The organism is Cellulophaga sp. Hel_I_12, assembly GCF_000799565.1.
Classification (GTDB): Bacteria; Bacteroidota; Bacteroidia; order Flavobacteriales; family Flavobacteriaceae; genus Cellulophaga.
On the sequence record NZ_JUHB01000001.1, the window covers coordinates 1,267,883 to 1,325,553 of the forward strand.

55 protein-coding genes and 1 pseudogene (1 of these 56 cut by a window edge) are annotated in these 57,671 nt (G+C 34.8%); 22 read left to right on the forward strand and 34 right to left on the reverse strand.

Annotated features, from left to right (window positions below; all coding sequences use genetic code 11):
- The first annotated feature begins 23 nt into the window (after nt 1-23).
- The 4 genes from GQ45_RS05775 (at nt 24) to GQ45_RS05790 (ending at nt 7,431) form a co-directional block, all read left to right on the forward strand.
- Nucleotides 24-857, forward strand: a complete 834-nt coding sequence (locus GQ45_RS05775) for an ABC transporter permease (RefSeq protein ID WP_047415914.1) — start codon at nt 24-26, stop codon at nt 855-857.
- A 113-nt stretch (nt 858-970) separates the two neighbouring features.
- Nucleotides 971-3,679, forward strand: coding sequence for a T9SS type B sorting domain-containing protein (locus GQ45_RS05780; protein ID WP_047415916.1), 2,709 nt, complete (start codon nt 971-973; stop codon nt 3,677-3,679).
- Between the two features lie 63 nt (nt 3,680-3,742).
- The gene (gene uvrB, locus GQ45_RS05785) at nt 3,743-5,731 is read left to right on the forward strand and encodes an excinuclease ABC subunit UvrB (protein ID WP_047415918.1); all 1,989 of its coding nucleotides are present in this window, start codon (nt 3,743-3,745) and stop codon (nt 5,729-5,731) included.
- Nucleotides 5,732-5,901: 170 nt separating this feature from the next.
- Nucleotides 5,902-7,431: a M20/M25/M40 family metallo-hydrolase gene (locus GQ45_RS05790; RefSeq protein WP_047415919.1), complete on the forward strand. Its 1,530-nt coding sequence runs from the start codon at nt 5,902-5,904 to the stop codon at nt 7,429-7,431.
- 122 nt (nt 7,432-7,553) lie between these two features.
- Here GQ45_RS05790 and GQ45_RS05795 read toward each other — a convergent pair whose 3' ends face one another.
- Nucleotides 7,554-7,994: an Hsp20/alpha crystallin family protein gene (locus GQ45_RS05795; RefSeq protein ID WP_369798273.1), complete on the reverse strand. Its 441-nt coding sequence runs from the start codon at nt 7,992-7,994 to the stop codon at nt 7,554-7,556.
- 263 nt (nt 7,995-8,257) lie between these two features.
- Between GQ45_RS05795 and GQ45_RS05800 the strand changes: the two genes are divergently transcribed.
- Nucleotides 8,258-8,671 carry a DUF1456 family protein gene (locus tag GQ45_RS05800; protein ID WP_047415922.1) on the forward strand — a complete coding sequence of 138 codons (414 nt, stop codon included), beginning with the start codon at nt 8,258-8,260 and terminating at the stop codon, nt 8,669-8,671.
- 398 nt (nt 8,672-9,069) lie between these two features.
- Here the strand turns inward: GQ45_RS05800 and sucC are convergent, their stop codons facing one another.
- Nucleotides 9,070-10,260, reverse strand: a complete 1,191-nt coding sequence (sucC, locus tag GQ45_RS05805) for an ADP-forming succinate--CoA ligase subunit beta (RefSeq protein ID WP_047415924.1) — start codon at nt 10,258-10,260, stop codon at nt 9,070-9,072.
- A 103-nt stretch (nt 10,261-10,363) separates the two neighbouring features.
- Nucleotides 10,364-11,005 (reverse strand): LON peptidase substrate-binding domain-containing protein, encoded by a 642-nt coding sequence (locus tag GQ45_RS05810; protein ID WP_231555160.1) that lies wholly within the window; start codon nt 11,003-11,005, stop codon nt 10,364-10,366.
- Between the two features lie 147 nt (nt 11,006-11,152).
- Here GQ45_RS05810 and lysA point away from each other — a divergent pair, with 147 nt between their 5' ends.
- Together lysA and GQ45_RS05820 are read left to right on the forward strand one after the other, a co-directional pair.
- The gene (lysA, locus tag GQ45_RS05815; RefSeq protein WP_047415925.1) at nt 11,153-12,394 is read left to right on the forward strand and encodes a diaminopimelate decarboxylase; all 1,242 of its coding nucleotides are present in this window, start codon (nt 11,153-11,155) and stop codon (nt 12,392-12,394) included.
- Nucleotides 12,395-12,544: 150 nt separating this feature from the next.
- A complete protein-coding gene (locus GQ45_RS05820) occupies nt 12,545-13,078 on the forward strand; it encodes a DUF255 domain-containing protein (protein ID WP_047420082.1) in 534 nt (177 codons plus the stop codon).
- A gap of 62 nt (nt 13,079-13,140) precedes the next feature.
- On the opposite strand, the gene GQ45_RS05825 is transcribed toward GQ45_RS05820, so the two are convergent.
- Together GQ45_RS05825 and guaB are read right to left on the reverse strand one after the other, a co-directional pair.
- A complete protein-coding gene (locus GQ45_RS05825) occupies nt 13,141-13,956 on the reverse strand; it encodes a sulfurtransferase (protein WP_047420084.1) in 816 nt (271 codons plus the stop codon).
- Nucleotides 13,957-14,023: 67 nt separating this feature from the next.
- On the reverse strand, nt 14,024-15,496 hold the full coding sequence (gene guaB, locus GQ45_RS05830) for an IMP dehydrogenase (protein WP_047415927.1): 1,473 nt from the start codon (nt 15,494-15,496) through the stop codon (nt 14,024-14,026).
- 325 nt (nt 15,497-15,821) lie between these two features.
- On the opposite strand from guaB, the gene GQ45_RS05835 reads away from it, so the two are divergent.
- Nucleotides 15,822-18,062 (forward strand): TonB-dependent receptor domain-containing protein, encoded by a 2,241-nt coding sequence (locus GQ45_RS05835; protein ID WP_047415929.1) that lies wholly within the window; start codon nt 15,822-15,824, stop codon nt 18,060-18,062.
- Nucleotides 18,063-18,124: 62 nt separating this feature from the next.
- On the opposite strand, the gene GQ45_RS05840 is transcribed toward GQ45_RS05835, so the two are convergent.
- Together GQ45_RS05840 and GQ45_RS05845 are read right to left on the reverse strand one after the other, a co-directional pair.
- Nucleotides 18,125-18,991, reverse strand: a complete 867-nt coding sequence (locus GQ45_RS05840) for a hydroxymethylglutaryl-CoA lyase (protein WP_047415931.1) — start codon at nt 18,989-18,991, stop codon at nt 18,125-18,127.
- 128 nt (nt 18,992-19,119) lie between these two features.
- On the reverse strand, nt 19,120-19,758 hold the full coding sequence (locus GQ45_RS05845) for a LysE family translocator (RefSeq protein ID WP_231555161.1): 639 nt from the start codon (nt 19,756-19,758) through the stop codon (nt 19,120-19,122).
- Between the two features lie 77 nt (nt 19,759-19,835).
- On the opposite strand from GQ45_RS05845, the gene GQ45_RS05850 reads away from it, so the two are divergent.
- Nucleotides 19,836-20,246, forward strand: a complete 411-nt coding sequence (locus GQ45_RS05850) for a Dabb family protein (RefSeq protein ID WP_052188129.1) — start codon at nt 19,836-19,838, stop codon at nt 20,244-20,246.
- Nucleotides 20,247-20,253: 7 nt separating this feature from the next.
- Here the strand turns inward: GQ45_RS05850 and GQ45_RS05855 are convergent, their stop codons facing one another.
- From GQ45_RS05855 to GQ45_RS05875, 5 genes are all read right to left on the reverse strand, one after another.
- On the reverse strand, nt 20,254-21,297 hold the full coding sequence (locus GQ45_RS05855; RefSeq protein WP_047415933.1) for a quinone-dependent dihydroorotate dehydrogenase: 1,044 nt from the start codon (nt 21,295-21,297) through the stop codon (nt 20,254-20,256).
- Between the two features lie 85 nt (nt 21,298-21,382).
- Nucleotides 21,383-21,796, reverse strand: a complete 414-nt coding sequence (locus GQ45_RS05860; protein WP_156125357.1) for a hypothetical protein — start codon at nt 21,794-21,796, stop codon at nt 21,383-21,385.
- Between the two features lie 129 nt (nt 21,797-21,925).
- Nucleotides 21,926-24,778 (reverse strand): TonB-dependent receptor, encoded by a 2,853-nt coding sequence (locus GQ45_RS05865; RefSeq protein ID WP_047420089.1) that lies wholly within the window; start codon nt 24,776-24,778, stop codon nt 21,926-21,928.
- A 366-nt stretch (nt 24,779-25,144) separates the two neighbouring features.
- The gene (locus GQ45_RS05870) at nt 25,145-26,134 is read right to left on the reverse strand and encodes a FecR family protein (RefSeq protein ID WP_047415937.1); all 990 of its coding nucleotides are present in this window, start codon (nt 26,132-26,134) and stop codon (nt 25,145-25,147) included.
- Between the two features lie 86 nt (nt 26,135-26,220).
- A complete protein-coding gene (locus GQ45_RS05875; RefSeq protein ID WP_052188130.1) occupies nt 26,221-26,799 on the reverse strand; it encodes an RNA polymerase sigma factor in 579 nt (192 codons plus the stop codon).
- A 158-nt stretch (nt 26,800-26,957) separates the two neighbouring features.
- On the opposite strand from GQ45_RS05875, the gene pepT reads away from it, so the two are divergent.
- Entirely contained in the window at nt 26,958-28,184 is a 1,227-nt protein-coding gene (gene pepT / locus GQ45_RS05880) for a peptidase T (RefSeq protein ID WP_047415939.1), read from the forward strand.
- A 94-nt stretch (nt 28,185-28,278) separates the two neighbouring features.
- Here the strand turns inward: pepT and yajC are convergent, their stop codons facing one another.
- From yajC to nusB, 3 genes are read right to left on the reverse strand one after another with little or no spacing between them, the layout of a single operon-like run.
- Nucleotides 28,279-28,575: a preprotein translocase subunit YajC gene (yajC, locus tag GQ45_RS05885; protein WP_047415940.1), complete on the reverse strand. Its 297-nt coding sequence runs from the start codon at nt 28,573-28,575 to the stop codon at nt 28,279-28,281.
- A gap of 9 nt (nt 28,576-28,584) precedes the next feature.
- Nucleotides 28,585-29,061 carry a DUF1573 domain-containing protein gene (locus GQ45_RS05890; protein WP_047415942.1) on the reverse strand — a complete coding sequence of 159 codons (477 nt, stop codon included), beginning with the start codon at nt 29,059-29,061 and terminating at the stop codon, nt 28,585-28,587.
- Between the two features lie 43 nt (nt 29,062-29,104).
- Entirely contained in the window at nt 29,105-30,052 is a 948-nt protein-coding gene (gene nusB, locus GQ45_RS05895; protein WP_047415944.1) for a transcription antitermination factor NusB, read from the reverse strand.
- Between the two features lie 169 nt (nt 30,053-30,221).
- Here nusB and GQ45_RS05900 point away from each other — a divergent pair, with 169 nt between their 5' ends.
- The 3 genes from GQ45_RS05900 to GQ45_RS05910 all read left to right on the forward strand — a co-directional run bounded on the left by GQ45_RS05900 (nt 30,222) and on the right by GQ45_RS05910 (nt 35,019).
- Nucleotides 30,222-31,976, forward strand: a complete 1,755-nt coding sequence (locus tag GQ45_RS05900; protein WP_047415946.1) for an ABC transporter ATP-binding protein — start codon at nt 30,222-30,224, stop codon at nt 31,974-31,976.
- A gap of 76 nt (nt 31,977-32,052) precedes the next feature.
- Nucleotides 32,053-32,421: a PUR family DNA/RNA-binding protein gene (locus GQ45_RS05905; protein ID WP_047415948.1), complete on the forward strand. Its 369-nt coding sequence runs from the start codon at nt 32,053-32,055 to the stop codon at nt 32,419-32,421.
- A 78-nt stretch (nt 32,422-32,499) separates the two neighbouring features.
- Nucleotides 32,500-35,019 (forward strand): M14 family metallopeptidase, encoded by a 2,520-nt coding sequence (locus GQ45_RS05910; protein WP_047415949.1) that lies wholly within the window; start codon nt 32,500-32,502, stop codon nt 35,017-35,019.
- A gap of 64 nt (nt 35,020-35,083) precedes the next feature.
- Here GQ45_RS05910 and GQ45_RS05915 read toward each other — a convergent pair whose 3' ends face one another.
- The 3 genes from GQ45_RS05915 to GQ45_RS05925 are packed head-to-tail and all read right to left on the reverse strand — an operon-like array spanning nt 35,084 to nt 37,390.
- A complete protein-coding gene (locus GQ45_RS05915; RefSeq protein WP_052188131.1) occupies nt 35,084-36,127 on the reverse strand; it encodes a lysophospholipid acyltransferase family protein in 1,044 nt (347 codons plus the stop codon).
- The gene (locus GQ45_RS05920; RefSeq protein ID WP_047415951.1) at nt 36,124-37,047 is read right to left on the reverse strand and encodes a bile acid:sodium symporter family protein; all 924 of its coding nucleotides are present in this window, start codon (nt 37,045-37,047) and stop codon (nt 36,124-36,126) included. The genes GQ45_RS05915 and GQ45_RS05920 overlap by 4 nt, the downstream gene beginning before the upstream one ends.
- A 4-nt stretch (nt 37,048-37,051) precedes the next feature.
- Nucleotides 37,052-37,390, reverse strand: a complete 339-nt coding sequence (locus GQ45_RS05925; RefSeq protein ID WP_047415952.1) for a tRNA-binding protein — start codon at nt 37,388-37,390, stop codon at nt 37,052-37,054.
- Between the two features lie 94 nt (nt 37,391-37,484).
- Here GQ45_RS05925 and GQ45_RS05930 point away from each other — a divergent pair, with 94 nt between their 5' ends.
- Entirely contained in the window at nt 37,485-38,039 is a 555-nt protein-coding gene (locus GQ45_RS05930) for a thioredoxin family protein (protein ID WP_047415954.1), read from the forward strand.
- Between the two features lie 17 nt (nt 38,040-38,056).
- Here GQ45_RS05930 and GQ45_RS05935 read toward each other — a convergent pair whose 3' ends face one another.
- Nucleotides 38,057-38,596, reverse strand: a complete 540-nt coding sequence (locus GQ45_RS05935; protein WP_047415956.1) for a YfiT family bacillithiol transferase — start codon at nt 38,594-38,596, stop codon at nt 38,057-38,059.
- Between the two features lie 105 nt (nt 38,597-38,701).
- Here GQ45_RS05935 and GQ45_RS05940 point away from each other — a divergent pair, with 105 nt between their 5' ends.
- Nucleotides 38,702-39,337 carry a peroxiredoxin gene (locus tag GQ45_RS05940; protein ID WP_047415958.1) on the forward strand — a complete coding sequence of 212 codons (636 nt, stop codon included), beginning with the start codon at nt 38,702-38,704 and terminating at the stop codon, nt 39,335-39,337.
- 163 nt (nt 39,338-39,500) lie between these two features.
- The gene (locus tag GQ45_RS05945; protein ID WP_047415959.1) at nt 39,501-39,692 is read left to right on the forward strand and encodes a cold-shock protein; all 192 of its coding nucleotides are present in this window, start codon (nt 39,501-39,503) and stop codon (nt 39,690-39,692) included.
- A 538-nt stretch (nt 39,693-40,230) separates the two neighbouring features.
- Here the strand turns inward: GQ45_RS05945 and GQ45_RS05950 are convergent.
- From GQ45_RS05950 to GQ45_RS05965, 4 genes and pseudogenes are all read right to left on the reverse strand, one after another.
- The gene (locus GQ45_RS05950; RefSeq protein ID WP_047415961.1) at nt 40,231-41,163 is read right to left on the reverse strand and encodes a peptidylprolyl isomerase; all 933 of its coding nucleotides are present in this window, start codon (nt 41,161-41,163) and stop codon (nt 40,231-40,233) included.
- 142 nt (nt 41,164-41,305) lie between these two features.
- A pseudogene (locus GQ45_RS05955) lies at nt 41,306-41,584 on the reverse strand (M13-type metalloendopeptidase); the annotation flags it as partial.
- 4 nt (nt 41,585-41,588) lie between these two features.
- Nucleotides 41,589-42,971: a M28 family peptidase gene (locus tag GQ45_RS05960; protein ID WP_047415965.1), complete on the reverse strand. Its 1,383-nt coding sequence runs from the start codon at nt 42,969-42,971 to the stop codon at nt 41,589-41,591.
- Entirely contained in the window at nt 42,964-43,860 is an 897-nt protein-coding gene (locus tag GQ45_RS05965; protein WP_047415967.1) for a phosphate--nucleotide phosphotransferase, read from the reverse strand. The genes GQ45_RS05960 and GQ45_RS05965 overlap by 8 nt, the downstream gene beginning before the upstream one ends.
- Nucleotides 43,861-44,058: 198 nt before the next feature.
- Between GQ45_RS05965 and GQ45_RS05970 the strand changes: the two genes are divergently transcribed.
- On the forward strand, nt 44,059-44,733 hold the full coding sequence (locus GQ45_RS05970) for a hypothetical protein (RefSeq protein WP_047415968.1): 675 nt from the start codon (nt 44,059-44,061) through the stop codon (nt 44,731-44,733).
- A gap of 6 nt (nt 44,734-44,739) precedes the next feature.
- Here the strand turns inward: GQ45_RS05970 and GQ45_RS05975 are convergent, their stop codons facing one another.
- From GQ45_RS05975 to GQ45_RS06020, 10 genes are all read right to left on the reverse strand, one after another.
- Entirely contained in the window at nt 44,740-45,903 is a 1,164-nt protein-coding gene (locus GQ45_RS05975) for a sigma-54 dependent transcriptional regulator (RefSeq protein ID WP_047415969.1), read from the reverse strand.
- 10 nt (nt 45,904-45,913) lie between these two features.
- Nucleotides 45,914-46,792 (reverse strand): DUF6268 family outer membrane beta-barrel protein, encoded by an 879-nt coding sequence (locus GQ45_RS05980; RefSeq protein WP_156125359.1) that lies wholly within the window; start codon nt 46,790-46,792, stop codon nt 45,914-45,916.
- On the reverse strand, nt 46,779-47,705 hold the full coding sequence (locus tag GQ45_RS05985) for a mechanosensitive ion channel family protein (protein WP_047415973.1): 927 nt from the start codon (nt 47,703-47,705) through the stop codon (nt 46,779-46,781). The genes GQ45_RS05980 and GQ45_RS05985 overlap by 14 nt, the downstream gene beginning before the upstream one ends.
- A 6-nt stretch (nt 47,706-47,711) precedes the next feature.
- The gene (locus GQ45_RS05990; protein ID WP_047415975.1) at nt 47,712-49,049 is read right to left on the reverse strand and encodes an ABC transporter permease; all 1,338 of its coding nucleotides are present in this window, start codon (nt 49,047-49,049) and stop codon (nt 47,712-47,714) included.
- Nucleotides 49,042-49,977: an ABC transporter ATP-binding protein gene (locus GQ45_RS05995; protein WP_047415977.1), complete on the reverse strand. Its 936-nt coding sequence runs from the start codon at nt 49,975-49,977 to the stop codon at nt 49,042-49,044. The genes GQ45_RS05990 and GQ45_RS05995 overlap by 8 nt, the downstream gene beginning before the upstream one ends.
- Before the next feature lie 352 nt (nt 49,978-50,329).
- Entirely contained in the window at nt 50,330-51,448 is a 1,119-nt protein-coding gene (gene dnaJ, locus GQ45_RS06000) for a molecular chaperone DnaJ (protein WP_047415979.1), read from the reverse strand.
- Nucleotides 51,449-51,457: 9 nt separating this feature from the next.
- On the reverse strand, nt 51,458-52,021 hold the full coding sequence (locus GQ45_RS06005) for a nucleotide exchange factor GrpE (RefSeq protein ID WP_047415981.1): 564 nt from the start codon (nt 52,019-52,021) through the stop codon (nt 51,458-51,460).
- Nucleotides 52,022-52,188: 167 nt separating this feature from the next.
- The gene (locus GQ45_RS06010) at nt 52,189-53,106 is read right to left on the reverse strand and encodes a TIGR01777 family oxidoreductase (protein WP_047415983.1); all 918 of its coding nucleotides are present in this window, start codon (nt 53,104-53,106) and stop codon (nt 52,189-52,191) included.
- 103 nt (nt 53,107-53,209) lie between these two features.
- Nucleotides 53,210-53,884, reverse strand: a complete 675-nt coding sequence (gene mnmD, locus GQ45_RS06015) for a tRNA (5-methylaminomethyl-2-thiouridine)(34)-methyltransferase MnmD (protein WP_047415985.1) — start codon at nt 53,882-53,884, stop codon at nt 53,210-53,212.
- Between the two features lies 1 nt (nt 53,885).
- Nucleotides 53,886-54,389, reverse strand: a complete 504-nt coding sequence (locus tag GQ45_RS06020) for a DUF4920 domain-containing protein (RefSeq protein ID WP_047415987.1) — start codon at nt 54,387-54,389, stop codon at nt 53,886-53,888.
- Nucleotides 54,390-54,496: 107 nt separating this feature from the next.
- On the opposite strand from GQ45_RS06020, the gene GQ45_RS06025 reads away from it, so the two are divergent.
- Nucleotides 54,497-55,564 (forward strand): branched-chain amino acid aminotransferase, encoded by a 1,068-nt coding sequence (locus tag GQ45_RS06025; protein ID WP_047415988.1) that lies wholly within the window; start codon nt 54,497-54,499, stop codon nt 55,562-55,564.
- A gap of 90 nt (nt 55,565-55,654) precedes the next feature.
- On the opposite strand, the gene GQ45_RS06030 is transcribed toward GQ45_RS06025, so the two are convergent.
- Nucleotides 55,655-56,041, reverse strand: a complete 387-nt coding sequence (locus GQ45_RS06030) for a nucleoside triphosphate pyrophosphohydrolase family protein (protein ID WP_047415990.1) — start codon at nt 56,039-56,041, stop codon at nt 55,655-55,657.
- 42 nt (nt 56,042-56,083) lie between these two features.
- Between GQ45_RS06030 and GQ45_RS18230 the strand changes: the two genes are divergently transcribed.
- From GQ45_RS18230 to GQ45_RS06050, 4 genes are all read left to right on the forward strand, one after another.
- Nucleotides 56,084-56,272, forward strand: coding sequence for a hypothetical protein (locus GQ45_RS18230; protein WP_047415992.1), 189 nt, complete (start codon nt 56,084-56,086; stop codon nt 56,270-56,272).
- 105 nt (nt 56,273-56,377) lie between these two features.
- The gene (locus tag GQ45_RS18120) at nt 56,378-56,557 is read left to right on the forward strand and encodes a hypothetical protein (protein ID WP_047415993.1); all 180 of its coding nucleotides are present in this window, start codon (nt 56,378-56,380) and stop codon (nt 56,555-56,557) included.
- A gap of 17 nt (nt 56,558-56,574) precedes the next feature.
- A complete protein-coding gene (crcB, locus tag GQ45_RS06045; RefSeq protein ID WP_047415995.1) occupies nt 56,575-56,946 on the forward strand; it encodes a fluoride efflux transporter CrcB in 372 nt (123 codons plus the stop codon).
- A 511-nt stretch (nt 56,947-57,457) separates the two neighbouring features.
- On the forward strand, nt 57,458-57,671 hold the 5' portion of the coding sequence (locus tag GQ45_RS06050; protein ID WP_047415997.1) for a P-II family nitrogen regulator. The gene runs 125 nt beyond the window's last position; 214 of the gene's 339 nt are visible here — the first part of the coding sequence; its start codon is at nt 57,458-57,460; the stop codon falls past the right edge of the window.

The window sequence follows — 57,671 nt, forward strand, 5'->3', positions numbered from 1 at the left end:
CCAAAAAACCAAAAACTCTTTAAATGAAACGTTTACTGCAAATAGAATTGATTAAACTTTGGAACAACAGAGCTAGTAAAGTTTTAATTATATCGTACTTTTTTCTTTTAACCACTATAGCCCTGGTTGCTGCCATAAAATTTGATTTTGGACCTATTCAATTTCATTTAGCAGACCAAGGGATTTTTAATTTTCCATACATCTGGCATTTTAATACCTTTATTACTGCATTTTTTAAGCTCTTCTTAGCAATTGTTATCGTTTCGATGATGGCCAACGAGTATAGCAATAAAACCATCAAACAAAACTTGATTGACGGACTATCAAAAAAAGAATTTATTCTCTCTAAATTCTTAACCGTCGTAAGTTTATCGTTAATATCTACTGTTTTTGTTTTTTTAGTATCACTTATTCTAGGGTTTATTTATTCTGATTTTATGGAATTTTCCATTATTGTATCGGATTTAGAATTTTTAGTGGCCTTCTTTGTAAAACTAATGGGTTTCTTTTCTTTTTGCTTGTTTTTGGGCATTTTAGTAAAAAGATCGGCCTTTGCTCTTGGTTTTCTAATCTTATGGCAAATTCTTGAAGGTTTTGTGCGAGGCATGATACGCTGGAAATTATTTGATGGCGAAACTACCGATACCATCATGAGCTTTTTTCCATTGAACGCCATGTTTAATTTGATTAAAGAGCCCTTTTCAAGACTTAAAGCAGTACAAGCAGCTTCTCAGCAAATGGGAGTGAAATTAAAACTCAACTATGGCGTACACTGGTACGAGATTGTCATTGTTCTCGCTTGGACGGCTATTTTCATTTATTTATCTTATGCATTATTAAAGAAAAGAGATTTGTAGTATCTTGTAGCGTTCGAGAAACGCTATGAAATGACGAAAAAAAAAGAAATAAAATTTCTCAATATATCTATTGACCCTATCTATCTGTTCGCTAATCAAAGGAAAAGCAACAGATGAAAAAGCAATACTATCTATTCTTTATTGCCTTATTTCTTGTGAGTACCATAGTAGCACAAGGAGAAACAGCAAATTGGTATTTTGGGGAAAATGCGGGTATTCGGTTTAATCCGGATGGCAGTGTTACCCCACTTAGCGACGGTAACCTCAATACTGTTGAAGGATGCACCTCCATCTCGGATAGTAATGGTCAACTTTTAGCGTACACGGATGGTATTACAGTTTATAATAAAAACCACCAGATTGTTCAAAATGGAACGGGGCTTTATGGAGATCCTTCGAGCACACAATCGGCCATTATGGTACCGCAACCAGAAAACCCTAATCTCTATTATATTTTCACCGTGGATACTTCCGTAGGCGATAATGATCCTGATTATGGTCTCAACTACTCCATTTTAGATATATCATCAAACAATGGGGAAGGTGCGATTATTCGAAAAAATAGTAATCTCTTACAAGATACTTCTGAAAAAATTACAGGTGTCATCAAAGATTGTTTTGAGAAATCTATTTGGGTGATAACCCTAGCTGGAGAAAATGAAACCGACCCATTTTATAATACCTATTATTGTTATGAAGTTAATAGTAATGGTATTGTAACAACCCCTATTAAAAATACCTTTCCTAATTTATTTATTGCTGACGGAAGAGGCTATTTAAAATTATCTGCTGATGGCACTAAAATGGCAAGTGCCAATTCAAATGACGGTCTTTATGTATATGATTTTGATGCAGCGACTGGTATTTTATCTAATGAAACCTTCATTCAAAACCCTACGCAGAATCAGGTAGCCTATGGTGTTGAATTTTCGAGTAATAATCGTTTTTTATATTTAAACAGCCATGGCATTGGTAATAACAGTCAAAATAGTAGCGCCTCATTAATTCAATATGATATTACCGCAGCAGATATTGCTGCATCGGCCGTAGTTATCGACGAACGTGAAGCCTTCCGTGGTGCATTACAAATGGCAGAAAATGGAAAAATTTATAGAACTAACCCAATTAGTTATTCGGAGGGTTTAGCATTTTTAAGTGTTATTAATAATCCGGGTGAAAAAGGAGCCGCCGCAAATTACCAACACAATGCCGTTTCTTTACAGGGTAGAAATGCCACACAAGGACTTCCCCCGTTTATACAGTCTTTTTTTAATAAGACAGATTTGATCAAAAATCCGGATGGGACCACGAGTTCATCCTTGACTGTTTGCGAAAATAATGGTTTTATTTTAGAAGCAGACAACTTTCCAGGCGCTGTGTACACTTGGGAAAAGGATGGCATCCCTATCGCTAATACCAACTATTTTCTTGAAATTAGTTCCGCAGCATTAACAGATGCTGGAAAATACAAGCTAGAAATTACACTCCCAGATCCTAAAGATTGTCCTATCATTGGTGAATCCACTATTGAGGTGAACCCAGTACCTCCTTCTGGGCTTCTTAGCCTTGTGCAATGCGATGCCGATGAAATAAACCCTTCTGATGGCATCACCACTATCAATTTACAACAGGCCTATTTATTTACAGCTAATGCCAATAGTTTTACATTTTTGTTTTATGAAAATGCCACAGCATTAGCCAACAATGATCCGATTTCTAATCCCGTTGAATATGTAAATACCACAGCATTTAACCAAACCATCTACTATCAAGCAACAAGTGGTCTAGGATGCTCAACAAATGGTGAGGTAGCAATTAGAATCCAAGCCACTACGGTAGGTTTAAATGCTCAAAGTCCGTTTTATACCTGTGAAAGTAATCCAGATGATCCAAAAATAGAAGGTGTTTTCGACCTGGAACAAATTAAACAAACTAATTACCCTACTATTGACGCTACCTTTTATGCGAGTCTTGAAGATGTCGCTACAGAGCAAAATGCTATTTCTGGCAACTTTCTTACCGAATCTACCAGACTATATGTTCGTTTAGAAAATGCAAATGAATGTTTGGGTGTAGATGAAGTAGAATTCATTGTAAACCCAAGCCCTAAAATTGTATTTCCAGAAACCCATTATCTATGCACAGATGGCAATCCTCTTGTGGTCACCGCACCCTCAGGTTTTGACACCTATAGATGGTTGAGTACCAACGAAATTGAAATAGGAAACACACAGGAATTAACCATTGCAGAAGTTGGGGATTATATTTTAGAATTAGGGTATACCTACAACACAGCAACAAATCCTGTGAATTGTACGAACCGAATGAATTTTGTCGTAAATCCATCTAACAAAGCGAGTATCAGAAATATTGAGATTAAAGACATTTCTGATAATAACACCGTTGAAGTTTTTGTTACTGGTGACGGTGATTACGAATATTCTATGGATGGCAATACCTACCAAGATACCCCCAAATTCTTTAATGTGCCTGCTGGTGTTCGTACTATATACATTCAAGATAAATTTGGATGCGGGATTAGGGAAGAAAAAATAGCCGTTATTGGTTATCCAAAATTCTTTACGCCAAATGGAGATGGTTTCAATGATTTCTGGCAACTCATAGGTGTTGAAGAATTTCAACCGAATAGCGAAATTACTATCTTCAACCGGTTTGGAAATTTAGTAGCCAGCATTACGCCAAACGATAAAGGCTGGGACGGAATTTCTAATGGCCAAACGCTGCCCGCTTCGGATTATTGGTTTAAAGTAAATTTAGAAGATGGTCGGGTTTTTAAAGGACATTTTGCACTCAAAAGGTAGGTTGAGTTAAATATTTAAGTCACAGTAGTATTTTTATTGTCATGCCTTTTGTAATTTTATAAAATGAAATTTAAGGTAGTATCAGAATTCAAACCCACAGGTGATCAGCCCAATGCGATTAAGGAATTGGTGCATGGTATAAACACCAAAGAAAAATACCAAACCCTCTTAGGTGTTACCGGTTCAGGTAAAACATTTACCGTGGCTAATGTGATTGAAGAAGTACAAAAACCCACCTTAGTATTAGCACACAACAAGACTTTAGCAGCACAATTATATTCTGAATTTAAACAGTTTTTTCCTGAAAATGCCGTTGAATATTTTGTGTCTTATTATGACTACTACCAACCCGAGGCTTATATCCCTTCCTCAGGAATGTATATCGAAAAAGATTTATCGATTAATGAAGATATTGAAAAGCTACGCTTAAGCACGACATCATCACTTTTATCAGGGCGAAGAGATGTGATTGTGGTCGCTTCTGTTTCCTGTTTATATGGTATTGGTAACCCTGTGGAGTTTCAAAAAAATGTTATTTCTATACACAAAGATCAAGTAATTTCAAGAACGAAATTCTTACACCAGTTAGTACAAAGTTTATATTCTAGAACTACGGCAGATTTTAGAAACGGAAATTTTCGCGTGAAAGGCGATGTGGTCGATGTTTTCCCGAGTTATGCTGATTATGCGTTTAGAATTCATTTTTTTGGGGATGAAATTGAAGAAATTGAAGCTTTTGATCCTTTAAAAAATAAAAGCTTGGAAAGCTACGAGAATATCAACATATATCCAGCAAATATGTTTGTGACCTCTCCCGATATTCTACAAAATGCCATTCACCAAATTCAAGATGATTTGGTAAAACAAATCGATTTTTTCAAGGAGGTTGGTAAGCCATTGGAAGCAAAACGCTTGGAAGAACGAACCAATTTTGATCTAGAAATGATTCGAGAATTAGGGTATTGTGCGGGTATTGAAAATTACTCACGGTATTTAGACGGACGTGAACCTGGCACAAGACCTTTTTGCCTTTTAGATTATTTTCCTGATGATTATTTAATGGTCGTGGATGAAAGTCACGTGACCATTTCCCAAGTGCATGCCATGTACGGAGGTGATCGCTCTAGAAAAGAAAATTTAGTGGAATACGGATTTCGGTTACCGGCTGCAATGGACAACCGTCCGCTGAAATTTGAAGAGTTTGAAGCCTTACAAAATCAAGTAATTTATGTAAGTGCCACCCCGGCGGATTACGAGCTACAGCTGAGTCAAGGTGTTTATGTAGAGCAAATTATACGTCCCACCGGACTTTTAGACCCTATTATTGAAGTGCGTCCAAGCCTAAATCAAATCGATGATTTGGTGGAAGAAATTCAGCAGCGTACTGAAAAGGACGAACGTACCTTGGTCACAACGCTTACCAAAAGAATGGCTGAGGAATTAGCTAAATATTTAGACCGCATAAACATACGTTGCCGCTATATACATAGTGACGTAGATACTTTAGAAAGGGTTGAAATTATGCAAGATTTACGGAAAGGTATTTTTGATGTGCTCATCGGTGTAAATTTATTGCGAGAAGGATTAGATTTACCTGAAGTATCATTAGTAGCGATTTTAGATGCTGATAAGGAAGGTTTTTTAAGAAGCAACAGATCGCTAACGCAAACGGTTGGTAGAGCTGCTAGAAACCTGAATGGGAAAGCCATTATGTATGCTGACAAAATTACGAACAGCATGCAAAACACGATGGATGAAACGAATTACCGGCGCGAAAAACAAATTGCGTATAATACCAAACACAATGTAGTGCCAAAAGCTTTGAATAAAAGTCTGGATAACGTATTATCTAAAAATTCGGTCTCTACCTATCACTTTGAAAAAGAAGTAGCGCGAGCGGCTGAACCCGATTTGGAATATTTAACCAAGGAGCAAATTGAAAAATTGATTCGAGGTAAACGAAAAGATATGGAAAAAGCGGCCAAGGAATTAGACTTTATGCAAGCCGCTAAATTACGAGACGAAATAAAAATGTTACAAAGCCAAGAGTAAAAAAGGGTTTGTAGAGTTTCTTGTTTAAGGTTTAAGGTTTAAACTTAGGTTTTTGGAATGTTGGATTGTTGTAGGAAACAATTTCGCTATATTTTAAACGTATAAACACATCAACTTTTTGAACTTGTTTCTATTACACGTTGCTTGCACACAATCAAAGAATAACCATTATGAAAACATCCAAACTATTTTACACTTTCCTCTGTGCCTTCTTCATTTTCAGCGGTAATGGTCATACCCAAAAATTATCAAAAACCAACATCTATGAGGCAGCGGAAGAGGCTTTCCCTACTGCTATTTTTGAATATATTTCGTTCTTAGAGATTCCCAATGATGGTCATTATCCAGATCAAATTGAAAGTAATTTACAAGCTTGTAAAACACTATTTACGGATTTGGGTTTCGAAACCAAAACATTTATAAATAAAGGCATTCCTGTACTTTTTGCAGAAAAAAAATATCATAAAAAAGCAAAAACCGTCTTGTTTTATTTGCAAATTGATGGGCAGCCGGTAGATTCCGCGGCTTGGGATCAACCATCTCCTTTTAAACCAGTTTTAAAAGAAAAACAAAATGGCGAATGGAAAATTATTGATATTACCACATTAAAAACGGATTACCATCCTGATTGGAGAATTTTCGCTCGCTCTTCATCAGACTCTAAGGGACCAGCGATGTCGCTAATAAGCGCCTTGCAAATACTACAAAAAAAAGCCATCAAGCCTGCTTTTAATGTGAAAGTGATTATGGATTTTCAAGAGGAAATGGGCTCGCCAACATTACCACAAGCCGTACGCGACAACAAAGAAGTTTTAGCAGCAGATATGCTATTTATTATGGATGGCACACGACACGTATCGAACTTACCCACATTAACCTACGGCGCTCGAGGTATCGCTACTGCTCAACTAAAAACCTTTGGTTCTTATGCTCCACTACACAGCGGGCAATACGGAAATTTTGCACCTAACCCAGTTTTTGAAACGGCTAGACTTATTGCGGGTTTAAAGGATGAAAACGGTCGCGTTACCTTACCCGGTTTTTATGACGGCATTTCATTAAGTGAAAAAGATAAAGAAGAAATAAACAAGGTTCCCGAAAGCAAAGAAAGCATTTTAGTGCGAATTGGAACCTCAAAAGCTGATGCTGTGGGCGATACCTATCAAGAAGCCTTGCAATACCCATCCTTAAATATTCGTGGATTAAATGCCGCTTGGGTTGGTGACGAAGTAAGAACCATTATCCCTTCCGAAGTCATTACGGAAATAGACATGCGATTAGTACCCGAATCTGATGGAACAAAATTAATGGAATCTTTAAAAAAGTATATTTCTGATAGCGGTTATTATTTGGTAGATGCTATCCCAACAGCAGAAGAACGTAAACTTCACCCAAAATTAGCCTCGTTTACCTATAAATTGGGCTCAAAGCCTTTCCGAACGGCCATGGATTCCCCCATAGGACATTTTTTAAACAAAGCCATGGAAAAGGTTTTTGGCGAGCAAAGGGTCAATATGCGCACTACAGGTGGATCCCAACCCATGTCGCCCTTTATTACTACGCTAGATATACCGGCGGTTTCTATTAGAATTCCGAACCCAGATAACAATATTCATGCTCCCAATGAAAATTTAAGAATTGGAAATTTTTTGGAAGGAATTATCACTTGTTTAGCGATTTTAGACCAGCCTATAGACTAATTAAAAGCTTGTTATTTTTTATAAAAAAAACGTCCTAATTATCACTAATTAAGACGCCTTCCATCAACCCAACTAAACTAACTATTATGAAAATATTGTGCAAAGCACAATTTTGTAAACCCTTAGCTTAATTCGATCATTCGTTTAGCTTTAGGTAATGCTTCTTCTTTTTTTGGAAGTTTGAAACTTAAAATTCCGTCTTCATAAGAAGCTTCAATTTTATCTGTATTAATGGTTTCTGGTAATGTAAAGGTTCTTTTAAAAGCTGAGAATGAAAACTCTCTCCGAGTATACTTTACATTTTCATTTTTGCCTTCACTACCTACTTCATTTTTTGTTTCGGTTGAAATGGCCAATACTTCATTATCAACCTCGATACTAAAATCTTCTTTTTTTCTTCCGGGTACGGCAAGTTCTAAATGATACTCTGTATCTGATTCTTTAATATTAACGGCAGGAAGCTTGCCATTGGCAACTTCAGCCCCACCTAACCAATCAGGTTTCATTAATTCATTCATAAAAGCTGGGAACGAAACGGTGTTTTTATGTGCTATACTCATCATTGTGATTTTTTAATTAAACATTTATTTATTTGATTTTGTAAGAACAATTTACGTACCACCTAACAAAATGCGCCTTTTTGTCATTTTACACCTATAGACTACTGCCTTTTTGTCATTCATTTTGCAAAGTGATACCATTTAATTTGCCGCAAAATTTTATTACAGCCTCTTCAAAATGTTCAAATCAACACATTTTTAAATTATAATAGGGTCATATGGATACATTATTACATTTACACTACCTTGCAGAAAAATAATAACAGATGACAAATAATGATGTTTTAAAGAAGTTACGAGTGGCTTTAATGTTACGAGATGATGAAATTGTAGAGATTTTAACCTTGGTTGATTTTAAAATATCAAAAGCTGAATTAGGTGCTTTTTTTAGAAAAGAAGATCATCCCAATTACATGGAATGTGGCGATCAAATTCTGAGAAATTTCTTAAACGGTTTGGTCATCCACTTTAGAGGCACTAAGGAAAATCCCAAAGACACCGATATAACCTTAGCTAAATTTAAAAAAACGCCTACAGCGGCGAGTAAAAAATCCAATCCATCGGCTTCAAAAAAAATTGCACCCACTAAAAAAAGATACGATCCAGATTTTAAAGCCAAACAACAGAAAAAAGTGGATAAAAATGTGGTTCACGGAACATATAAGAATAAGAAGAAGTAAGTTACAAGTCTTCATGTCGAAAGTCAAAAGTCAAAAGTCGAAAGTCGAAAGTCGAAAGTTATTTAAAGATAGGTTCAGAAACCTTATAGTTCATAAGGCACATTTTGACCATACTTTATGAGCATATTATGTTTGGAAACAAAGGCCTTTCTGTCGTGACCTTTGTAGAAAATTTATGTGTGGTTATAAAGAAAACGATTAAAAAGTGATGACGTCTGGAATAAAAAAATTCTTGTACTACCAATAAAAATTAGCACAATAGGAACTATACCCTAATACTCCGATATATTTCACAAACCCTTACCTTCCAAATCCCAAAACAAAAAAGAGCGCTGTTTTCGCAAACAGCACTCTTATTATAAACTTTCAACATTGAATATTTGACTTTCGACAAATACTTAAGCCAATACCGCTTTTACTTTGTCAGCTGCTTCTTGGAATTGCACGGCCGATTGTACATCTAATCCAGAATTATCGATCAATTCTTTAGCTACATCGGCGTTAGTACCTTGTAAACGTACAATAATAGGCACGTTTATGGTTCCCATGTTTTTGTAAGCATCAATTACACCTTGCGCAACACGGTCACAACGAACAATACCACCAAAAATATTGATCAAGATTGCTTTTACAGCAGGGTCTTTTAAAATTAATTTAAAAGCGGCTTCTACACGAGCAGCGTCTGCTGTACCACCCACATCTAAAAAGTTAGCAGGTTCACCACCGGCCTGCTTAATTAAATCCATAGTAGCCATGGCTAAACCAGCTCCGTTCACCATACAACCTACGTTACCATCTAAATCCACATAGTTCAAACCTAAGGCTCTCGCTTCTACTTCAACAGGGTTTTCTTCACGTAAATCGCGCATTTCTGCATACTGCTTTCTTCTATATAGCGCATTGTCGTCGATAGATACTTTAGCATCCACTGCCATTATCTTATCATCCGAAGTTTTTAATACTGGATTAATTTCGAACATATTAGAATCACTTTCTTCGTAAGCTTTATATAAAGAGGCCACAAACTTGGTCATTTCTTTAAAGGCCATACCCGACAAACCTAGGTTAAAAGCTATTTTACGAGCCTGAAAAGGCAATAATCCTGTTGCGGGATCTATCTCTTCTGTAAAAATCAAGTGTGGCGTATGTTCTGCAACTTCTTCAATATCCATTCCACCTTCGGTAGAATACATAATCATATTTCTTCCTGTACCTCTGTTTAATAAAACAGACATATAGAACTCATTGGTCTCGCTTGCACCAGGATAATACACATCTTCAGCTACTAAAACTTGATGTACTTTTTTTCCTTCAGCAGAAGTCTGAGGTGTAATTAAATTCATCCCAATGATTTGCCCAGCAATTTCTTCTACTTCTTTCAGGTTTTTAGCTAATTTAACGCCACCACCTTTACCACGGCCACCTGCATGAACTTGGGCTTTTATAACGTGCCAACCAGTTCCTGTTTCTTCAGTTAATTGCTTTGCAGCTTCTACTGCTTCTTTGGCATTATGAGCGACGATACCACGTTGGATACGTACCCCAAAACTTGCTAAAATTTCTTTTCCTTGATATTCGTGAAGATTCATAAGTAAATCGTGTCTTTATTAATTGGCACAAAAATAACAAACCAATACTAATTACCCTAATGAATTAAAAAGTTGTTACATAAAAAAATAAGCAAATCTTACTTTAAATCTTAAAATTTTCAAAATTCAAAGGATCAAAATTTTTAAAATGCCCATTTAATTGAATTACCGCTTTCGTCCGGTTGACTTCCTTCAATACGCTGATCACTTGTTGCAGATGCTTTTGGATATACATAAGACGTTCACGTTCACTCGTAATTTGTAAAAGTTCATATTCCTGAATTTTAGAGAGTCCTATTTTATGCGCTAAACTAAAACTATTGAAATTTTCGGAGACGATGGATTTCGATGAAATTTCCATTAAAAAATAAAGTGCTTCAATCGCTTCAATGACCTTTTCTTTTTCATCAAAAACATCATTATTTGTGTTTTCTAGAAAAATAACTTCTCCTCCAGCATAAGGTTTCAAAGTCATGGTGGTATCAAAGCTTAACAACTTAAAAACCCTTTTCGCTGTACAAATTATATCCATTTCACCGCCAGGATACAGCTGATTAATATCTTCGAGCTGCACCTCAACGCCATAATTCATAAGGGTATCTAGGTAGACGGGAATACCAAAATTCATCGCTTCATCCTTACAATCAAGTATTAGTTGACGGTATCTCGTTTCAAAAATATGAAGAGGAATCTTTTCACCAGGAAAGAAAACGGACTGCAAAGGAAATAAAGGTAAGTACATCATTTATTTTCTTTTAAAATTACAATTTGATTTTCTGTTGTCCAAAAAGAAAATGTTATAAATATAACAATTTGTTGTATTTTGATTATTTGTAGTTTAATTTTGTTCAAAACCAAGAAGTAACCTAGATTTGCTTAAAATTATAGCCTAATGACAAATACCGATTTATTGAACATTGCAAAAACGTATGGAGATCCTGTTTATGTCTATGATTCAGAAAAAATTATAGCTCAGTTTAACCGACTCACCAGTGCTTTTAGTGCTGTTAAAAAATTGCAATTGAACTATGCCGCTAAGGCCTTATCAAATATTACTATTTTAAAATTAATGAATAGTTTAGGAAGCGGTTTAGATACGGTTTCTATTCAAGAAGTGCAATTGGGTTTATTAGCCGGTTTTAAACCTGAAGATATCATTTTTACCCCAAATGGAGTTTCTTTGGAAGAAATAGAAGAAGCAGCTCAGCTCGGTGTTCGTATTAATATAGACAACCTTTCTGTTTTAGAGCAATTTGGAAGTAGAAACCCAAATGTTCCCGTTTGCATTCGAATTAATCCTCATGTTATGGCTGGAGGAAACTCAAATATTTCTGTTGGTCACATCGATTCTAAATTTGGGATTAGCATTCACCAAATACCTCATTTATTGCGCATTGTACAATTAACGAAGATGAATATTAATGGTATTCACATGCATACAGGAAGTGATATTTTAGATATTGATGTCTTCCTTTATGCGTCTGAAATACTTTTTGAAACGGCAACAAACTTTAAAAATTTAGATTTTATAGATTTTGGAAGTGGATTTAAAGTGCCCTATAAAGACGGAGATATTGAAACCAATATTGAGGAATTAGGCAAAAAATTATCCGAAAAATTTAATGCTTTTTGTGCTTCCTACGGCAAGGAATTAACCCTTGCTTTTGAGCCCGGTAAGTTTTTAGTGAGCGAATCGGGATATTTTTTAGCCAAAGTTAATGTGGTTAAACAAACTACATCAACAGTTTTTGCAAGTATTGATTCAGGATTTAACCATCTTATTCGCCCCATGCTTTACGGATCACACCACGGCATTGAAAATATTTCGAATCCACAGGGGAGAGAACGGTATTATTCTGTAGTAGGTTATATTTGCGAGACAGATACATTTGCAAGTAACCGTAGAATAAGTGAAATAACTGAAGGCGATATTTTGTCCTTTAAAAATGCTGGAGCCTATTGTTTTACCATGGCAAGTAATTACAATAGTAGGTTTAGGCCACCAGAAGTTTTATGGCATAAGGGTGAAGCCGTTTTAATTCGTGAACGCGAAACTTTTGAAGATATTATTCATCACCAAGTTGATGTTAAAAATTTATTTAGCAAAAAAGAAAAAGTAGCAATTGCTAAATAAGTCAAAATACAATATAGTCATAAAAAATCCTGTCTCGGCAGGATTTTTGCATTTTATAAATCATCGATTTTAAGAAAGCTTTAAAAATAAAAACAAGAATAAAACGTTATGTTTGTTACAGTTATAAGACTAAACAAAAAAAGTAATCCCATGAATACAATTTCAAATAAAATAATTTGCATCTCTTCTTTGTTGTTTCTTGTTTTTGGTTCCTTCGCAATACAAGCACAAGAAGTAACATGGCTTTCTTGGGCTGAAGCGGTAAAGCTTGCAGAAACTGACAAAAACCCAAAGAAAATTTTTGTTGATGTCTATACGGATTGGTGTGGCTGGTGCAAAAAAATGGATAAGGATACCTTCCAAAATCCTGAAGTTGCCAGCTATATGGAAAAGAACTTTTACATGGTAAAATTAGATGGTGAAGGCAAAGAACCTATTGAATTTAAAGGCAAAACTTTTAAATTTGTGGCTTCTGGAAGAAGTGGCTATCACGAGTTTGCTGCTGCTTTGATGCAAGGAAAATTAAGCTACCCAACCACTATTTTTTTAGATGAGAAATTGAATATGTTATCGCCAGTACCAGGCTATCAAAAGCCAGATGCTTTTTTACAAATCGCTACATATTTTGGTGACGACATTCATAAACAAAAAAAATGGGATGAGTATGTAAATGCGAAGAAGTAAAAAACCTTCTTGATTTATATAAATAATGACTATCGATGGATGGCTTTTTTTTTTACTTGTAATTAATTCATTTTTTGTGTCCACTCCGTCCAAGAACCATCATAAACTGCTTTTTGATTTGATAATACTAGTTCGCTTGCCAAAAGAATAATACATGCTGTTAAGCCTGATCCACAACTGAATATCAAGGGTTGCTCTGCGTAAAGTTCTTTATCAAAAATTAAGGCCAAATCTGATGCCTTTTTAAACTTGCCATTCTCTAACACTGTTTCATAGGGAATATTTACAGAATTGGGGATATGACCACTTTTTAATTCCGCTCTTGGTTCAGGGGCTGTACCCTTAAACCTGCCCTCCGAACGCGCATCGACCACCAAAGCTTTTTGTTCGTTAATGTTTGAAGTTATCATTTCAAAATCGACTACCAAAGCCTTTTTATAATGAGCTTCAAAAGTACCCGGTGTAATTTTTTTAATATTATGTATTGCTTCTATTGGATATCCATTTGCGATCCAATCTGGTAGTCCACCATCTAAAACAGCTACATTGCTATGTCCCATCGCTTTGAACATCCACCAAACTCTGGGACTTGAATACACCCCTAAATTATCATAAATGATAAGTTTACTGGATGCATTAATTCCTAACTTTCTACATGCTCTTTGAAAATCTTCAGGTTTAGGCAACATGTTTGGATAAGGACTCTTCTTATCTGAAAAATTATTTTTTAAATCGAAGAAACGGGCCCCAGGAATACATTTGTCGGCGAATTTCGAAATTTCACCAGAAATAGGATCAGCTAAACTTGCATCCAAAATAAGTAGGTCTGGGTCATTTATATGCTTATAAAGCCATTTAGAGGTTACAACAGGTTCCATTCTTGCTTTTTTTAAATCTATTAAAAATAAAAAAAAGAGGCTAAAAAAGCCTCTTTTCAATTACCTATTATCTGCTATAATTTGGTGATTCTTTGGTGATGGTTACATCGTGCGGATGACTTTCATTAATTCCGCTCGCGGTAATTTTTACAAACCTACCGGTTTCCTGCAAGGTAGAAATATCTTTTGCCCCGCAATAGCCCATACCCGCTTTGAGTCCGCCAATAAATTGATGAATGCTCTCGAACAAATCCCCTTTATAAGGAACACGACCTACAATACCTTCTGGCACAAGTTTCTTGATATCGTCTTCAACATCTTGAAAATATCGATCTTTAGAGCCTTGCTTCATGGCTTCTACAGAACCCATTCCACGATACGATTTAAACTTTCGCCCTTCATATATAATGGTTTCACCTGGAGATTCTTTTGTCCCTGCCAATAAGGAACCTAACATCACGGTATCTGCACCTGCTGCAATCGCTTTTGGAATATCTCCCGTATACCGGATTCCACCGTCTGCAATAACAGGAACACCGCTACCTTTTATAGCAGCAGCAACTTCTAAAACAGCAGAGAATTGGGGGAAACCAACACCAGCAATAACTCTTGTGGTACAAATAGAACCTGGACCAATTCCGACTTTAACCGCATCAGCACCAGCAGCAACTAAATATTTGGCCGCTTCCCCGGTTGCAATATTGCCAACAATCACTTCTAAATCAGGAAATCTAGCTTTTACCTTCTTCAGTACCTCAACAACCCCTCTCGTGTGTCCGTGTGCCGTATCGATTACGACAGCATCAACACCTGCATGGACTAGAGCTTCAGCACGTTCAACAGCATCTCCAGTGACTCCCAAAGCCGCTGCCACCCGCAAACGACCATACTGGTCTTTATTTGCCATCGGTTTTTGGGTAAGTTTTGTAATATCTCTAAAGGTGATTAAGCCTACCAATTTGTAATTTTTATCAACTACTGGTAGCTTTTCAATCTTATTTTCTTGTAGAATAACTTCGGCTTGTTCCAAGGATGTACCTTCACTTACCGTGACTAAATTTTCAGTAGTCATGACCTCTGAAAGTGGACGATCATTATTTTTTTCAAAGCGCAAATCTCTGTTGGTTACAATGCCGATTAATTTTCCATCAGCAGCAACAATAGGAATTCCTCCTATGCCGTATTCTTTCATATTTGCCTTGGCATCGCCGACAAGAGCATCTAAAGGCAGCGTCACGGGGTCGATGATCATTCCACTTTCTGCTCTTTTTACTTTACGAACTTTCATGGCTTGCTGTTCGATGGACATGTTTTTATGTAAAACTCCAATTCCCCCTTCTTGCGCCATGGCAATGGCCATTTTAGATTCGGTTACAGTATCCATCGCAGCAGAAACTATAGGAACATTAATGGTTATATTTCGTGTAAATTTTGCCTGAATGTTGACTTCTCTTGGAAGTACTTCAGAATAGGCTGGAACTAAAAGTACGTCATCGTACGTAAGACCTTCACCAACTATTTTATCAAGATGTGCTTGCATAGCAATTATGTATTAATTGCGTGCAAATATACTACATTTTCACAAGCTATTAAATGCTTTTTTTAAATACTAGTTAGCCATCTAATTCACGTAATTTTTAAGAACCCCTAAAAATATATAATTCTAAAAACTAAAAAAATATGGTTATTCTAAGGTAGATTAAAATTTTACAAGAGCGCGTAAACCTCTAAAAACTTGGCAACCAATGGGATAAAATTAAATTCGAAAAACTATTTTTATTTATTCTAAATAAGTTTTGATGATGTTGATTTCTGTCTTAAATTTGCAGAAAAATTCAAATATTATTTTTAATAAGTCTAAATAAATGCATAATAAGATTCTTTTTTCCGTTTTTCTTTTTTTCACTATCGCATTTTTAAATGCCCAAAATAAAACAGCAGCAAAGGCGTCACAGGACAGTACCGCTCAAATAATACAACTAAAAGAAGTAGTTTTATCTGCAAATACCATTTTGGGTAGTAAATTTCAAGCAAGAAACAGAACGGGTTCTGCCTACTACATCTCACCAAAAGAGATAAAAAAGTTTAACTATACAGACATCAATCGTGTTTTACGAAGTGTTCCAGGAGTTACAATCTACGAAGAAGACGGTTTTGGTTTGCGACCTAATATAAGTTTAAGAGGTACCTCACCTGAGCGTAGTGCAAAAATTTCGCTAATGGAAGATGGTGTTTTAATTGCCCCTGCCCCTTATAGTGCGCCAGCTGCTTATTATTTCCCATCCGTGGCTCGAATGCATGCTGTTGAAATCTTAAAAGGAAGCAGTCAAGTGCAATACGGCCCTTTTACTACAGGTGGTGCAATTAATTTAATTTCTACACAGATCCCAACTACGTTCAACGCCAAAGTATCCGCAAATTATGGAAGTTTTAATAGCGGAAGATTACATGCTGCCATAGGCGAAAGCAAAGAAAAATTTGGGTATATGGTAGAATATTTAAATTTTAATTCAGACGGATTTAAAAATCTTGATGGCGGTGGAAATACTGGTTTTGATAAAAATGAAGTAGTCGGAAAATTTAGAATAAATTCTGGAAAAGATGCAAAATTACCGCAATACCTTGAAGTAAAATTTCAATATGCTGATGAAGTTTCTGATGAAACGTACCTAGGGCTAACAGATGCCGATTTTGAAAGCACTCCGTTTCGGCGCTATGCGGGATCGCAAAATGACGAGATGACAGCAGATCATATCCAAATAATGGCTACCCATAGTTTTAATTTTAACGATTACTTCAGCATTGCAACAACAGCCTATTACAATGGATTTAGCAGAAACTGGTATAAACTAGATAAGGTAGCTGTCAATGGGATTCAAGAAGGTATTTCTTCTATTCTAGAAAGTCCTTCAGAATTTTCTAGCTATTTTGATATTGTTAGTGGTAACGCCAATTCGGGCGATGATGCTATTTTTGTAAAGGCCAATAACAGAAAATACATTTCAAAAGGAATTCAGACCAAGCTTGATTACCATTGGAATGGTGCAAACACCTATCATGATATTGAAGTGGGATTGCGTTATCACTATGATGAAGAAGATAGGTTTCAATGGATAGATGGTTATAACATAATGGCAGGCGAAATGAATTTAACCTCAGCAGGTACCCCTGGAACGGACGCCAATAGAATCAGTGACGCCAATGCTTTTGCTGCTTACACCTTGTATAAGCTAAAATATAAAAATCTTACCCTTACACCCGGTATACGCTACGAAAATATAAATTTAGGTAGAATAGATTTTGGAAAAACTGATGTATCACGATTAGGAACTAACCTATCTGAAAGAGAAAATTCAGTTGAAATTCTAATCCCAGGCGTTGGTTTTAATTATAATTTCAATCAGGTTTCATTTTTTGGAGGTGTACACAAAGGCTTTTCGCCACCAACTAGTCAAGTTGATGAAAAAGCGGAAGAAAGTACAAATTTTGAATTGGGTTCTCGTTTTCAATTTAATGGTCTTTCTGGTGAGCTTGTTGGTTTTTATAATGATTATAGCAACCTTTTGGGTAGTGATCTTGCGGCTACAGGCGGAACAGGAAGTTTAGAGCAGTTCAATGCAGGAGAGGTTAATGTAAAAGGAATAGAGTTTCTCGTAAACTATACCTTCCTAAAAAATCATCCTAAATTTCGCTTACCACTAACATTTGCCTACACCTTTACAGATACGGAATTTTTAAATAACTTTGGAAGTGACGATGACCTTTGGGGCGAAGTTTCTGTTGGCGATGAATTACCGTACATTACAAAAAATCAATTTAACACCATGCTTTCGTTAGAACATTCCAAGTTCGAGCTTAATTTAAGTGGTCGTTTCAACGGAGAATTCCGTACAAAAGCAGGAACCGGTGCTATCCCATTAAACGAAAAAGTAGGTAGCAACTTTATTCTTGATTTTTCAGGAAAATACCGCGTTAATGATTATTTGGGCATCACCGGAAACATGATCAACCTATTGAATGAAACTTATGAAGTTTCTAGAGTGCCTTCTGGACTTCGACCCGGACATCCTTTTGGCGTTTATGCCGGCATAGAATTAAATTTCTAAATTGTATCAGCTTAGAACAATTTTCACCTAAAAAAATTCCTCTATACTGGGGAATTTTTTAGTTAGTGATACGCTGAAAATAAGTGAGTAGCTTTATTATAGGCCGCCTCAAAAACCATCCAGTTTACATTGGTATCTGCCTTGGCAGTAGTGAAATAAGACAACATTTTTTCTGTGGGCATATTACCAGTAAGCTCATCTTTTGCCATTGGGCACCCCCCAAAACCTTGCACCGCACCATCAAACCTGCGGCATCCTGCTTGATAAGCTGCATCTACTTTTTCGTGCCATTTTGTTGGCGTCGTGTGCAAGTGTGCACCAAATTCTATCTTTGGATATTTTGGAATTAAATTAGAAAATAAATAATGAATATCCTCCGGAGTTGAATTTCCCACCGTATCTGATAAAGAGAGAATTTCAACTCCCATAGCCGCTAATTTCTCGGTCCACTCCCCTACTATTTCCACATTCCAAGGATCACCATAAGGATTACCAAAACCCATAGAAATATAGGTAACTACCTTTTTATTGTTTTGATGCGCAAGGGCCAAAATTTCTTTTAAAATAGCTATAGATTCTGCAATAGTTTTATGGGTATTTCGCATCTGAAAATTCTCAGAAATAGAAAATGGATACCCTAAATAATCTATTTTTTCCTCTTTTACAGCGTCTTGCGCCCCTCGAATATTGGCTACTATCGCTAATAATTTACTTTGAGATTTCGACATATCTAACTGAGCCAAAACCTCAGAGGTATCTACCATTTGTGGAATAGCTTTAGCAGACACAAAGCTACCTACATCGATGGTGTCAAAGCCACAACCTACTAAAGATTGAATGTATTTTACTTTTTCATCCGTAGGAATAAAGGCCTTAATACCCTGCATCGCATCTCTTGGACATTCTATTATTTTAACTTTCTCAGGCATTCATTTTTTATTCTCGATTTCAAAATTACCATTATTTATTTGAAAGCCCTTAATGAGTTTTAAATAAAAAAAGGATACCTCCAAAAAGGAAGATGACCGCTAATACCTTATTAAAAATTACATTGATCCTAAAAGAACACCAAATAAATAGCAATGGCAACAAAAACAAAAATTTGAAGCCATTTGAGCAGCAATCCAAGCTTGCGTGATTCTTTTAAATATTTTCCTAAAAAACCTGACAATACAGCGATAGTACCAAATATTAAAAATGACACTGCTATAAATATAAAACCTAATACATAAAATTGAATAACTGTACTTAACGCATCACTAAAAAGAAATCCTGGAAAAAATGCCAAAAAGAAAATGGTCACTTTCGGGTTTAAAACATTCATGATAAAGCCTTGTTTAAAAAGTTGAAGGAGGCTTTTATCTTCAATACCTTGAGCATTCAGTTGAATTTCAGACGGACTCCTAAAAACTTGATATGCTAAATACAATAAGTACCCCGCCCCAAACAGTTTTATAAATTGAAAAATTGTTTCATTTTCTTTAATTAAAACAGAGACTCCAAAGGCTAATAAAGTGGTATGTATTAAGCAACCTGTCATAAGACCTGCCACCGTTGCCAAACCCTTCTTTTTACCATTGACCATACTTTGGGTTAGTACAAAAATATTATCTGGACCTGGCGCTATGGCCAATGTCGCGGTGGCCAATACAAAAGCGTAAAGAATTTGATAGTTCAATGGAATTATAGTATACATTAGAAAATCCTAAAGATAGCATAAAGCTGTGGTAATTTATTATCTCTATATTTACTTAAATTTAAAAACTTCATCTAATGACATTAAAAATTACATTGCTTTCTTTATTTTTGACTTTGACAACTTATAGCACCTTACAAGCTCAATCAGAAGTTATACAGGAAGAAAAAGTCATGAAAAATACAGGTTTATTAAGGCATGTGGTATTATTTCAGTTCAAAAAAGGTACATCTTCTGAAAAAATCAAAGAAATAGAAGCGGCGTTTCACGAACTACCTAGCAAAATTTCTGAGATTTATAGCTACGAATGGGGTTTAAATAACAGTCCTGAAAATTTGAATAAAAATTTTACGCACTGTTTTTTCTTAACTTTTCAAAGTGAAGCTGATAGAGCCACTTACCTACCGCACCCTGACCATAAAGCTTTTGGAGCGCTATTAACACCATTTTTAGAAGATGTGTTGGTCGTTGATTATTGGGTGAAGTAAGGATTTTTTAAGACTTTGTTCTGTTCAATATTGCTTTGTTGATTTTCTTTACCAAAGAAGGACCTTCATAAATAAAACCCGTCCACAACTGAATTAAATCTGCGCCTGCATCTAATTTCTCTAAGGCATCTTCAGGAGAGTTTATACCGCCCACACCGATGATCGGAAATGCTTTGTTACTTTTTTCAGCTAAAAACCGAATTACTTCTGTGCTGCGATCACGCAAGGGAAGCCCACTTAACCCTCCATTTTCCTCTAACAACAGCTGATGCGATTTTAAGTCTTTTCTACTAATCGTCGTGTTTGTGGCTATAATCCCATCAATTTTGGTCGTAGCGACAATGGCAATGATATCTAGCAATTGATTATCCGTTAAATCAGGTGCTATTTTTAATAAGATTGGTTTTTCTTTATCTGCCTTTTTGATGGCCAATTTTGTGTTTTGAAGTTTTAATTGATTTAACAAGGCCGTTAATGGCTCCTTATCTTGCAATTCCCTTAGACCAGGCGTGTTTGGAGAACTAACATTAACTACGAAATAATCGACATAGTCGAATAAGGCATCAAAACACAATACATAATCTAAAGTCGCCTTATCATTAGGTGTTACTTTGTTTTTACCAATATTACCCCCAATAAGTACACGATGTTTTTTTTTCAATTCTTCAACAGCTTCAAGTACTCCTAAATTATTAAAGCCCATTCGGTTAATAATGGCCTTATCGGCCTCTAATCTAAAAAGTCTTTTTTTTGGATTACCCTCTTGAGGTTTTGGTGTAAGCGTTCCTATTTCGATAAAGCCGAAGCCAAAATCAGATAATTCATTAAATAACTGGGCATTTTTATCAAAACCAGCAGCTAAACCAACAGGATTTTTAAAGGTGATACCGAATAGCGTACGCTCTAACCTTTTATCTTCAATAACATAAATTGCCCTGAATAACTTGGAAAAACCAATTTTCCCAAAGAGGCGAATCATCGAAAACGAAAAATGATGTACTTTTTCTGGATCAAATAAAAAAAATATAGGCCGAAGTAAAAACTTGTACATGCTCTTCAAAATTTAAGCAAAAATACAAACTAGCTTAGGGGAAGTTTGCGAATCTCCTACTTTTTTATCAACAGAAAAGTAAACTTTATTCCTGCAATTTAACAATCGGCGTTCTATTTGCCTTAGTACATAGTAAAAGATAGCGTTCGTACTGCTTTTCATTAAATAATGAAATCAGCTTTTGGTCGTAGGCTATGGTGAGACTAAACATTTGATCTTCGAGATCTTTGTGTTTTTTAGCGAATACCATCAACTCGTCAGGATTGCTTTGCGGGTGGTTTTTTATCAGTTCTTGTACTTGCTCTTGCAATACAGCAATCTCTTGATTCAAAATCAATTTAGAGGCATCTAAAGCAACAATCTGATCTTCATTTAGTTGGAAAACTTGTTTTATTTGATCTGAATTTTCACTCCCAACATTCAAAATACACATTTGTGCCACAGACATAAACGGCATGCATGAAATTATCAAGAAAAAAAGTATAGGTTTAAAATTCATTCTGAGGATTTTTTAAAAAAAGTAAAACTAAAATATAAACGTAATTTTAGGTAAAAAGTATATATGCTACATGGTAAAAAAGTAAAAGGCCACCCGAAAGGTAGCCTTTTACAAGATTTAAAATTTAATTTATTTCAAGGTAAAGTTTATTCTTGCGAATAAAAATCTACCGCCAATACCAAACTGTTGTGCTCTTCTTGACCAATCAAAGCGTCCGTCACTTCTATTACCAAATGCGGCTTCAGCTCTATCAGGATAAACATCCAGTAAATTATTTGCTCCAATAGTAAAGGTTAAAGCATCTGTTGCCTTATACCCTACAGATAAATCTGTCACAATCTTAGAACTAAAAACTTGCTGGTTGGCAATGGTAGTGGTAGCCTCAGTAACTTCACCAAAAAATACATTTCTCAAAAAGAATACCATTTTATCAGAAGTTAAACTATTCGATAAATTTACTTTCGTTCTTGGAACTGCTTCTTCGAGATACACTCTACTATCTTCAGGAAAATAAGTACCCACTAAACCTGCATCTCGCAACACCTGAGAGGCATTAATATTACCTACTTTTCTGGTTTGCGAAAAAGTACTGGCTAAATCAGATTTTAAATTCCAGTTAGCACCTAAACTTGCTTTATGAGTAATGACAAGATCTAATCCTTTCGATTCAGTATCAATAGCATTTGCAAAAAATGAAGCTGCTGTTGCATTTGCCTGGCGTAATAAGTTATCTAATTCAGTTCCTGTTCCTGGTCCACTAAATTGCCCTGTGTAAACTACGCGATCATCGATCTTCACAAAATACCCATCAACAGTCACGGTCAAATTTGCATCTGGAATTTTTGCTGTAAACCCTAAACTTACACTACTCGATGTTTCTTCTTTTAGTTCTGGAATTCCTAATAGTTTTGCCGCTCTGCTATCATTAGCAAACGTGCCCACTTCTTGTGGATCTCCATTTTGATCAAAAATTGTGGACGTAGAGTTAAAGTTAATTTGATGTAAGGATGGTGCTCTAAAACCCGTATTTACGGCGCCACGAATGTTCACATTATCTGTTACTTTATACCTTGAAGCTAGTTTAAAATTAATCGTAGAACCAAAATCACTATAATCTTCAAAGCGCGTAGCAAAACTGACTAAAAATCGATCAGTAAAATCGGCTTCAACATCAAAATATGCACCTACACTACTGCGTCCTCTTGATAATTCGTTTTTAGGACCAAAGCCTGGAAAAACCTGAGATCCTCCTGGTCTTCCCGCCCCGAAGAAATCTTGAGCAGGCGTTTGTGATGCTAAGGTAATTAATTGCCCTGCATTCGTGTATTGGCCATAAGAGGCTTCCTCTCCAGCTACAATATCATAATTCTCTACCCTATATTCCGCTCCAAAAGCTACGTTTAACCCAGATAGTGCGTCATCAAAAAACTGAGTTACATCTAAATTCGTGGTATTTTGGGCAAAAGAGAACCCACCGGCATCAAAAAAGGTAGGAGACGAATTTTGTAAAGATGCATTTATCGTATTACCAATAGTGTATAAAAAGGAGTTTTTACCATAGGTATTACTAAAGTCAACACTCCAATCTCCTATCATTCCTTTAATACCTACCGATAAAGATTTATCTTTAATCGTTGAATTAATTTCAGGTAAAAATCCGTTTATATAAGCAGGAGTATAGGTTCTACTTTGGTTTGGAAGCCTATAAAAACCCGCTGAATTACCTGTTCTTGAACTAATCCCAGCGAAAGAATACAATTCTGTCCCGTTCTGATCTAAAGGCATCGAGAAGTTGGCAAACAAACGACCACCTCTTAAAGCAGATTGTCCCACACGCATGTTGTAATCACTTCGTTCCTGACCTCTAGCGGCTAATTCTGCTGTTGTGTTGTCAGCACCTAATAAGGTTCTTAAATCGGCTTGACTTGTGGCGCCATTTCGGTTTATACCTGCTAGATCAGTATATTGTATTACATCTGCCATATCACCATCTAATAATTGAGAAATATCATACCCATCGGCATTAGCGACACGCTCAACGGTGTTATACAAATTAAAAATACTTCCTTCCCACTCATTCATTCTACTGTAATCTTGACGTACATCAAAATCACCTGAGAAATTTATAAAACCTCCATTATCACCAATTGGCAGCCCATAACTTGCGGCAACGTTAGTTGTAGCCCCGTCAACGCCACCTGTTTGGCCGTTTGCATTTTCGGTGAAATTAGCACCAGTAGTTACCGTAGCTGTTAATTCGTTTACGCTTTTATTTAATATGATGTTAATAACACCTGCAATGGCATCTGAACCATACTGAGCAGCAGCACCGTCTCTTAATACTTCAATACGCTGAATTGCTGCAGCTGGTATGGCATTTAAATCGGTACCTACACTACCTCTACCAAAAGTTCCATTTACATTTATCAATGAAGAAGTATGCCTTCTTTTTCCATTAATTAAGACCAATACTTGATCTGGTCCTAAACCTCTTAATGACGCAGGGTCAATGTGATCCGTACCATCAGAAATTGTTTGAGTATTAGAAGTAAACGAAGGTGCTACGTAGTTAAGTATTTGGTTCAAATTTACCTGTGGTGCCACACTATTTAATTCCTTCATGTCGATAACATCAACAGGTACGGTGCTTTCTGTAGCTGTTCTGTTTGGGTTACGAGACCCTACAATAATCACCTCGGATAAAGCTAGACCAGAGGAAAGTCTAATGGTCATATTGCTATTGTTCACCGTGATATTTTTACTTTCAAAACCAATATAAGAAACCACCAAAACATCACCAATAGCGGCGTCTATACTGAAATTACCATCAAAGTCTGTAGTACTACCAACTGTTGTTCCTTTTTTTACAATAGAAGCACCAGGTAATGGAGTGCCATCTTCATCTACAACCTTACCCGTAATTTGTTGTTGTGTTTTAAGCGCTATTTCAACTAGTTTGGGCGCAGCAGTCGTAAAAGACATTACTTTTTTTAAGGGTAAACGTTCGTCTTTTTTGTGATACACTACGTAATAGCTATTGCCCAAATACTCGAAATCAAAACCTGTCTTTTCTTCAAGTTTATTCAAAATTGCATCTAACTGAGCATATTGGTATTCTGACGGATTTAGTGTAGAACGCGTCAATAAGTCTGTATTATACGTAAAAAATACCTTATGTTTATCTCCAATTTCTTTTAGAAAATCAGACAAATAAACTGTTTTTGTCTCCTTAGCCAAAGAAGTGCTGTTTGCAGCACTACTCTGCAGCATTCCTATACATAAAAACAGGAATAACGTTGTTTTTAAAATTTGTTTTTTCATTATAGTTTTTGTTTTAGTTAGTATTCATTAGTTAATTATTAGTTTATCAGTTGTTATTTTAATATCAACCCCAACAGATTTTTGAATTGCTGATAGACAAATGGCTAAATTTTCATTAGGGATTCCTCCGGAGATAAGTAATGATTTTGATTCCGTATTTTTAAACTCAGAGGGTATTCCATAGGTGTTTTCAATATATTTCATTACCTCTATAAGGGGCATATTATTAAATATATAGGTGTCGTTTTTCCATGTGGCGTATTTTAAAGATGTATTAATTTTCTCATGAGTCATTTGTTTTTCAGAAAAGGAAACTAATTCTCCAGGAATCATTTTTTTGTTCTCTCCACTTTTAAAGACCAATTGAATAGACCCTTCATCCAACAAAACGTCGGTTTTTTTATCTCTAGCTCTTACATTAAAATGCGTACCGTAAACTTCAACTTTTAAATTTTCGGTTTGAACCCAAAATTTAGCTTTCGTAGCGGGTATTGCCTTCACCTTAAAATAAGCTTCACCTTCTAAATAAACAGCCCTCGGGAAATTTTTTTCATAGCTTATTTCAGAATTACCATTCAGAATAACAGAAGTACCATCGGCTAATTTTAAATCTAAGGTTTCTCCAAAACCAGTTTTATATACTACCTGATTATCCCTAAAAAAAATAATAGTCAAAAATAATATACCAACAGCCGCAATAGAAGCTAGTGAAAATTGTAATCTTTTGATTCTAGCTTTATCCTGGTATATTTTTAACTTTGAATTTTTGACCAAATGAATTTTTTCTAATACTTGACTCAACCTTTCATTAACATAGTCTTCATAGATAAGGTTCTTATCAAAAGAAATTCCCAATAAAATTGATTTAGCCATGTATACCAATTTTAGTTTGTCAGGATTATTTTTCACCCAGGCATCCCAAAAAACAATATCGTTTTTATTTGTCTTTTGCACCCAATTCTCAAAAGAAGCGTCATTCAAAAGCTTTTCTAAAAAAATATCGTTTTCCTCTTTCATAACCAGATCACAAGCCAAAAAAATAGCTCTCTACTTATAAAGAGAAGATCGTATTTGTTTTATACCCTATTTTTTTTAAGAAAATTTTAAGTTTTTTTTAAAATAGCACGAATGGTTTCGTCTTCAACATTAGCTCTAAGTTTTATGAAAGCCTTTTGAAGCATGTTTAAAACACTCTGATAACTAATTTGCATCACTTCTGCAATTTCAGTTGTTTTTAAGTTGCTATAATATTTTAAGTAAACCACTTCCTTTTGGCGGGTAGATAGCTTGTTAAGTAGCAAAGAAAGAGTGTCTTTTTGAATTGAAGTAAATTCTCTTTGAACTGTTAATTCTTCTTGAGAAAACTGAAATTTTTTAATCCTTTCATACGGATTTTTAAGCGCGACAATTTTTCTTTTCTCTTTTAGTCTTTTCAAGATTGCTCTTCTAAACGATATAAATAAATAAGACTTTATATGATTCACCTCCCCTAAACTTTCACGATGTTCGTAGAGATATATAAAAAAATCTTGCAAACAATCTTCGGTAAAATCAATATCATTAGAGATTTTTAAACCATAATTATGCAAAAACGGATAATATTCTTTAAATATCAAAGAAAACATATTCAAATCGCCTTGAACAAACAAAAACCATGTTGATTTTTCAGGCGAAATATTCATTTATTTAAGTTTGAGGTCCTCTCAAATATACCTTTTTTTTTAACAAAAACCTATAACCCTTTGATTATCAATTACAATATTATAATTCTACAAAGGAACATAATCGATGAAATAAGCCTTTATAAAATGACCAAATCGTACTTTTATAAAAAAAAAGAATGCAACACATCATAGACCGATTTTTAAGCTATGTAACTATAGACACCCAAAGCGATGCAAGCTCAAAAACGACACCTAGTACCAAAAAGCAATGGGTTTTAGCACATGCCTTAGTCACCGAATTAAAAGCTATTGGCATGCAAGATGTTACGATCGACGAGTACGCCTATATCATGGCGACACTGCCCAGTAATACCGATAAAAATGTCCCTGCCATAGGTTTTATTTCTCATTTTGATACCTCTCCTGACTTTTCGGGCGCAAACGTTAAGCCTCAAATTATTAAAAATTACGATGGAAAAGATATCGTATTGAACAAAGATGAAAACATAATTTTATCTCCTGATTATTTTGAAGATTTATTGTTATATAAAGGTCAAACAATAATTACAACAGACGGCACAAGCCTTTTAGGCGCAGATGACAAGGCTGGGATAACTGAGATTATTACGGCTATGGAGTATTTAATTCAGCATCCTGAAATAAAACACGGACCCGTAAGGGTAGGTTTTACACCTGATGAAGAAATAGGGAGAGGGGCCCACAAATTTGATGTTAAAAAATTTGGTGTATCCTGGGCTTACACTATGGATGGGAGCCAAATAGGTGAATTAGAATACGAGAATTTTAACGCCGCAAGCGCAGAAATAACGATAAAGGGCAAAAGTGTACACCCTGGATATGCCAAAAATAAAATGGTAAGTGCCATCACTATTGCCCATGAATTTATAGCCTTACTACCAAGAGATCAAGTCCCTGAAAAAACATCAGGAAGGGAGGGTTTTTTTCATGTGCATCATATTTCAGGATCCATCGAAACTTCAAAAATAAAACTCATAATAAGAGATCACGATCAGGAAGAGTTTAAGCAGCGTAAGGAACTTTTACAAAAAATAACAACGAATTTAAATGCTGCTCATGGTGGCGCAATTGATATCCGTATCGAAGACCAATATTTTAATATGCGTGAAAAAATAGAACCCGTTTTTCATATCGTAGACATCGCTAAAGAAGCTATGGAACTATTAAATATCACCCCAATTATAAAACCTATTCGTGGTGGAACCGATGGTTCGCAACTTAGTTTTATGGGTCTACCTTGCCCTAATATTTTTGCAGGTGGCCATAATTTTCACGGAAAATATGAATATGTTCCGGTTGAAAGTATGCAAAGTGCTATCGCTGTAATTATCAAAATTTGTGAGCTTACCGCGCAGAAAGCCTAAATGCTAACAATTATATTTCAAAGCAAAAATGATTGACAATAAAAAAGCACCTTAATGTTAAGGTGCTTTTTTTATTTTAAATAATACATCAGTATTACTTTTTTTCAATAACTGCTGGTGCATTTAATTTTGAACTCATTTCCATGGAAAGTGCTGAGCGTTCATATTTTAATTTTCCTGCCATTGTTTCAATAATACAAGAATCATCTTTTTCGCTTAGCTCTACAATTTTTCCGTGCAGGCCACTTTTAGTAACAACTTTATCTCCTTTTTTTAATTCCGCACTAAACTTTTTTTCCTGTTTTTGGCGTTTTCGTTGGGGTGCCAACATAAAGAAGTAAAAAACTATAAATATGGCAATTAAAGGTAAAAATGGATATTTTTCTAACATTATTTTTTATTAAGATTGTTTTAATGGACCTGCGGGCATTGCATTTGCAGGTGTTACAAATGCTTTGATGGTAAGTTGCTCTGTACCTTTTGCCGTGTTCGCCGTAACGGTAACAATTTTAGAAACAGCATTGGCGCCTGCACCATTGAATTTTACTAATAATTCTCCTGATTCTCCTGGAGATATTGGCTCCTTTGGAACTTCAGGAACGGTACAACCACAAGTACTCGTCGCAGAAGTGATAACTAAAGGGGCATTACCAGTATTAGTGAATTTGAATAAGGTTTCTTGCGCTTGGTTCGCTCCAATAGTTCCAAAATCGTGTTCCGTTTTATCGAAACTCATCACAGGAATTTTCTTCGCATCAGCATCTCTTTGCTCTGCGACTTGAACGTTTGAATTAATAATTTTACTAGTAGCATCTTCTTTACACGATACTAATGCAACAACTAATAAAAGATTTAAGGTGATTACTATTTTTTTCATAAACGTTTAAAGTTTTATAATTTCTGACAAAAATAAACAATATTTACAATAAGCCTCTTCCTAATTTATTAAGTTTTCCTTCTTTTTGATACTCTTTAACTAGTTTATCTAAAATTCCATTAATAAACGTGCTGCTTTTTGGTGTACTATATTCTTTTGCTAGCTCCAAATATTCATTCATGGTGACGCGCTCTGGAATTGATGGAAAATGTAATAATTCGGTGATGGCCATTTTTAATAGTATGGCATCTATATCTGCAATTCTGTCTTTATCCCAATTGGGCGTTTTTACTTCAATTTCTTTCACTAATGCCTCATTATTGAGTAAGGTTTTCGTCAATAACTTGTTAGCAAAAACAATATCATCTTGATCCTTTACCAATTCTGGTAAAAAATAAGAGGCTAAGGCATTGGGCTTTACTTTCTTAAATAACTTTAAAATAAAGGTATTTACAAGCGGAATATCATCTACCCAAGTTAGTTTATCGTCCTCAAAATAATCATAGATTTTATCGTTGGGAGCAATGATGTTTTTGTAGAGATCCACAATTAATTGCTTGTCTTCATCAAAGTTTGAACCCTTTTTGTTCATGTATACTTTGTAGAAATCACTTTGTATAATCTCCTTGTATAAAAGTTTAACGTACTCATCGTTTAAATACCAATTATCTAGCTTTCTTCGTTCTAATTCGGCTTTAAATGGCGCATTGTCAGCAATTAGCTTTAGAAACTCATTATTGATAAATTTTTCCTTGTCCAGATAATTATCTGTCGTGGAAGTAAGGTAGGTATTCGAAGATAGTTTTACTTGATCTTTGGCTAAGGCATGTATTTCTTTCACCAAACTGAGCATTAATAAGTATAATGCATAGGTGTTTTCTATACTGAACTTTAAAAACTTCTGTTGTTTTTCTAAAGAATCATCATTAGAACGTGTTAATGCGTACACACTTTGCATTACTTTTACTCGCACGTGCCTTCTTGTTAGCATTATAAAGAACTTATTTTTAGTTAAACTTAAAGGCGCAAAAATAGGATTATATTTTTAAAATCACCTATGCTTTTAGGATATCTTATTTGTATTATTCCGTTTGGTTTTAGTACAAACTGTTATCTTTGTCGAATTGTCTGTAAAAAGGATGTTACTACAATTATAAGGTATGAAGGAATTAAAATATATCAATAAATATTTCAAAAAATATGGTATACAATTATTGTTAGGATTATTTATTACCATTATTGCCAGAGTATTTTCATTGGTTACCCCTTCTTATGTAAAAAAATCGATTCAGGTTGTCGAAGATTATGGCAGTGATATCATTGCTAAACCAGAAGCTAAGGAACTTTTATTAGAAAATATTTTAATCATTGTTGGAACAGCACTTTTAGCGGCTCTTTTTACGTTTTTAATGCGGCAAACAATTATTAAAGTATCAAGATATATTGAGTACGATTTAAAAAATGAAGTTTTTGATCACTATTTACTTCTAAATCTAAATTTTTATAAAAAAAATAGAACAGGTGATTTAATGAATCGCATTAGTGAAGACGTAGGTGAAGTTCGAAATTATGCTGGCCCTGCCTTAATGTATGGTATAAACACCGTGACACTTTTTGCCTGTATTATACCCATTATGTTTATAAACGCTCCAGTTCTAGCGGCCTATACCTTAATTCCTTTGCCTATTTTATCTGTTTTAATTTATAAAATAAGTAAGGTTATTCACCAGCGTAGTACCATAGTTCAGCAATTTTTATCAAAATTATCAACCTTTACTCAAGAATCATTTTCAGGTATTTCTGTTATTAAGGCCTATGGCTTAGAGGGTAAAATAAACCAAGAATTAACTGATTTAGCCAATGAGGGCAAAACCAAAAGTATGGATTTGGCTAGGGTAAATGCCTGGTTCTTCCCGTTAATGGTTTTATTAATTGGTATCAGTAATATTTTTGTGATTTATATTGGTGGTAATCAATACATCAATGGAGAAATAGACTCTATAGGTGTTATTGCAGAATTTGTTATTTACGTCAATATGTTAACCTGGCCTGTAGCTGTTATCGGTTGGTTGACCTCTATAGTGCAAAGGGCAGAGGCATCTCAAAAAAGAATAAATGAATTTTTAAGTATCGTTCCAAGCATAAAAAATGAAGCGCTTCAACCAACACCAATTCAGGGGAAGATTGAGTTTAAAAATGTAAGTTTTACTTATGAAGACACTGAGATAACAGCCTTAAAAAATATTTCGTTCGTCATTGAAAAAGGAGAAACTGTGGCTTTTATTGGAAAAACAGGCTCTGGAAAATCAACTATTTTAGATTTAGTGGCTCGTTTGTATGATGTTAGCGCTGGAGAAATTTTAATCGATGATGTACCTATTAAAAAACTAAATCTCAACAGCCTCAGAAATGAAATAGGAACGGTACCGCAAGATGCCTTTCTTTTTTCAGAGTCGATAAAAAATAATATTAAATTCGGCAAAGAAGAGGCTACTGATGATGAAGTTATTGCTGTTGCGAAGCAAGCTGTAGTTCATAAAAATATTATGGACTTCAGTAAACAATATGAAACTGTTCTTGGAGAAAGAGGCATTACCTTAAGTGGGGGTCAAAAACAACGCGTTTCTATAGCAAGAGCCCTCATAAAAGACCCAAAAATTTATTTGTTTGATGATTGTCTTTCAGCGGTCGATACAGAGACAGAAGAAAAAATATTAAACAATCTAAAAAATGCTTCTACCAATAGAACTACCTTAATTGTGAGTCATAGAGTATCTTCGGCAAAAAATGCAGATAAAATTATTATTTTGAAAGAAGGCGCTTTATTACAACAAGGATCACATAATGCCCTTATGGACGTTGAAGGGTATTATAGAGAATTATATAATGACCAACTACTCGACAAAGAAAACTAAAAAAATCTTGTCAGATTAGCTTTTTTTTTCCACTTTTGACATTATAGAAAATCAATAACACTATACGATTATAAATATGGCAGATAGAGACGCAATGGATCAAGAGGAAATTTATTCGAAAGTATTGAGAGCAGGTAGAAGAACTTATTTTTTTGATGTTAGAAGTACAAAAGCAGGAGATTACTACTTAACCGTAACCGAAAGCAAAAAATTTACACATGACGATGGTTCTTTTCATTACAAAAAACATAAAATTTATCTCTACAAAGAAGATTTTTCTGCTTTTAAAGAAAATTTAGATGAAATGATGGAGTACATCATTAACGAAAAAGGGCAAGAAGTAATTTCAGAGCGTCATCAAAAAGATTTTAAAAAAGAAGATGAGGATACGATTACCGAAAATTCCCCGGATAGCTTTACCGATGTAAATTTTGATGATATTTAATATATTTAAATGATGTAAGAACGATTCTTTTCAAAAAGGGTCGTTTTTTATTTTACAGTATTCTAAAACCAAATAATTATGAAAAAAATACTACTCACGCTAGTTACACTTATCTGCACAGTTGCACAGGCCCAAGAAAAAATAAGTTTAGAGTACTACTTACCGCAAAATGTAAGTTACAACCAGGAGATTCCTAAGCCCTCTGAAATCATCGGACATGAGGTAGGTGAATGGCACGTAACGCACGATAAATTAGTTTACTATATGCAAGCATTAGCCAAGGCAAGTGATCGCATTAGCCTTGAGGATCGTGGTAAGACTTTTGAAGATCGTCCTTTACTATTACTTACGATTACCGCTCCAAAAAATCATCAAAACATAGCTGACATTCAACAAAATCACCATGCCATCACCACTAGTGAAGGAAGTAATGCAGATGTCAGCAGCATTCCAATCGTTGTTTACCAAGGTTTTTCTATCCATGGTAATGAACCAAGTGGGGCAAACGCCGGTTTAGCTTATGCTTATTATTTAGCAGCAGCTCAAGGTCCTGAAATTGAAAAATTACTAGAAGAAACGGTTATTTTAATGGATCCATCGTTTAACCCTGACGGCTTACAACGTTTTGCCTATTGGGCTAACATGCACCGAAGTGACAATTTAAACCCCGATGGAAACGATAGAGAATACCGCGAAGTTTGGCCAGGCGGACGCACCAATCATTATTGGTTCGATATGAATAGAGATTGGCTACCTGTTCAATTGCCAGAAAGCAGAGCTCGCATTGAAACTTTTCATAAGTGGATGCCTAATATTTTAACTGATCATCATGAAATGGGGACGAACTCTAGCTTCTTTTTTCAGCCAGGAGAACCCAATAGAGTGCATCCACTAACACCAAAAATAAACCAAGAACTTACAGCCGAAATAGGTACATTCCACTCTAAAGCCTTAGATAAAATTGGTTCTCTATATTATTCTGAAGAAGATTATGATGATTACTATTACGGTAAGGGCTCTACCTTTCCTGATGTTAATGGAGGTATAGGTATTTTATTTGAACAAGCGAGTTCTCGTGGTCATATTCAAGAAAGTGACAACGGAATTATAACCTTTCCTTTTACGATACGCAACCAATTTACAACTGCGGTTTCTACCATTGAAGCTGCACAAGCGATGCGGGTTAAAATATTAAAATACCAACAGCAGTTTTTTAAAGATGCTGCTAATGAAGCCTTAAAAAGCAAAAATAACGCGATAATTTTCGGAGATCGCAAAGATGCTGCAAAAGCTTGGCATTTAGCAGAAATACTAGAACGTCAAAAAATAAAATTCCACTCTCTGGCTAATGATGCTACTATTAATGGCAAAAATTTTAAGAAAGAAAATAGTTATGTAATTCCATTAAACCAAAGAAACCAAAGACTAGTAAAAGCGATGTTCGAAAAAAGAACCACATTTACGGACAGTCTTTTTTATGATATTTCGGCTTGGACATTTCCCCTAGCCTTTGATGTGGATTATGAAGAAGTAAACTCCTTAAGTAATGCAGGGAGTGAAATTACGAAATTAGCTCCCTTGAAAGGTTCTATTGGCCCTAAAGCAAATTACGCATACTTGTTTGAATGGCACGAATATTACTCCCCAAAAGCATTAAATGCCATTTTAAATAAGGGTATTCGTGTTAAAGTTGGTAAAACACCTTTTAGTGTGGAAGGTAAGTCTTATGACTATGGTACTATTATGATTCCTGTTCAGAATCAAGATTTAGATGCCACTGAGCTTCATACCTTTTTAGCGACGGTAGCACAAGAAAGTGCCATTGAGATTGTTTCGGTAGGTACTGGGCACACTGTTGGTATTGATTTAGGTAGTAATGAATTTAAAACAATCAAAAAACAAGAAGTAGCTATCTTGGTAGGTAATGGTATCACGTCTTACGATGCCGGAGAAATATGGCATTTATTTGACCAACGTTATGATATAAAGCTCACAAAATTAGATGCTGATTACTTCAGCAGGACTGATTTAGATCGGTATACGGCGATTATTATGCCAAACACCAATAGTGGCTTAGATAAATCTGGTACTGAAAAATTAAAAACCTGGGTGCGAAATGGCGGTAATTTAATTGGGTATAGAGGTACAACAAATTGGTTAGAAAAAAATGAATTTATAAAACTGAAGTTTAAAAATGATACGCTTGTAGCCAAAAACATCAGTTACGAACAAAGAGAAAAATTTTCAGGTGCACAAGTAACCGGTGGTGCTATTTTTGACACCAAAATCGATAGATCGCATCCTATAAATTTCGGTTATAAAAACAATCATTTAGCCTTATTTCGAAATACCAATATCTTTATAGAGCCCAATAAAAATAGTTACAACAACCCTATTCAATACACCAATAACCCCCTATTAAGTGGGTATATTTCTGAAGAAAAATTAAAATTGCTTAAAAATAGTGTCCCATTTCAGGTCCAAGGTTCTGGAAGTGGAAATGTGATCATATTCACAGACAACACCAACTTTAGAGCTTTTTGGTACGGTACCAATAAATTATTAATGAATGCTATTTTCTTTGGAGATTTGATGTAGTAGTTTAAAAAGTTGATGACTTATAAAAAAGGAAGTACATAGTAAATGTGCTTCCTGTTTTTTTTTAGCTAAATTTGGTATAGGTCAAATTACCTAAAAACAAAGCGATACTTATCATAAGTGCTATAGGTATATCCCAAAAAAATATTCCTAAAACTAGTATGCATAGGTAATAAAAAGGATAAGCAATTACTGAGAAAGCAAATCGCATGGTACTAATAAATTCTTGTTCTTTAATTTTTGGTTTAATAAACCTTCTCCACGAGAACACCATTGGAAAATTAAACAGCAAGAAAATAAATTTACTAAAAAAGTCAAACCAACCTTGACTACTTTTGATCTCTGGTATTTTTGTGCTTTCTGTGATAGGAATTAAACTCTTATTGATATTCTCAGGAACTAAATAATCAGCTCCTAACAGTTCTAATTTTTCAATAATGGCATCGTAGTCCTTTTCACTTTCAATATGCGTTGTTAATGTTTTTAATTGCTCATGAACTAATTTTATAAAAATATCTTTAGAACGAACCACATCTTGAGCATTATATACGTCTTGTACTCGAATAGGCTCACCATAAAATACGGCTACCTTATCTGGAAAATTTGCTCCGTTTTTATAGTTTAAACCAATAGGTACTATATAAATATCTAAATCCGGAAATTTTTCTAAACTAGATAAAATAATTCTGGTAAACCCTTTGCTTAGTGGCCTAACCCTCCTTTTTAAATTGTGATTCCCCTCAGGAAATAGTACAATTGCTTCGCTCTTCGCTAGGAGTTCTGTGCAAATGTAAAACGTTTGTTCATTATTTTTTAGGGATTTGATTCCATCTCTAATTCTGTAAATAGGAATCATTTTAAAAAAAGTAAAAATCGATTTTAGTATTTTATTTTTAAACACACTGGCACGTGTCAAAAAAAAAGGACTTCGGCCACAAGCGGTGCCAATTAAAATAGTATCTAAAAAAGCATTCTGATGGTTTGATAAAAACAAAACAGGTTTATTTCTAGGTACATTTTCAATTCCGCGAACTACTATTTGACCAAAATAAAGGTGCAACAAGCCTTTAACAACTGCTCTAACTATTTTATAAATTAAATCTTTCAAGCCAGTTCCTTTTTATCTTCTATAGTTTTAGAACTCCAAAAAGTAGCCAAGATTAAGCCAGACACCAAATGCCAAATACCCCAAAAAGCAGTAAGTAGTGCCATGCCTCCTAAACCATCAAAAAAAGTAAAAATCAATAACAATCCTAATCCAGAATTTTGAATCCCCGTTTCAATAGTTATGGTTCTTGTATTTTCTGAGGATAAACCAAAGACTTTGGCTATGGAAAACCCTGTCGTGAATGCCACTAAATTGTGAAGCACAACAATCCAAAAAACGTAAAACACATACTCAAGAAAGATAATTCTATTGGTATATAAGGCAATAAAAATTAAGACAACAAAAAATATTAGGGATACAACTTTTAATAATTTAGCTACTTTTTTAGCAAGTGCAGGCAAATAATAATTAACCATCATACCCGCCACAAGAGGAATACCAAGTAATAAAAATACAAGTTTAACCATCGCTAAGGGTGCTATAGCAATCGTTGTTAAAATAGCAGCCGCCGGCGGGTAAAATGAACTCCAAAATTCTAAATTTAATGGAGTCATAAATATAGCTAAAAGGGTTGCTACTGCGGTTAAGCAAACAGAGAGTGCACTATTGCCCTTCGCCATGTGAGTAATAAAATTAGAAATATTGCCACCAGGGCAAGCCGCTACCATAAACATCCCTAGAGCTACACTGGGCAATGGATTGATGCTAAAAACTAATAAAAAAGTAACCGCAGGCAACAACAGAAATTGACTTAAAACACCTACAAGAATGGGTTTTGGATTTTTAAAAAGTTCTTTAAAGTCTGACAATGATATTTCTAAGGCTATCCCAAACATCACCAAAGCCAAAGCCATATTTAAAACCCATAGCGATGCTTCATTAAAATTGATATGAATGGTATCTATGCTATTTACTGACAAATGATTAGGCTATTTTAAGTCCGTTGGTTACAGGTAAATTGGGTTGCAGTAAAGTAACTTCTTTACCTTGAACTGCCCCTAAGATAAGACATTCACTCATAAAATTAGCAATTTGTTTCTTAGGAAAATTTATAACAGCTATGACTTGCATTCCTTTTAAATCACTTTCTTTATACAATGTGGTAATCTGTGCTGATGTTTTTTTTATTCCTATTTCGGCACCAAAATCAATTTCTAATTTATAAGCCGGATTTTTGGCCTCAGGAAATTCTAGAACGTTCACAATTGTTCCTACTCGAATGTCTATCTTCTCAAAATCTGACCCTTGTATCAGCTCCTTCATGTCATCGTATTTGGAATGGTAATTTAAAAATTCAATCCTAAAATTAGCCGAAAATATTTAAAATTCTAATAACTTTAGGGGTATATCTAAGAAAATGGCCTTAACACCAAGTAATATGTTGCCTTTAGGCACAATAGCACCCGACTTCAACTTAATGGACACCATAAGTGATCAACGACTTTTTTTAAACGATTTAAAAGGAGAAAATGGTACGGTCATCCTTTTTATTTGCAACCATTGCCCTTATGTAATTCATGTAAATCCCTTACTGACCAAAATAGCTTTGGAATATCAACAAAAAGGCATCTCCTTTGTGGCTATTTCAAGTAATGATATTGAGAATTATCCACAAGATGCACCACACTACATGAAACAAGTGGCAAAAAAAGAGCATTATCCTTTTCCATATTTGTTTGATGAAACCCAAAAGGTCGCTAAAGCGTATGATGCGGCTTGTACTCCTGATATGTACCTTTTTGATAAAAATTTAGCCCTTGTGTACCGCGGCCAATTAGATGATTCTCGACCAGGGAATAAAAAACCCTTGACAGGAGTTGATTTAAAAAATGCTATCGATAATCTTTTGAGTAATCGCCCAATTTCAAGTATTCAAAAACCCAGTATGGGATGTAATATCAAATGGAAATAAAAAATTCTAAGTGAAAATCACCAACCCTTACGATGAATTAAAGCTTGAATATGGGCTAAATGATGACTGCCATGCCACGCATATTTTGCAATATTCTCAGCTACAGAAACAGGATGATTTGGATGATCTGGATGTAGGTATGTTTTTTTTAAGTCAGAAGCTGACAAACCTTTTAATAAATACACCAATTTGCTATGTAGCGCTTTTAAATAATCTAATGAAAGTTGAATCGGCGCTGATTTGGCATCAAAAATTTCACTCCATTCTTTTTCGTCATAAGGCTTTATTAAAGGAGACTTTTCAGTTAATGCCCATTTAAACCGCGTATAACTATGATGGTGACTATCTGCTAAATGATGCACAAGTTGCCTGACCGTCCATCCATTTGGCCGGTATGGTGTATTTAATTGTTCATCTGAAAGATCTTTCACGACATCATTTAAACGTTCAGGGAGTACTTCTAGCACGTGTATCCAATCCTCAATTAAATCATCTGTAATTTTTGAAGGTTGTACAAATACGCCAATAGGATATTTTAAATTTTCTATCATAGCCATAAAAATAACAAAAATTTTAATAGATTTTTAACGCTTAAACTCTTTATATTCCAATATAATCTACTAGTTTTATAGACTATTAATTTAAATAAAAAAAAAGACATAATGGCAACTATTAGATTAGGAGATATAGCACCAGATTTTACAGTAGATAGCTCTCTGGGAATGATAAATTTTTACGATTATTTAGGCGATAGTTGGGGAATTTTATTTTCACATCCAGCAGATTTTACACCAGTCTGCACGACAGAATTAGGAACTGCCGCTAAGTTTAAAGACGAATTTGATCAAAGAAATGTAAAAATGATTGCTTTAAGTGTTGATGGCGCCGCCTCACACGCGGAGTGGATTAAAGATATCAATGAAGTGCAAAATACAAGTGTAAATTTTCCGATTATTGCTGATGAAGATCGTAAGGTATCAAATCTTTACGATATGATTCATCCAAATGCAGATAGTACCCTAACAGTGCGCTCCGTATTTATCATTGCTCCAGATAAAACAGTTAAATTAATGCTCACCTATCCCGCGTCTACAGGCCGTAATTTTTACGAATTGTTACGTGTCATAGATTCATTGCAGTTAACTGCACATCATAAAGTAGCTACTCCTGCCAACTGGAAAAACGGAGATAAAGTTGTGGTAAGTCCTGCTATTAGCACCCAAGATGCTATCAAAATTTTCCCAAAAGGTGTTGAAGAAATTAAGCCTTATTTGCGCATGACGCCAGATCCGTCGTAAATTCATAAAACTATTGTTACAAAACCTGATCGCTTATTGATCAGGTTTTTTTATATCTAGACCTAATGAAATTGATTTTTTTTAAGATAAGCGCTAAAAAATGAAAATGTTAAATTAAATTATACTATATTTGCACATTAATTAATTTTTTTAATATTTTATAATGAATAAAGGAACAGTAAAATTCTTCAATGATTCTAAAGGTTTTGGATTTATCACTGAAGATGGCTCAAGCGAAGATCACTTTGTACACATTTCTGGTTTAATCGACGAAATTCGCGAAGGTGATGTTGTAGAATTTGAATTACAACAAGGTAAAAAAGGATTGAACGCAGTAAATGTAAAAGTACTATAATACATACGTAACAACTTTTTTTTGATTTAGAAGCCCAACTATTACGTTGGGCTTTTTTATTGCAAATTAGTACCTGACTATTTACTTTCCCCGAAGAGCCGTTAATATTGCTACATAACTTTTAATGGTCAAAAAATAGTCTCATCTAGAACGCAACTTTCTTACATATTTCGCATCTATTTGGTATGTGACAAGTTCCCCCACAAAATCTTACGAGATAGCGCTACTAATTAAAATCGTTTTTTAGCTTAAGTATTGAAATGACACCTAACACTTATACGTTATTTTTTCAGGATAAAGACATCAAAAGCAAAAATTAGAACAATTTAATAGTAGGGTTTTACCTGTTGTAGATGTTTCATGAGTAGTACAACCTTTTAATCTAACTAACTATGGCTACCTTTTTTAGTATTCTTATGGTTTTAATCTTTGTTAATATGGTCCTTTTGTTGGTCAGCGTTAACAGAAGAACTAAAATTAAAAAAGGGTTCCAATAAATTTTGAAACCCTTTTTAATTACCTTTTAAATTTTATGAAATTAACTCACTTTCATTAATTCCACATCGAAAACGAGTATGGCATTTGGCGGAATAACCCCACCTGCACCTGCGCTACCATATCCTAAGGCAGAAGGAATTACAAAACGAGCCTTATCTCCTACTTGCAATAAGCAAATACCTTCATCCCAGCCTTTAATCACTTGCCCTACACCCACTTGAAAATCAATGGGTTCTTTTCTCTTATAGGAAGAATCAAATACGGTTCCATCTATTAAAGCTCCTTGATAGTGAACTGAAACATGCATCCCAGCCACAGCTTTTTTACCATCACCTTTCTGAATTATTTTATAGCGCAACCCACTTGCTGTTTCTTCAAAACCAGCAGCTACTTTGTCTAATTCTGAAGCTTGGGCTGCTTTTTCTTCTGCAATTCTCTTTTCTCTTGAGCCTTCAAAAGTTCTAAACGCTTCTACAGCATTCCATTTTTCAGCTTCGGCACCCACCCTAACAATTTCTATACTGTCTATTTTATCGCCTTGTTTTATGGCATCAACAATAGCTTGACTATCTACAACATGACCAAAAACGGTGTGTTTATTATCTAACCAAGGGGTGGCAATGTGTGTAATAAAAAATTGACTCCCGTTGGTTCCAGGACCAGAATTTGCCATAGACAACACGCCTGGACCATCATGCTTTAAATCAACATGAAATTCATCGTCAAATTTATAGCCCGGATCACCAGTTCCAGTGCCTTGTGGACAACCACCTTGAATCATAAAATCTGGTATCACTCTGTGAAATTTTAATCCATCATAAAATGGTTTTCCTTGTGCTTTGGCTTTGTTTTCAAGATTACCTTCAGCTAAGGCTACAAAATTACCAACAGTACCAGGTGTTTTATCGTGGGCAAGTTTTACTACTATTTCTCCTTTTGAAGTATTGAATTTTGCGTAGATTCCGTCTTTCATTTTTTTTTATTTAATTAAGGCGCAAAGGTACATTTTTGTTTTGGCTTAGAAAATAGTTTGCATTTAAAGAAGTATCAAATCTAATGCAAAACAAAAGGAGCCTGTTTTAGGCTCCTTTTCTACTATTAATTACTTACTGAGTTTACCAAATTCGAACGCGCTCTTCTGGCTTTAAATACACGGCATCACTGGGTTGAATATCAAAAGTCCCATAAAAGGCGTTAATATTTTGTAGCGGTTGTGTTGCCCGATACTTACCTGGTGAATGTGGATCTGTTTTTATTTGTGTTAAAAGCGCGTCTTCTCTAGCTATAGTGCGCCATACCTTGACCCAAGACATAAAAAAGCGTTGTTCGGCAGTAAAACCATCTATCGGTTCTGGTTTTCCATTAGTTTTAAAATGCTTTAGCAAACCGTCAAAAAAATTAGTTTTCTTTTACGCTGCCATAGGTATCCATTAAATAAATTAAGCTGGTCATGGTAGCAGCTCCTAATTCTAATTCTCTTTTGTTTACATGTTCAAAAGTATCGTTAGCCGCATGATGATGGTCAAAATAGCGTTGTGAATCGGGCCTAAGACCTGCCATAACTATTTTATCATTTTTTAAAGGACCTATATCGGCTCCACTTCCGCCCTTCACAAACATATGAATCAAATAAGGTTCAAATAAGGGTTTCCATGATTGAATTTGGTCGAAATTCGCATCTGAACAATCAAAAGTAAATCCGCGAGGCGTAAATCCACCTGCATCACTTTCTAAGGCAAAAACATGATTTTCATTCTTACTTTTTGCAACCTCAGCGTATTTATTACCTCCCCGTAGTCCGTTTTCTTCATTCATAAATAACACTACTCTTAGGGTCCGTTTAGGTTTATACCCTATTTTCTTTAATATATGGAGCACTTCCATACTCTGAACGCAACCTGCACCATCATCATGTGAACCATCTCCTAAATCCCAAGAATCTAGGTGTCCGCCAACTACTATTATTTCATCAGGATACGTGCTTCCTTTTATTTCTCCTATGACATTAAAGGAGGGAACGTCTTCTAATTGCTGACAGTTTTGTTTAAAATAAAAATTTACATCGGGATTAAGACTTATTGAAGCACTTAGCAAATCAGATGCTCTTGTACTAAGTGCAGCAGCAGGAATACGATTTTCAACCGCAATGTCGCCGTAGCTCATTGCACCGGTATGTGGTAAATCATCAATTCTTAAGCTTAAAGACCGTACAATAACCCCAATAGCTCCGTATTGAGCAGCTTCCGCAGCACCGGAATAGCGTTGATCTACACATCCAGAATACCCATCGAAAGTGCTTATTTTGGTAGCATCCATGGGTCTATTAAAAAATACAATCTTGCCTTCTAGACGTTGCTTTCCCAAAATTGCAAGTTCGTCGATTCCCTTTACCTCAACAATATTTGCTTTTATCCCTCTAAAGGGTGTACTTACGGATCCTCCTAGTGCCGTGATAGGCATATTAATGGTGACCCCTGGACTTGTTTCTAAATAAGCAAACTCAGGCAAACCTCTTGTCCATTTAGGTACCATAACAGGCTGTAACCACACCTTGTCCAAACCTAATTCTTCGAGTTGCTTTTTTGTGTAATCTACCGCTTGCTGTGCTTGAACTGAACCAGACAAACGACCTCCTATTTGGTTCGATAAATGACTTAACCAATCGTGAGCTTTACCTTGCGTTAATGCCGCGTCGTAAATAGCTCTTAATTGGGCCTCATCCGTTTTTTGAGAAAAAATAGAAGTACTAATTAAAAATAGGATCCAGATTAATTTATTCATTCTTTTCACTTTCTAATTGATTTTTATAATCCTGTAAATTAGCCTTGATTTTATCATTAAGCTCAGGCTCCTTAATATCTTTGTATTTTGTTAATTCTTGCAGTAAAATATCGGCAACAATAAAACGCGCAGCTTTTTTATTGTCAGCTGGCACAACAAACCATGGTGCATGAGGTTTTGAAGTTTGATTTATGGCATCTTCGTAGCATTCTTGATACCTGTCCCATAGTTTACGTTCTTTTAAATCCCCTGGTGAAAATTTCCAGTTTTTTCTTTTAAGCTCTAACCGACGCAATAATCGCTGACGTTGCTCTTCTTTCGATACATTTAAAAAAAATTTAAAAATAATAGTACCATTGTCCGCCAAGTGCTTTTCAAAACTATTAATTTGATCAAAGCGCTTTTGCCAAAAATGGTCTGTAATATCTTTGGTAGTATGGATTCCGGGAATATGTTCTCCTAAAATATACTCAGGATGTACTCTAGTCACTAAAACATTTTCATAATGGGTACGATTAAAAACACCTACTTTACCTTTTGCAGGTAAAGCGATATAATGACGCCATAAATAATCGTGTTTTAATTCTAATTCTGTAGGCACTTTAAAACTATGCACAACAACCCCCCTAGCATTAAAATCTTTAAAAACTTCACGGATTAAACTGTCTTTACCAGCGGTGTCCATTCCTTGCAAACACATTAAAACACTGTACTTACCGTGTGCATATAATACATCTTGAAATTCACCTAAGGTACGACGAACTTTTTCTAACTGTTTTTTTAATTCAGCATCTTCAGTATCAAAATTCTCTAAGGTTTTTAAACTTTTTAGCTTAACCTGAGTACTCACTTTATAATCGTCTATGTTCAGTGCTATTTTTTTACCCATAATTCTCATCATGTTTTTACGTTCTAAATATACTCGTAACAAGACTAATTAGCTTTAATTTTAACAACAAAAGGTTTAAAAAAGACCTTAATCTTAGAAAAAAGTAAGTTTGTCGAAAAAAATACAATTTAATAGATCCTAATTGTATCTTTAAAGTCAATAACATCCCAAATGTTACACTATTAAATAACTTGACCCATGAAAAATACTACTTTTTTACTTGGCATTCTGTTGTTCGTATTTTTATCTTCATTTAAAACTACAGACAGAGCTTGCGAATATGTTGGCTCCAACATTGAGTTTATTGGTTCACAAACTAAAAAAGCACTTTCTGAAACTGATTTTAACAAAACTAAATTTGAAATCTACAAAGCGATTAATGCTATAGAAAAAACAAAAAGTAAACTTAAGGACTGCGGCTGTAGTTATGCTTCAAAAAATTTAATGGAAGCCTTAGATAATCTAATAAATGCTACAAAAATTTCTAGAATAGAGGGTGCCAAAATATTCTTAAACAAAGCCCTAGAAAACTCGGATACCAGTTTGGAGTTATTACAGCAGCACCATACACACCAAAGCATATATCAACACGATAGACTTTCATTAAATTCAAAATCTCCTGAGGCATCCAAACTCCTGGACGATAGAAAACTTAGGCAAACTATTGATACTTCTTTAAAAGCTTTTGAAACCTCCATTCACAATATAGTTACAACGGTTGATTGCGAAGCTGCAAAAAAATACCTTCTAAGGGTATACAGCAACTGCGAAACCGAACTATTGAACGAAAAACTTTCTGAAGGCAAAAAATATTATAATTTACGAACCAAGGCCATTACGGCAGAAGCCCTTAAAAAATTAAATTGCTCCTAGTCTCTTTTATTTATTGGCAAAAAGATTGACATCAGAAGCATCAATTTCTGGTTTTCCTAAAATTATTAAACGCTCTACGACATTGCGGAGTTCTCTAATATTGCCAGTCCAATCATATTCTTTTAATAAACCAATGGCTTTATCTGAAAATTGTTTTTGTACGCTACCCTGTTCTAAAGCTATTTTTTTGGCAAAATAATCGATCAATAAAGGAATATCTTCTCTACGTTCATTCAGTGCTGGTACTTTAACCAAAATTACCGCCAATCTATGGTATAAATCTTCTCTAAACCTACCTTCTTCAATTTCTAGTTTTAAATCTTTATTGGTAGCTGCCACGACTCTTACATTCACCTTTATATCTTTATCGGAACCTACTCTTGAAATTTTACTCTCTTGTAAAGCTCTTAAAACTTTTGCCTGTGCGGATAAACTCATATCCCCTATCTCATCTAAGAAAATAGTACCGTTATTAGCAGCCTCAAATTTTCCAGCCCTGTCTCTAACCGCAGAAGTAAATGCACCTTTTACATGACCAAATAATTCACTTTCGATGAGTTCTGATGGTATGGCTGCACAATTTACTTCAATAAAAGCTTCATTGTTTCGCATACTTTTTTCATGAATCCAATGTGCCACCAATTCTTTTCCGGTACCATTTGGTCCTGTAATTAATACACGAGCATCGGTAGGAGCTACTTTTTCTATCATATCTTTTATGACATTGATCGCATCGCTTTCGCCCACCATTTCGTAATTTTTACTAACTTTTTTCTTTAGAATTTTATTTTCAACAAACAACTCCTTTCTATCTAAAGCATTTCGCACCGTTGTTAATAAACGATTTAAATCAGGCGGTTTTGAAATATAATCAAAGGCCCCCAACCGCATCGTATTCACTGCGGTATTTAAATCACCATGCCCAGAAATCATAATAAATGGAATTTCAGGTTTTATTTTTTTACAGGCCTCTAATACTTCAACACCATCCATTTTTGGCATTTTAATATCACAAAGCACTAAATCGTAATCTTCCTTTTTAAGCATTTCAATACCTTGAAGGCCATCTTCGGCTTCTTCTAGGGCATAGGCATTATTTTCTTCTGATAAAATTTTAACTAAAACCCTTCTAATGGCTGCTTCGTCTTCTATTATTAATATTTTAGACATATCTTTTTTTTTAAAGTCCTATTCTAAATCCGGTTCTAAAATAGAAACTAGGTTCCTCATTTATAGTGTAACTTATTTTTCGCTCTTCGTTTCGCAATACGGCATCTTGAAATATGGTGTGGCCAAGATACCCATAAAAAAACATATTTTTATCTAAGGCGTATTGATACCCTAAAGTAACTATTGCCGCCGAAGAGGCTATGGCTGTTGCTGTCATGCCGTTAGGAACTACAATGTTATTTTGTAGATTGCTATAATATCCATCTAGAATAAACTCTGTTTGGAACATATGCTTTTCATCAAGATGATATTTCATACCACTTTTTGGAGCTCCTATGACATAGGACCAATGGGTATCAAATCTTTTCTCGTAATAAATTATGGGTAAGGGAATCCGCAAGGCTACTGTTCCGTTGTAAGCGATACCTAAAACTAATCGTGTGGGTTTCGCTATATCTTTTTGTTCTTTAAAAGCCCCTATCGTTACATTTAAAGTTAGATCCTTATTTTGTAAACCATCGTTTAATGTGGAAGATAATCTGGGCGTCACCACACTGATAAATCGCCACTGCTCATCATATCGATGTATGTAAGCTACATTAAGATCGATGACGTGAAAATTCTTAAACACATTCTTGTCAAAAGGCAGTACTTGTTCTAGATTATAATTGAATCCATTATACTCGGCACCTATAAGAATATTGTCCTTTTCGCGCACTTTAAAAGGAATATTAGCCACCAATTTAATCCGAGAAAGTTGAGCACCTGCATTATTCTCAGGCATGGTCATATATTCTAAGCGTAAAACATCTGGGGTCTGTGCCTGTATGATCATCGAAAAAAAGAAACTAACAAAAAAAAAGATCCAAGTATTTTTACTTCTCATCATTTATTTTACCTGTATTTACATGTTGAAAAGGCTGTTGTTGAAACAGATGTACATCTCTTTGAGGAAACGGAATGGTGATCTGATTCGCTCTGAAGCTATCATCTAACTTATACCGAATGGCACTTTTTATTCTTGGATCTGAAAAGCTATCATTAATAAAAAAATTTACAGAAAACAATAAGGCTGAATCTCCAAAATCCTCAAAAAGCACAAAGGGTTTAGGACTTTTCAAAATTCCTTTTTGTGAATGCACAGCCTCTTCTAAAAGCTTGGTTACTAAAGCTACATCGCTGCCATAAGCCACCCCAATTTTAACAGATTCCCTTGTGGTTCTATGGTTTTGCGTATAGTTATAAACCAATTCACTTATAAATTTATGATTTGGTATAATGATCACTTTATCGTCTCTGGTGATACACCTTGTTGTTCTTAATTTAATTTCAAAAACCTTACCCACTTTACCATCTACTTCAATAATGTCGCCTACGCTTAATGATTTATCTACAATAATAAAAATACCACCAATAACATCTTGAAATATTTCTTGTAAGGCTAAACCTAAACCCACAAATAATGCTGCAGAGGCGGTGAGCAATATCGTAATATTAATACCGGCAGCGCTCATGGTAAAAACGATGACTATGAGGTAAATTAGGTATCTTAAAAACTTAAAAACACTGATAAATTTGTTTTTATCATCAACTTCCATCTTACGGGTGAAAAGGTATCGCAGCCACTTTAACAGAAAACTAGTGGTCAAAAATGCCACCACCAAAAGTAATATTAAACCAATTGTAATATTAATTTCTTTTTCTCCTTTACCAAATTGAATTCCTAAATCAAGAAAATCCTTTACGGTTCCCCATATGTCATTTTCAATAATTTCTTGTACTTTACCCGTCGTTTCTTGCATGATTATTTAATACTTTAACCATTTATACAGTTCTCTATAGGTAGGTTTTTTACCATACATTAAAATACCCACCCTGTAAATTTTTGCAGCAAACCAAACTATGCCTATAAATGTAATAATTAATAAAATTATAGAGACAATTAACTGCCATATAGGAACACCACCTTCTCCCAAGCCATTAGAGAGTCTCATAAGCATTACGATTGGTGATGTTAAGGGAAATAATGAAAATGCAACTGCAATAGGTCCGTGCGGATTATTAAATACAGAAAAAAAACCGACATAAATCGCTAGCATTAAAGGCAAAATAACTGGAAAAACAAATTGTTGCGTATCTGTTTCATTATCTACAGCTGCACCAATGGCCGCATAAATAGAACTATAGATGAGATAGCCAAGAAGAAAGTAAACCAAGAAAAAGGTCATCAGCATGGCCCAAGGAATTTTATATAATTCAGTCCCTAAGGTGAGCATTTTTTCGTTCATTTCAGAAATATTACCTGCCGATGGCAATCCTGATTCAGTTATTTGATTTGCCGAATTAAAACTAGCGGGATCAATATCAAAAACTAAAATAACGATGGTTAAAAGTAGCGTGGCTGAAAAAATCCATATAATGAATTGGGTAATTCCTGCAAGTGATGTACCAATAATTTTTCCCATCATTAGCTGAAAGGGTTTTACTGACGATATAATGACTTCAATAATTCTGCTTGTTTTTTCTTCTATAACGCTGCGCATGACAAATCCACCATAAATAATAATAAACATCATTATTAAATAACCAAAGCCGCCACCTATAAATGCCCTTATTTCATTAAAGCCTTTTACATTAAGTACTCCTGAAAACGTTGATGTACGCAAGGAAAAGTTGGCATTTATTTCTTCAAAATCTTTTTTAGAAACACCTAATTGTTGCAATCTTTTTTGCTCTAATCTAAATGCAAATATTTTTTCAAGTTTATCAATTACTAGACTGCTAGGGGATTCTTTAGTATAAAAATAGGTGTTGGCTGTAATTTCTTCTAAATTATTATCGTCAGGAATGTGTAGTAAGCCATAATATCCTAAGCTAAGGGTAGAATCTATCGCCGATTTTACGGTTATATCTTCAAAATTTACATACGATGTTGACGCGGTAGTTATAAATTCATTACTAAAATAATCACTTTCATTTAAAACGGCTATAATTGTTTTTTCACTGTCATTCAATTTAGTTAAAAATGCAATCAAAATAACCATAGCCACCATTAAAATAGGGCTCAAAAAAGTCATTATAACGAAAGATTTATTCCTGACTTTGGCTAAATATTCCCTTTTTATAATCAATCCTAATTTATTCATTCGAATTTTTACTTGCTATAGTTCTGATAAAAATTTCATTGGCAGACGGCACTTTCTCTAGAAAATGATTTATGGGGGCAATAGCAGCCATTTGTGTTAAAACCTCTTGGGTGTTTTGATGCGTTAACTGCACATTGAAATTTAATTGGTTATAGGCTGCATCAAATTTTTCGTTGGCAATAGTAAACTTAGCTCTTAATTTATCAAGAAGATTTAAGCCTTCAGGGCTTTGCATCCCCACTTCAAAAATATTTTTTTTATAGGCATTTTTTATATCTGATAACTTGCCATCTAATATTTTTTCAGATTTATGAATTAAAGCAATATATTCACACAGTTCTTCCACAGACTCCATTCTATGTGTTGAAAATATGATAGTAGTACCTTTTCGTTTTAATTCTAAAATTTCATCCTTAATAAGGTTGGCATTAATTGGATCAAAACCGCTAAAAGGTTCGTCAAAAATTAAAAGTTTAGGCTCGTGCAGAACAGTAACAATGAACTGTACTTTTTGTGCCATCCCTTTGGAAAGCTCCTGTACTTTTTTAAGCCACCAATCGCCTATCTCAAATCGATCAAACCAGTATTTTAGTTTTGTTTTAGCTTCATTTTTGGGCATCCCTTTTAATTGAGCTAGATACAAGGCTTGTTCCCCAACCCTCATGCTTTTATACAGCCCACGCTCTTCAGGCAAATAGCCTATTAAAGAAATATGTTTTTGATGTAATGGCTCTCCATTAAAAAAAACCAACCCAGTGTCGGGATGTGTAATTTGGTTGATAATTCGAATCAAGGTAGTTTTACCTGCGCCGTTGGGCCCAAGTAGTCCATAAATACTATTTTCTGGAATTTCTAAAGAAATTTTATTTAATGCGATATGGTTTCCGTAGCTCTTACTAACTTCTTTAGCTACCAAAATATGGTTCATGAAATGAATTTTACCAAAGATATATAATTAGGTTCGTTTAAACTTTTTCAGTGAACTAAAAAAATGCAACATAGGCGTAATTTAGTGTACTAAATGTAGAATATTTAGAGTACTAAAAAGTTGCGTTCTAAAAAAGTGAGCTTAGCTCATCCGCCGTTCTGGTTTTACCTAACTCAATGGAATGCTCCCATTTTTACATTTCGAATCTACTAATTTCTCTAAAAACAAAACCCACCCTTAAAAGAATTCAAGGATGGGAAAAAAAATTGCTATGAAAAAGAAAATTAACATTGGTTTCCCAATGTTAGTTCAAATATACGTATTTATTTTAAAAATCATAATCAAAATGCAACTAAGAAAACATATCTTTTACTTTTTCGAAGAAAGATTTGTCAGATTTCTCAGGATTAGGCAGAAAATTTTCATTGCTCTGCATTTTTTCAAAGAAATCTTTTTGTTCTTTATTTAAGGTTTTAGGCGTCCAAACATTGACGTGCACTAATAAATCGCCTGCACCATAGCCATTTAAACTTGTAATTCCTTTACCTCGTAAACGTAAAATTTTACCGGATTGAATTCCTGGTTCTAATTTTATACGCACTTTTCCTGTTACGGCATCAATTTCTTTGGAAGTTCCTAAAACAGCTTCGGAAATACTTACATATAAATCATAATGTAAATTATCGCCTTCTCTTTTTAGGGTATCATGTTCTTTGGTTTCTATAGCTACAATTAAATCGCCAGGAACTCCGTTGCCAGGAGCATCATTACCCTTGCCGCTCACTTTCAATTGCATGCCGTCTTCTACCCCTCCTGGGATTTTTACAGCAACCGTTTCTTCCTTAACCACTAGACCTTGTGCATCAGCTTCTGCAGGCCTTTGATCGATAATTTGACCACTTCCTCCACAAGAACTGCAGGTGGCAGCAGTTTGCATCCTACCTAAAATAGTATTTGTAATTTTAGTAACTTGACCTCTACCACCACAAGTTGCACAGGTTTTGTACGTAACTCCGTCGGCTTGAACTTTACGTTTTACTTTTATTTTCTTTTCGACACCGTTGGCAACTTCTTCTAAAGTTAAGGATACCCTTATCTTTAAACTACTTCCTTTGGCTCTTCGTTGGCCTCCGCCGCCGCCAAAGCCACTAAAGCCTCCGCCGCCAAAACCACCACCAAAAATATCTCCGAATTGGCTGAATATGTCGTCCATATTCATACCACCGCCACCACGGAAACCTCCAGCACCATCAAAAGCAGCATGCCCGTACTGGTCATAACGTGCCTTTTTGTTTTCGTCACTTAAAACTTCGTAAGCTTCAGCCGCTTTTTTAAACATTTCTTCAGCTTTAGCATCACCAGGGTTTTTATCAGGATGATATGCTACCGCTTTTTTACGATATGCCTTTTTTATCTCCGCAGCTGATGCGCCTTTAGTAATGCCTAATAAGTCGTAATAATCTTCTTTCATGTTTTATTTTTAATTTCCAACAACCACTTTCGGATGGCGAATAACTTTATCTCCAAGCGAATATCCCTTTTCAATAACATCAATAATCTTCCCCTTCATTTTTTTATCAGGGGCAGGAATTTGAGTTATGGCTTCATGAATTTCAGCATCAAAAACATCCCCAGCTTTTACTTCGACTTCGTCTAGACCTTTAGATTTTAAAACTTGTTTAAATTTATTCTGGATTAATTCAACACCTTTAAAAACTTCCTTATTCTCGGATTTCGATAATTCTAGCATAGCTCTGTCAAAGTCATCAGATACTGGTAATAAGGCCGTAATTATCTCTTGACCAGCAGTTCTAAATAATTCCAAACGTTCCTTTGAAGTTCTTTTCTTATAATTTTCGAATTCTGCAAAAAGTCTTAAAAATTTATCTTTCTCTTTTGCAACTTCCTCTTTTAATTGCTCTTCAATAGAAACCTCCTGTACATCTTCTTCTTGAGTTTCTTCTCCATGCTGCTCAATGTTATCTTGAACTTCTTCGTTCAAGTTATCATTAAGAATATCTTCTAAATCATTTTTATCGCTCATAATTATTTTTCTTCTTTATTCCGCACCTACTTCTTGGCAAAAGTACTGCCAATTATTAAAAAATGTCAAAATGTCATCAAACTTTAAAACAAAGCGGACGCAAAGGGATACTATCACATAAAATGAAGGCTAAGCACTTCTAAAACTGCACACGAAATGGCAGAAAACTAATCTTGTTTTCCGTATAGTGAAGTTAAGGCATTCCCCACGTTTTGGTATTCAAAAACAAAACCTTCTTCTAAAATTTTTTTGTTGCTTACTCTTTGGCTATTGAGCAATAAATTTGACATTTCACCAAGGATTAAGTTTAAAACAAAGCCTGGAATGTTAGGGATAATTATTTTTTTGGCAAGTACTTCAGCTACTTTTTTTGTCAGTTTTTCATTGGTTACGGGGTTCGAGGCTACTGCATTATAAACACCGTTTAACTCTTGAGTTACTGCAAAAATAAAGATACGGGCTAAATCATTGATATGAATCCATGACTGCCATTGTTGTCCAGAACCAAAGGGAGCTCCTGCATAAAGATTAATTGGTTTTACCATTTCGGGTAAGGCCCCACCTTTATCAGACATGACTAAACCTATTCTAATAGTAGCTACACTAAAATTAAAATTATTAAAGGTGTTTGCTTCCTGTTCCCAGGCGGCTACAACTTCTGCCAAAAAACCTTTTACTGGATAAACAACATCCTCTTCGTAAAAATTGGTAATGGAATCAGGATAGATCCCTGTTGCGGATGCAGAAACAAATGATTTTATAGACGAGGTGTCCACTTTTTTTAAACCATTATTCAGCGTTCTTAGTGAATTTACCCTACTTGAGAGTATTTTTTTTTTATAGTCAGGCGTCCATCGTTTTGAGATGGTAGCCCCCGCTAAATTTATAATAGCGGTAACGTTTTCAAAACAATTTAAATCAATCTCATTTTGGTCTGGATTCCAGTAATACCCCTTGAAATTAGGGGTGGACTGAATTTTATTTTTACTGGTGGTCAAATAATGAACATCTATATTATTTCTATGACATTCTTTTACTATTTCCCCGCCAATTAAACCCGTTGCACCAGTTATTAAAACGCTCATTCTTATTTTTGTGTAAAGATATAAGATTTTAAAGCGCTACATGACACCTTTAATGTAGCTTTAACACAAGTAGTTGACCAAGGCCTAGCCCAAAAAAGGTCAATTAAGGCTTAATAGGTGTTTTCCGAGCTCTCAACATTTCTCTCTTTCCAGGTGGGCCAGGTAATTTTTCAACTAAGAAACCTACACTCTGCATCGCTCTACGAACACTGCCTTTAGCTGCATAGGTTACTAACACGCCGTTGTCTTTTAAAGCCTTGTACATGATTAAAAAGATAGCTTCAGTCCAAAGTTCTGGCTGTACTCTTGCCCCAAATGCATCAAAATAAATAAGATGATAAGCATCAATGGCGTTTATATTTGTAAAATTTTTTTGTTGTTTGGTAAGTATAAAATTCTCAGAAATCTGTTGCTGTTTTTCCCATTCACAGGAATGCATTTTTGTAAATTGATCTCTGAAACTAGGCGCTTTCAGTTGTTCTATATAATTGAGCTGTGCTACTTCTTCTTGACTTACGGGATAAGCTTCAACCCCTACATAGTTGATGTCTAGTTGGCTTTTTTCCGATTCAATTTTCGTAATAATAGCGTTCAATCCAGTACCAAATCCTATTTCTAATAGGTCTACCCTTTGCTGGTTAAATAGTGATAAACCATGTTTAATAAAAACGTGATAAGCCTCTTGAATAGCCCCGTGAATAGAATGATATTGCTCATTCCAATCGACAAGCTGAATGGTCGTAGAACCATCCGAAGTGGTAATAATTTTTCGCTCCAAACTATTGCTTTATCAATACGCCATCAGCATCAAACCTCATTGTCTTTTTTGGTTCAGTAATGGCTGCTATAGCCGCTGCAGATTCACCACCATCTTCTGCATAATGTCTTTGCTCATCCACAGACATAGCTTCAATAAAAGCTTTTCCGTTTACAATAACTTCCTTTCCATCAATATCTTTAGGCATAAAAAAACCATAGTCCTTAAACTTTACCATCGCTTCCGTACCGTCTTCTAACTTTAATGTCATCCAACAACCTTTAGATTTGCATACTTCTACCACAGTCGCAGAAAATTTTGTAGTTAAGGTATCAGCAACTGCTAGATTTTGATACTTTTTGGTCATTTCTGAAGTATTTAAAGCATTAATTGCATCAATTTTATCTCCAAATGACGCATAATTCACCGCAATTTCCTCTTTTTGCACCACTTCTTGTTCTTTATTCTGGCCCTTGCAGGCAACAATAAGTGTAAAAAAAACGAATAAAATGTTAATTCTTTTCATATCTAACAGTATTTGATTGATAAGTACAAAGTTGGGTTTTTTTACACAAAAAAAGAAGTAGTAGTTCGTATATTTTACTAATTTTATTGCGAAATAAATTAAATACAATGGAAACGACCGCTAAAAATCTAATTTCAATAGAAAAAAGCAAAACATCAAAAATAGAGCAAGTAGATTTTGACAATCTAGCTTTTGGTAGTGTTTTTACGGATCACATGCTAGTTTGTGATTATAAAAATGGTGCCTGGGAAAAACCTAAAATTGTGCCTTATGGCCCTTTAATGCTAAATCCATCAGCTAAAATTTTTCATTATGGGCAGTCGATATTTGAGGGTATGAAAGCTTATAAAGATACGGCGAAAGATGTGTATTTATTTAGACCTCTTGACAATCATAAACGTTTTAATATTTCTGCAAAAAGAATGGCTATTCCTGAAATTCCTGAGAATTATTTTATGGAAGGCTTAAAAGCATTATTGCAATTGGATGAAAAATGGATTCCGACTAAAGAAGGTAGCTCCATGTATATACGCCCATTTATGTTTGCTACTGGCGAAGGTTTTCATGCCTCACCCGCCAATGAATACAAATTTATGATTTGCCTTGCTCCTTCTGGCGCCTATTTTGCAGGGAAGGTTAAGGTTTTAATTGAAGAAACCTATTCGAGATCGGCAAACGGTGGGGTAGGTTTTGCGAAAGCAGGAGGTAATTATGCAGGACAATTTTATCCAACACAATTGGCTATAGAAAAAGGGTACAACCAAGTGATATGGACTGACGACAACACCCATGAACATATAGAAGAAGCGGGCGCAATGAATATTTTTGTTCGTATTAATGACACTTTAATTACAGCTCCGACAAGTGACAGAATTTTGGATGGTATCACTAGAAAAAGTATTATTGATATTGCCAAAGCTGAAAAGATACCGGTAGAAGTTCGAAAAATTACAGTAAAAGAAGTCGTTGAAGCAGCTCAAAACGGAAGTTTAAAAGAAATGTTTGGCGCAGGTACTGCTGCTGTTATTTCTCCAATAAGTACATTTGGACATAGAGGTAGCGATTATGATTTACCTGTATTAGACGCTAGCTACGCATCGCTCCTCAAGAAAAAAATCACCGACATACAATATAATAAGACAGAAGATACGTTTGGGTGGCGGGTTAAGATTTAAATTTTATATTACACGATAATAGATTATTCATGTGCACCAGGCACTAAGCCTTTATAAAAATGGTTGTCCCTATTTTGACAACCATTTTTTTTATTTTTCAAGTATTTGTTTAATGTTAGGACTAAAGTAATTAGGCCCTTTTAGCACCTTACCATCTTCACGGTAAATAGGTTTTCCATCCGCTCCCAATTTGCTCATATTACTGCGCTGAATTTCGTTAAAAACTTCTTCAATTTTATATTGCATTCCATGCTCAAGAATTGTTCCGCATAAAATATAGAGCATGTCACCTAAAGCATCAGCGACCTCAATCAAGTTATTGGCTTCAGCAGCCTCCAGATATTCCTTATTTTCTTCATCCATTAAATTAAAGCGTAACTTGTTGGTGTCGACTCCTAAGTTAGCCTTCATTGTTTTTGATACACCCATGCCAAAAGTTTCGTGAAATAGCGCTACAGCCTCAAGTTTATTTTTCATAATTTAAGTTAATTAAGTTATTTTTGCATAAAAATATAAAATATGTTCTCTACCGGTCAATTAATATTTGCCGCTCTTTTTTTTATCGCTTTTGTCATAATCATCTTCCTACAATACAAAAAGGATAAAAATTTACATTCAAAAAATTACAAAGGAGTTAAATGGATTGGCTTAGGCTTCATAATCTTTATAATAACATTGTTCGTTATTAAGATTTTATTAAAAAATTAACTCAATTATTGCCTTCACCACAAAAATTAACATTTACACAACAATAGCTTTTAATTTGTAAGAAAAGACCTAAATTTGCGTTGTAGTACAACAAAGAACAGTCCTATGGTAACTTTTTTCAGTGTATTGGTAATTTTATTAGGTGTAAATGCTTTTTTATTATTTTTTAGCGTTAATTATAACGCTAAAAGATCTCAAAAAAATGCAGACCAACTTTCCGAAGAAACTACTACTAACATTTATCCTTTAAATAGTATGGACACAAAATTTAAAAAAGCCGTTTAGTTTTATACTTTTGGAGTATGAAACAATTAGTACTGGTTTTTTTAGGCGGCGGTTTTGGCAGTGTTTTGCGATTTTTTATTGGCAAAAATTTAAACAGCTATTTCACTAATTTTTATTTAGGTACTTTTTTAGTCAACATACTTGGCTGCCTTATTATGGGAATTATATTTGGTGTTTCCCTAAAAAATAACACACTAACAGAAAATCAAACACTATTGCTCGCCACAGGCTTTTGTGGTGGTTTTACTACTTTTTCCACATTTGCACTTGAGAATCATACTTTTTTAAAATCTGGTGATATTTTAAACTTCTTCGTTTATACCCTACTGAGTATTATTATTGGTATTGCCTCGATTGCCTTAGGCTTATGGACCTCTAAATTTTTATAGCACTTTTTATAAGAAGTGCCCTTTGTCATAAAATGACTTTCAGCGACATTGTTCCTTAGAACTATTAATTTTAAAAGAGTTAAACCACTGCAACTTTTAAACATAGTGGCTCTAATTTTGACTAAAACCAACACTCCCTTCATATTATCTTTAGTTGGTTTTATGTAAGCCTTAAAACTTCTCGTGCTTTTACACTGTAAGCGTTATAAGAGACAGCCTATTTTGAAAGTGACAAAAATGGCCGAGCACTTTTATAGGATGCTAAGCACTCCTAGCACTTCTTGTTCTGCTTTATACATTATTCAAGAACAAACGAAAACTTCATTACTTTTTTTATTCAAAATAATTTTAAAGTCCTTAAATTCAAATTTATACTAATATATTTTAGTTATACCCATAATTTAATAGGGTATAAATTATTATATGTATAAAAATTAGTACCTAGATCCCCATTTTAATGGGGTGTTAATTATTTTAACATACATTTACCGCATCAACAAACAAGTCTATTATGAAAAAAATCGAAGCAATTATTCGAAAATCAAAATTTGATGAGCTAAAAAAGGCGCTGCATCAAATTGAAGTAAACTTTTTTAGTTACTGGGATGTAACAGGAGTTGGAAACGAAAAACAAGGTCATGTGTACCGCGGAATATCGTATAGTACCAGTGATATTCAAAGAAGGTATTTAACTATTGTCGTTTCTGACGAATTTCTAGAAAAAA

Excerpts from the sequence above, each read along its gene's own strand:
- GQ45_RS05775 (WP_047415914.1), top strand. The coding sequence starts at position 24 with ATGAAACGTTTACTGCAAATAGAATTGATTAAACTTTGGAACAACAGA.
- GQ45_RS05780 (WP_047415916.1), top strand. The coding sequence starts at position 971 with ATGAAAAAGCAATACTATCTATTCTTTATTGCCTTATTTCTTGTGAGT.
- uvrB (WP_047415918.1), top strand. The coding sequence starts at position 3,743 with ATGAAATTTAAGGTAGTATCAGAATTCAAACCCACAGGTGATCAGCCC.
- GQ45_RS05790 (WP_047415919.1), top strand. The coding sequence starts at position 5,902 with ATGAAAACATCCAAACTATTTTACACTTTCCTCTGTGCCTTCTTCATT.
- GQ45_RS05795 (WP_369798273.1), bottom strand. The coding sequence starts at position 7,994 with ATGATGAGTATAGCACATAAAAACACCGTTTCGTTCCCAGCTTTTATG.
- GQ45_RS05800 (WP_047415922.1), top strand. The coding sequence starts at position 8,258 with ATGACAAATAATGATGTTTTAAAGAAGTTACGAGTGGCTTTAATGTTA.
- sucC (WP_047415924.1), bottom strand. The coding sequence starts at position 10,260 with ATGAATCTTCACGAATATCAAGGAAAAGAAATTTTAGCAAGTTTTGGG.
- GQ45_RS05810 (WP_231555160.1), bottom strand. The coding sequence starts at position 11,005 with ATGATGTACTTACCTTTATTTCCTTTGCAGTCCGTTTTCTTTCCTGGT.
- lysA (WP_047415925.1), top strand. The coding sequence starts at position 11,153 with ATGACAAATACCGATTTATTGAACATTGCAAAAACGTATGGAGATCCT.
- GQ45_RS05820 (WP_047420082.1), top strand. The coding sequence starts at position 12,545 with ATGAATACAATTTCAAATAAAATAATTTGCATCTCTTCTTTGTTGTTT.
- GQ45_RS05825 (WP_047420084.1), bottom strand. The coding sequence starts at position 13,956 with ATGGAACCTGTTGTAACCTCTAAATGGCTTTATAAGCATATAAATGAC.
- guaB (WP_047415927.1), bottom strand. The coding sequence starts at position 15,496 with ATGCAAGCACATCTTGATAAAATAGTTGGTGAAGGTCTTACGTACGAT.
- GQ45_RS05835 (WP_047415929.1), top strand. The coding sequence starts at position 15,822 with ATGCATAATAAGATTCTTTTTTCCGTTTTTCTTTTTTTCACTATCGCA.
- GQ45_RS05840 (WP_047415931.1), bottom strand. The coding sequence starts at position 18,991 with ATGCCTGAGAAAGTTAAAATAATAGAATGTCCAAGAGATGCGATGCAG.
- GQ45_RS05845 (WP_231555161.1), bottom strand. The coding sequence starts at position 19,758 with ATGTATACTATAATTCCATTGAACTATCAAATTCTTTACGCTTTTGTA.
- GQ45_RS05850 (WP_052188129.1), top strand. The coding sequence starts at position 19,836 with ATGACATTAAAAATTACATTGCTTTCTTTATTTTTGACTTTGACAACT.
- GQ45_RS05855 (WP_047415933.1), bottom strand. The coding sequence starts at position 21,297 with ATGTACAAGTTTTTACTTCGGCCTATATTTTTTTTATTTGATCCAGAA.
- GQ45_RS05860 (WP_156125357.1), bottom strand. The coding sequence starts at position 21,796 with ATGAATTTTAAACCTATACTTTTTTTCTTGATAATTTCATGCATGCCG.
- GQ45_RS05865 (WP_047420089.1), bottom strand. The coding sequence starts at position 24,778 with ATGTCTTTTACGACTGCTGCGCCCAAACTAGTTGAAATAGCGCTTAAA.
- GQ45_RS05870 (WP_047415937.1), bottom strand. The coding sequence starts at position 26,134 with ATGAAAGAGGAAAACGATATTTTTTTAGAAAAGCTTTTGAATGACGCT.
- GQ45_RS05875 (WP_052188130.1), bottom strand. The coding sequence starts at position 26,799 with ATGAATATTTCGCCTGAAAAATCAACATGGTTTTTGTTTGTTCAAGGC.
- pepT (WP_047415939.1), top strand. The coding sequence starts at position 26,958 with ATGCAACACATCATAGACCGATTTTTAAGCTATGTAACTATAGACACC.
- yajC (WP_047415940.1), bottom strand. The coding sequence starts at position 28,575 with ATGTTAGAAAAATATCCATTTTTACCTTTAATTGCCATATTTATAGTT.
- GQ45_RS05890 (WP_047415942.1), bottom strand. The coding sequence starts at position 29,061 with ATGAAAAAAATAGTAATCACCTTAAATCTTTTATTAGTTGTTGCATTA.
- nusB (WP_047415944.1), bottom strand. The coding sequence starts at position 30,052 with ATGCTAACAAGAAGGCACGTGCGAGTAAAAGTAATGCAAAGTGTGTAC.
- GQ45_RS05900 (WP_047415946.1), top strand. The coding sequence starts at position 30,222 with ATGAAGGAATTAAAATATATCAATAAATATTTCAAAAAATATGGTATA.
- GQ45_RS05905 (WP_047415948.1), top strand. The coding sequence starts at position 32,053 with ATGGCAGATAGAGACGCAATGGATCAAGAGGAAATTTATTCGAAAGTA.
- GQ45_RS05910 (WP_047415949.1), top strand. The coding sequence starts at position 32,500 with ATGAAAAAAATACTACTCACGCTAGTTACACTTATCTGCACAGTTGCA.
- GQ45_RS05925 (WP_047415952.1), bottom strand. The coding sequence starts at position 37,390 with ATGAAGGAGCTGATACAAGGGTCAGATTTTGAGAAGATAGACATTCGA.
- GQ45_RS05930 (WP_047415954.1), top strand. The coding sequence starts at position 37,485 with ATGGCCTTAACACCAAGTAATATGTTGCCTTTAGGCACAATAGCACCC.
- GQ45_RS05935 (WP_047415956.1), bottom strand. The coding sequence starts at position 38,596 with ATGGCTATGATAGAAAATTTAAAATATCCTATTGGCGTATTTGTACAA.
- GQ45_RS05940 (WP_047415958.1), top strand. The coding sequence starts at position 38,702 with ATGGCAACTATTAGATTAGGAGATATAGCACCAGATTTTACAGTAGAT.
- GQ45_RS05945 (WP_047415959.1), top strand. The coding sequence starts at position 39,501 with ATGAATAAAGGAACAGTAAAATTCTTCAATGATTCTAAAGGTTTTGGA.
- GQ45_RS05950 (WP_047415961.1), bottom strand. The coding sequence starts at position 41,163 with ATGAAAGACGGAATCTACGCAAAATTCAATACTTCAAAAGGAGAAATA.
- GQ45_RS05960 (WP_047415965.1), bottom strand. The coding sequence starts at position 42,971 with ATGAATAAATTAATCTGGATCCTATTTTTAATTAGTACTTCTATTTTT.
- GQ45_RS05965 (WP_047415967.1), bottom strand. The coding sequence starts at position 43,860 with ATGGGTAAAAAAATAGCACTGAACATAGACGATTATAAAGTGAGTACT.
- GQ45_RS05970 (WP_047415968.1), top strand. The coding sequence starts at position 44,059 with ATGAAAAATACTACTTTTTTACTTGGCATTCTGTTGTTCGTATTTTTA.
- GQ45_RS05975 (WP_047415969.1), bottom strand. The coding sequence starts at position 45,903 with ATGTCTAAAATATTAATAATAGAAGACGAAGCAGCCATTAGAAGGGTT.
- GQ45_RS05980 (WP_156125359.1), bottom strand. The coding sequence starts at position 46,792 with ATGATGAGAAGTAAAAATACTTGGATCTTTTTTTTTGTTAGTTTCTTT.
- GQ45_RS05985 (WP_047415973.1), bottom strand. The coding sequence starts at position 47,705 with ATGCAAGAAACGACGGGTAAAGTACAAGAAATTATTGAAAATGACATA.
- GQ45_RS05990 (WP_047415975.1), bottom strand. The coding sequence starts at position 49,049 with ATGAATAAATTAGGATTGATTATAAAAAGGGAATATTTAGCCAAAGTC.
- GQ45_RS05995 (WP_047415977.1), bottom strand. The coding sequence starts at position 49,977 with ATGAACCATATTTTGGTAGCTAAAGAAGTTAGTAAGAGCTACGGAAAC.
- dnaJ (WP_047415979.1), bottom strand. The coding sequence starts at position 51,448 with ATGAAAGAAGATTATTACGACTTATTAGGCATTACTAAAGGCGCATCA.
- GQ45_RS06005 (WP_047415981.1), bottom strand. The coding sequence starts at position 52,021 with ATGAGCGATAAAAATGATTTAGAAGATATTCTTAATGATAACTTGAAC.
- GQ45_RS06010 (WP_047415983.1), bottom strand. The coding sequence starts at position 53,106 with ATGAGCGTTTTAATAACTGGTGCAACGGGTTTAATTGGCGGGGAAATA.
- GQ45_RS06020 (WP_047415987.1), bottom strand. The coding sequence starts at position 54,389 with ATGAAAAGAATTAACATTTTATTCGTTTTTTTTACACTTATTGTTGCC.
- GQ45_RS06025 (WP_047415988.1), top strand. The coding sequence starts at position 54,497 with ATGGAAACGACCGCTAAAAATCTAATTTCAATAGAAAAAAGCAAAACA.
- GQ45_RS06030 (WP_047415990.1), bottom strand. The coding sequence starts at position 56,041 with ATGAAAAATAAACTTGAGGCTGTAGCGCTATTTCACGAAACTTTTGGC.
- GQ45_RS18230 (WP_047415992.1), top strand. The coding sequence starts at position 56,084 with ATGTTCTCTACCGGTCAATTAATATTTGCCGCTCTTTTTTTTATCGCT.
- GQ45_RS18120 (WP_047415993.1), top strand. The coding sequence starts at position 56,378 with ATGGTAACTTTTTTCAGTGTATTGGTAATTTTATTAGGTGTAAATGCT.
- crcB (WP_047415995.1), top strand. The coding sequence starts at position 56,575 with ATGAAACAATTAGTACTGGTTTTTTTAGGCGGCGGTTTTGGCAGTGTT.